The sequence below is a fragment of the Micromonospora sp. IBSANI012 genome (assembly GCF_052814045.1).
The window spans coordinates 2094423-2152093 of sequence record NZ_CP199933.1; the positions used below are offsets into that span (position 1 = coordinate 2094423).

The following is a 57671-nucleotide window of genomic DNA, read 5'->3' on the forward strand; positions in this document are numbered from 1 at the left end:
AGGACCCGACTGCCACGCCGGGCGTGGTCAGTAAGGCGCTGAGCACCACGGCAGAAATCCGAACGATGGTCATGTTAAAGCACGGTAACTGCTGACAAAGCCGGCACAGCCCGGTTGCAGAAAGGTGGCGAGAATTCCGTTCTTTGGGCGGTTTGCGCTCTTTCGATCACCTTGCGCTGTTTCGCAAGGCACTCTACGGACGATAGTGGGCATACGCGATCGGTGCGTTCACGACGAACCAACACGCGGCGGTCTGGTCGGACTCCACGCGGATCTCCCGGATTGTGTGTGGCTGCAGGGTTGAGGGTTGGCGCAAGCGGAAACGCCGGGCGCAGTGGGACAGGACGGGACGGGCGGCCACTGCGTCGCACTTTCTGACGGAAACAGTCGCGAACAGAGATGCCCAACCTGATCGGGACGTCAGGGTAAAAGCACGGGAAATGTCTCCCGTAAGCCTGTTCCGATGAATCTGGAGAACTCGCGCACGTATCTCCCCATTGCCGAGAGAATGTGGGGCGGAGCGAGCCATGAACGGGGGATCGAGATGGATCTGACGCAGCGAGTGAAGCTGCTGTCGGTGACCATCGCAGCCGCACCGTTGGTCCTCGTCGGGTGCACGGCCGATCGTCTGCCGGGTATCTAGACCACGCCGGACAGGTACTCCCGACGTCGCTGCGGTTCAAACTTTTCGATCGCGTACCGCAGCATGACCCGGGGCATGACCCGGTAACGTCGGGCCAGAAACTCCTCCTCGGCTGCTCTGTCACGGTTTCCTACCTCGCGCAGCATCCAGCCGACCGCCTTCTGGACCAGGTCGTGCGGGTCGCGCAGGAGCCGTTCGCTCAGGCGGAAGGTCCAATGGAAGTCGCCGGCTTTGATGAAGGCGAAAGTTGCCATGATGGCGATGCGCCGGTCCCACACCAGGCTTGACTCGGCCAACCGATCCAGGACGCTCCGGTCCTTGTCGATCAGCCAGGGGCCGACGATGTACGGCGCGGATGAGTCGACCAGGTCCCAGTTGTTGATGCGGCCGGTGTTGGCCAGGATGATGCCGAAGATCTGGCCCCGTTCCTCCCCGTCTCCCTTGGTGAACTTTCGCACCAGGATGAACAGCGACGTCAGCCTCTCCTCGTGCACGCTGCTGGTCAGCAGCTTCGCCGTGTCGGCCAGGGAGAGGTCGCGCCAGTACCGGGCGGCCACTCTGCGCTGTTCCGGCACGGAGACACCAATGGCCGTGTCGCCCTCGCCGTACCCGCCTGGAGCCATCTGCAGGAACCGGCTCGATGCCTCCGCCCGCCGCGGGTCGGCGAGGCTGGCGAGTTCGTGACGGACGTCGGCGGTCGTGGCCATGACTGTGCAACCTACCGCGACCGCCGTTGCCTACGGTGCTGCGTCTATTTCCAAGCGCCGAAATCAACCTACTGGCATGGCTCCGACCGGCTGTCACCGACGACGCCGCGTGATCAGCCCCGACTCGTACGCCCACACGACCACGGTCGCGGCTGTGCAGCTTTGTCAGCGACGAGTGCAGCGCGCCCCCCGGCACTTCTGGTCGACGCTGTGCTGATCTGCGGTCCGGCGGTTGAGGATGGGCCGATCGGCCGGCCAGGCCGATGCCTCGGGATCAGAAGGCCTGGGTAGTTTCCATGTCATGAGTGAGGACACCTTCCGCTCGGTGGAGATCGAGCGCACCAGTGTGGGGAAGTACGTCGCGCGGAACGTTCGCGGCGGATCGATGTCGATGGGCACGGGCGAGGACGCCAGCTTTACGCCGGTGGAACTGCTTCTGGCTGCCATCGGCGGCTGCACCGCGATAGACGTGGACCACATCACCAGCCGCCGCGCGGAGCCGACCCAGTTCTCAGTCGAAGTCACTGGCGACAAGATCCGGGACGAGGCCGGAGGAAACCGGATGCAGAACCTCAGGGTCGAGTTCACCGTGACGTTCCCGGTGGGCGCGGACGGCGACAGGGCGCGCGAGGCGCTGCCCCGGTCGCTGCAGCAGTCGCACGAACGACTGTGCACCGTCTCCCGTACCGTCGAACTTGGCGCTCCCGTCTCGATCATCGAGGCTGCCGGTACCACCGGGGACTGAGGTCTCCGGGCGTCACCCGGGTTACCGGCGGCGAGGCGTTCGAGCACTCCGCGGGCAAAATGTTGGTGCTTCTCGATGGGCGGACGGCCCCGCTGGGCAGTCTCCCGGCCGACGCTGCGCTCCGTCACGCCTGATGCGCGGGCGGCTGGCGCGGAGAGTGGGGAGCCCGGTGGGGGCCGCCGCAGCACGACAGACCGTTGACCGGTGGTGTGTTGCACCGGCAGCCGGCCGGGCCGCGTGGCCAGCACCCCCGCGGCGTGAGGCAGCGGACGCCGGCCCCGCCGGCGAGCTGGCGGTAGTCGCGGGGTCGCTGCTACTGCGCCTCAGGCGGGGCGCTCCGGCGATCACCGCCCACGCCTTACCGGTCAACTCACCACGACGCACCACCGGCACATCGTCGACAGGGCGTTCTTGGCGACCGCCGTAAGGCAGTGAGTGGGCCTAGCTCCTCGCTCGGCGCCACAGGCGCAGGTGCTGGGCTGCCGGCTACCCGTCCGCGACCCACACTCGGCATGGTTCGGACGGAAACCTGGGCGCGATGGCATCACTTCCCTTGCGTATGGCATCAAGGTGATGCCATCATGGCGTCATGGAACTTCGCGCTTACGTCGACGCGATCCGGCATCAGCTCGCGGTAGCCGCCGCCGCGGGCGGCGACGACGCCCGGGAACTGGCCGAGCGGCTCACCGCACCGCTGGAGTCCGCGATCCGGCTCGCCCTGCTGGACGCGCTTTCCGAAGCGGCCACCGAGATCACCCGCGATCTCGCGCCCGGTTCGGTTGACCTGCGCCTGCGTGACCGGGAGCCCAGCTTCGTCGTGACGCCACCGCCCGCCGAGCAGTGGGCCGACGAGGCAGAGGCGGCAGCGGCGGCCCCGCCGAATCCGGTGCCGCCGCCACCCGCGGACGGCGAGGACGAGGCGACCGTGCGGATCAGCCTGCGCCTGCCGGAGCACCTCAAGGCGCGCGTCGAGCACGCAGCCGGCCGCGCCGGCGTCTCGATCAACACCTGGCTGATCCGGGCTGCCGCCGCTGCCGTCGACACCGACAACCAGCACCACCGGGCCGACGCCCCCCGGCGATCCGGCGTCGCCACCGGCGGTCAGCGCTTCACCGGCTGGGTGCGCTAGCAGCGCCGGCCCCACCGACCACCCGAGAGGGGAGCAGCATGCCATCGTTCGACACCCCAGGACCGATCTCGGCATCGGTCGACCTCGTCGCCGGCGACGTGCGGATCACCGCCGGTCCGCGAACCGACACCGTCGTGCAGGTGCGGCCGGCCGACGAATCCGACGAACGCGACGTGCGCGCGGCCGCGCAGACCCGCGTCGAGTACGCGTCCGGTCGCCTGGTCGTCCGCGGCCCCAGGCCACCCGGCTTCGGCGTCTTCGGCAAGACCGGCTCCGTCGAGGTGACCATCGAGCTACCGGCTGGCTCCGGAGTGGACGGAAAGCTGGGCGTCGGCGCCATCAGCTGCGCCGGCTCGCTGGCCGACTGCCGTCTCAAGACCGGCGCCGGAGACCTGCAGGTCGAGGACGCCAGCAAACTCAGCCTCCACACCGGCTTTGGTGCGGCCATCGCCGAGAACGTGGCAGGCGACGCCGAGGTCACCACCGGCTCCGGAAAGCTCAGCGTCCGCGCCGTCGGCGGTCACGCCGTGCTGAAGAACGGCAACGGGGACACGTGGATCGGCGAGGCGGGTGGTGAGCTGCGGGTCAACGCCGCGAACGGCCATGTCGCCGCCGAGCACGCTGCCGCTTCGGTCGTGGCGAACACCGCCAACGGTGACATCCGTATCGGTGAGCTGGTCCGCAGTTCGGCGACGGTGCGCACGGCAGCCGGGCGCATCGAGGTCGGCATCCGGCGTGGTACGGCCGCCCGGCTCGACCTGCACACCCAGTTCGGCAAGGTTCGCAACGACCTGGACGCCGCCGCCGGTCCCGCCGACAGCGACGAGCAGGCTGAGGTGCGGGCCCGCACCGCGTTCGGTGACATCGTGATCCACCGCTCCTGAAGCGTCCCACCAACCGTTGACCCGGTCCGGGCGGCCCGCCCGGACCGCGGGTGACGTGCGCCTTCTTACCCCCGGTCCGCCCACGTGGCCCGACCGGCGATGGCGCGCGCCCCCGTACCCGTGCAACGCCCTCGATCAGTGGAGGAAGCAATGGCGGTAACCACCGCGACGCGGCCGGCCATCTCGGTGTCCGGCCTGCGCAAGACGTTCGGGGACAAGGTCGTCCTCGACGGCATCGATCTCATGGTCACCGAGGGAACGGTCTTCTCGCTGCTCGGGCCCAACGGCGCGGGCAAGACCACCATGGTGCGGATCCTGTCCACCCTGGTGCCCGCCGACGCCGGATCGGTCCGCGTCGCCGGCCACGACCTCACCAAGGAGCCCGACCGAGTACGGGCGGCGATCGGCGTGACCGGCCAGTTCTCCGCCGTCGACAACCTCCTCACCGGCGAGGAGAACCTCAGGCTGATGGCCGACCTGAACCACCTCGGCCGCACCGAGGGCAGGCGCCGCATCGCCCAGCTGATAGACCGCTTCGACCTCGGTGAGATGGCGCGCAAGCCCGCCTCCGTCTACTCCGGCGGCATGCGCCGCCGCCTGGACCTCGCGATGACCCTGGTCGGCGACCCGCGCCTGATCTTCCTCGACGAGCCCACCACCGGCCTCGACCCCCGCAGCCGGCACGGGATGTGGCAGATCATCCGCGGACTCGTCGCCGAGGGCGTCACCGTGTTCCTGACCACCCAGTACCTCGACGAAGCCGACGAGCTCGCCAACCGCATCGCCGTACTCGACCACGGCCGCATCGTCATCGAGGGCACCCCCGACGAACTGAAGCGCCGCACCCCCGGCGGACACATTCTGCTGCGCTTCACCGACCCCACCGCGCTGGACACCGCCGCCCGCACGCTCACCGTCGCCCAGCGCGACGACGTCGCCTTCACCCTGCAGATCCCGAGCGACGGCGACGTCCGCTCACTGCGGGCCGTGCTCGACCGGCTCGACGACGCACACGTCGAGGTCGACCAACTCTCGATCCACACTCCCGACCTGGACGACGTCTTCTTCGCCTTCACCGGCACGCCCGCATCCGCCGCCGCAGGGCACGACATCACCGAGGGACACCGATGACCAGCCTCGCCTACACCCTGACCGACTCGGCGACCATGCTCCGCCGACAGATCCGCCACATCCAGCGCTATCCCTCGCTGACCGGGATGCTGATCGGCCTCCCGGTCGTCTTCCTGCTGCTGTTCGTCTACGTCTTCGGCGCGACCCTCGGCGCCGGACTCCCCGGCGGAGGCGGCGACCGCAGCGCCTACATCAACTACCTGGTGCCCGGCATCCTGCTGTTCAGCGTGACCGGCGCCGCACAAGGCACCGCCATCTCCATCGCGATGGACACCACCGAGGGCATTGTCGACCGCTTCCGCACCATGGCCATCTCCCGCGCCGCTCTCCTGACCGGACACGTCCTCGGCAGTCTGATACAGACCATGCTCTGCATCGCCGTCGTGCTCGCCGTCTCACTGGCCATCGGCTTCCGGTCCACCGCCACCCCGCTCGAGTGGCTTGCCGCCGCCGGCGTGCTCGCCGCGATCGCGTTCGCGCTCATCTGGCTGTCCGTCGCGCTCGGCCTCGTCAGCGACAGCGTCGAGACCGCCAGCAACCTGCCCATGTTCCTGACCCTGCTGCCGTTCCTGGGCAGCGGCTTCGTGCCCACCGACACCATGCCCGTCGGCCTGCGGTGGTTCGCCGACTACCAGCCGTTCACGCCGGTGATCGAGACGCTGCGCGGGCTGCTGCTCGGCACGGGAATCGGCAACAGCGCGGCGATCGCGCTGGCCTGGTGCGCGGCGATCTCGCTGCTGTCCTACCTGTGGGCCAAGCACTCGTTCCACAAGCGGGCGGCCCGCTAGGGCGTTTCCTGCCTGGTAGCGGTGAGTCGTTGACGATGTGCCGGTGGTGCGTGGTGAGTTGACCGATGAGGCGTGGGCGGTGATCGCGCCGCTGCTTCCCGAGCCTGGTGGGTCGCGGGGGCGGTGGCGGGATCATCGGCAGGTCATCAACGGGATCTTCTCTACTCGAACGCCTCGTCCGGGTCTGCCATCTGATCAGGAATCGAGAAGCGCCAGGGTGTCGTCGGGCCCTAGCCTTTTCCCAGGTAGCCGGCATCACGCCGAACCTTCATGGCAAAGGGGAGCCCGAGAATGTCCGCGAAGAATTCCACCACCGTGTCCGACGGCTTCAGCGCTGATGAGCGTGCCGCGATGAAGGAGCGCGCCGCCGAGCTGCGCGCCGAGGGCAAGAAGGGGGCCAAGAAGGCCGACGGGCTGCAAGCGCTCCTCGACAGGATCGCGCAGATGGCGCCGGAAGATCGTGCGCTCGCCGAGCGGGTGCATGTGACGGTGACGGCTGCCGCCCCGGAGCTGTCGCCGAAGACCTGGTACGGGATGCCTGCCTACGTGAACGAGGACGGCAAAGTTGTCGTCTTCTTCCAGGACTCGGGCAAGTTCAACTACCGGTACTCGACCCTGGGCTTCCAGGACACGGCCAACCTCGACGACGGAGACCTGTGGCCGGTGGCGTACGCACTGCAGAAGTGGAGCCCCGCGGTGGAGAAGAAGGTTGTCGAGCTGGTGAAGGCCGCAGTCTCCTCCTGACCCCTGCGGCCGGGGCGTTCAGTAAGAGGAGCCTCGGCGGGCAGGCCTGCACCGCACCGTGGATGTCAGGAGTTGCGCGGGGCTGCCAGGCCGGATTCATAGGCGAGGACCACGAGTTGGGCGCGGTCGCGGGCGTGGAGCTTGGTCATGGCTCGGTTGATGTGGGTTTTCGCGGTCAGCGGGCTGATCACCATGCGGTCGGCGATCTGGTCGTTCGACAGGCCCTGGGCGACCAGGGCGACGGCCTCGCGTTCGCGGCTGGTCAGCTCGTCCAGCCCGCCGTCGGTGGCGGTGTGCAGCGGCTGGTTGACGTACCGGTTGATCAGCCGGCGGGTGATCGACGGTGCGAGCAGGGCGTCGCCGCGCGCGGCGACGCGTACGGAATGGAGGAAGTCCTCCGGTTGGATGTCCTTGACGAGGAATCCGGCCGCGCCGGCGCGCAGCGCGTTGAAGACGTATTCATCCAGGCCGTAGTTGGTCAGGATGACGACGTGCACCCGGGCCAGGGTCGGGTCCGCGGCGATGCGCCGGGTCGCCTCGATGCCGTCGATGACCGGCATCTGAATGTCGATGAGCGCGATGTCGGGCAGGTGTTCTCTGGCCAGCGCCAGGCACTCGCTCCCGTCGGCGGCCTCGGCCACCACCTCGATGTCGTCCTCGAGGTCGAGGAGCGCGCGGAATCCGCTGCGAATGAGCGGCTGGTCGTCGACCAGCAGGACACGGATCATGATGTCTGGTCCACGGGGAGTTCGGCCCGGACGGTGAAGCCGCCCTCGCTGCGCGGCTCCGCGCGCAGGCGGCCGCCGAGGGCGGTGACTCGTTCGCGCATCCCGAGCAGCCCGACGCCGGGCATCGGCGCGGTGCCCGGCATGGCCTTGCCGTCGTCATCGACCTGTATGGCGAGGACGTCGGGACGGCAGTCGATCCGGACCGACGCCGTAGCCGCGGCGGCGTGACGGGCGATGTTGGTCAGCGACTCCTGAACGATCCGGTAGGCGGTCCGGCCCACCGCGGCCGGCACGTCGTGCCGCTGTCCCTCGATCGTCAGCGTCGCCTCCAGGCCGGTCCTGCCAGCCCGCTCCACCAGCTCCGGGATGTGGTCGAGCCCGTGCGGCGGGGTGGTGTCGTCGTCGCGCAGCGCCTCCAGGGTCGCTCGCAGCTCCCGGGCCGCCTCACGACCGGCCTCCCGGATCGCCAGCAGGGACTCCGGCACCGGTTCACCCCGCTTGCGGGCCACGTGGACGGCGACTTCGGCCTGCACCTTGATGACCGAGATCTGGTGGGTGAGCGAATCGTGCAGCTCCCGCGCGATGTGCAGCCGCTCCTCATCGGCGCGACGCCGTGCGGTCTCCTCCCGGGTGCGCTCGGCTTCATCCGCCCGCCGTTCGGCCTGCCGCAGCGCCTCCCCGGCGGCGCCGGCAGCGACCAGCCAGGCGATTTCGAGGGCGCCTCGGGCCTGCGCGAGCGCCTCGCCCGTGTCGTGCAGGCCCGACGCCAGGGCCGCCAGGGGGAGGGCGGCCAGCAGGGTCACGCTCGCCGCCACCGTGATGATGCGGTGTCCCGCCCGCACGGCTGCGTACACCGCGAAGAGGTACGCGACGGCAGGCACGTCGAAACCGGCCGCCTGGTAACCCACCGCGCACAACCCGGTCACGGCCAGCACGGGAACCGGAGCCCGGCGACGCGCGGCGAGCGCCACCCCACCCGCCGCCAACAGCGCGTAGCCGAGCAGGCCGACGTTCGTGGCGGACTGCTGTCCGGACAGCCCGGCGACCAGCAGCGCCGCCGCCACGCCGACGGCGATCGCCCAGTCTCGGACCCCGGCCGGTACACCGAACCGTCCTCTGTCCATGCGCGCACCCTAGCCGGACGCCGCTGCGAGCGAATCCCGCTCGCGGACGAGTGGCGGTATACCGCGCCCGCAGTACCTTCGCGGCGCCTGCGGCATCCGCGGCAGCCGGCTACGGCATCGGCGGCAGCGCGAATTGCCTGCGTCAGCAGGACGACCGGCGGTGGGTCCAGCGGACAGGATCAGGCGACGTCCAGTCGTCAGAGGAGAAGGAGCACCTCATGTCCGTCCGTCACCTGCTTGCCGCCGCCATGCTCGGAGATTTCGGGCATGCCACACCGTCGACCGCGCACGCTTTGGTTCAGCCGGCCGTCGTCGATTCCTACACCTTGACCGCCGGGCGTCTCTGGTCCCTGGTGGCCGCGCTGCTGGGGCTGGTCGGCGTGGTCATCGGTGGGCTGGCTCTGGCCCGCTCCGCCGGTGGTATCGGCGCCGGCACTAGGGGAAGAGGGGCCATCGTGGCCCTGGCGGCGGGGCTGGCCGCCGCGGTGATCGGCGGGCTGGTTGTGGCCGGCGCCGATGGTGGTCCCGGTACCGGCGGCGGAATAGTCGGCGGCTTCGTGGCCCTGGTGGTGGGGCTGATCGCCATGGTCCTCGGCGGCCTGGGCCTGGCCCGCTCCCGCCGCACCGGCTGACCGAGCCTCCTCGAACCGGCACGAAGGCCAGCAGATCTTTTCACGGCGGGCTGCGGTCAGGTGGTTGGCGTGGCGGACTTGTGGGCGGGTTGGAACAGCTCGATCAGGTTGCCGGCGGGGTCGGCGAGCAGGATCTGCCGCCCGCCGGGCCCGGAGACCGGCTCACTGCGGAACGACAACCCCGCGCCACGGAGTCGGTCGATCTCAGCGTCCAGGTCGTCAACAATGAGGTGGATGCGATTGCGGCCCGGGCTGGTGGCGTCGTTGGGAGTGGCGCGGGCGCCGGAACTGGCCGGCCCGGACAGCAGCAGCCGCAGCGGGCCGCGCAGCACGTCAGCGAACGCGGGCGCGGCGCTGGTGTTCAGGGTGAAGCCGAGATGGGTGGTGTAGAAGTCGACGGCCGTCTGGACGTCATCAACGAGGTAACGGACGTTGGCGTACTGGTCGGACGCTGTCACGACTGAATCTCCTTCAAGCGCTGGTGGCGGTGAGCACGGGCGGCAGGTGCCTGACGCGGGTGTCGATGTCGGTCGCGGTGTGCGGGAAGGCGGGGTAGCTGGTCTGGTCGGTGTTGCCGGCCGTGACGGGGTCGGGGATGGTCCGGTGAGCCCGCCGGGGATGGTTCGGAATTCGGGGCAGGCCTCGCGGGCCTTGTCGCACCGGCTGATCACGTAGTCGGACCGGCGGCCGGTCACTGTGTCCAAGTGCCGGGGCGCTGGCCGGTGATGTCGATGCCGAACTCGTCATGTAGCACCAGTATGGCCACCTCGACCTGGTCGCCGGTGCGCTGGCCGTAGCAGGGCCTCGGCGATCGGTGAGCGGGCGCTGTTGCCTGTGTAGACGATCAGCACGCCGACGCGGGGAGGGCGCCGCAGATCCCCCGGGGGTGTGTGCTTCCGTGCCTGGATGAATCTTTGGGTTAACGGCGCCTTCGGCAGCCTTCAGCTGAGCTGCTCGGCCAGTGCGACGATGATGCCCTCGGGGCCGCGGACGTAACAGAGCCGGTAGCTCTCCTCGTACTGCGCCACCTCGCCAACGAGTTCGGCGCCGTGGGTGCGCAGGCGGGTAAGGACGTCCTCAATGTCATCGACGGCGAACATGATGCGACGTATGCCCAGCGTGTTCGCCGGTGCGTTCTCCGGCTCAGCGCTGACCGCCGTCGGCGTGTGGAACGTCGTCAGCTCAAGCCGGCCGTGGCCGTCAGGGGTCCGCATCATTGCGATGTCGACTCGGACGTCGTCGAGCCCGACGACGCGGTCGACCCAACGTCCCGCGACTGGCGCCTCGCCCTCCAGCTCCATACCCAGTTCGACAAAGAATGCAATTCATCCTCAAGGACGCCGGACCGGCGCTGCTGGTCGAGGCGGTCCGCGCCGCCCACCAGGGCGACGCGCTCGTCTCCCCGGCGGTGACCCTGCGGCTGCTCAAGCACGTCACGTCCGATGTCCGGCCGACCACCGGCAAGCCCTCCACGCTCACCGAACGGGAACTCGAGGTGGTCCGGGAGATCGCCCGGGGACGCACGAACCGCGAGATCGCCGCCGACTGTTCATCTCGCTGAGCACGGTCAAGAGCCACGTCTCCGGGATCCAGACGAAGCTGGACGCCCGCAACCGGGTCGAGATCGCCGCGTGGGCGTGGGAGAACCGCACCGTGGAGCGCACCTGAGGGACAGGACCGGAGGCTCCACGGCGAAGTGACGTGACCCGCCCGGATCCGCGACAGCACGCTCGTCAGCCGGGAACGCGGTGGGACGGGTCTTCGGTCAGCGTCCGAGCCGGCAGTGCGGGACCAGTCCGGACGGCGGCCGGGAGGACCGGCCGGCGCCGACCAGGGCCACATCGAGGAAGGCGCCGACCCCGACCTGCGCCACGAGGGCCAGGTGGGTGATCAACAGCAGCCGACGCGTCGTCTCCTCCGAATCACTGGCCGTCGCCGCCGGTCGTGCATGGTCGCGCCGGGAGAGGAAGCCGAGCAGGCTCGGGTCCGCCCGTGCCCACCGCGCGAGCCCGGCGCCGGGCGGCACCGGGAGCGGCCAGTGGACAGACCCGGGCGGGCCGAGTTCCTCGGCCAGTAGTTCGGCGGTGTGGTCGAGAACCTGGTCCGCCCACGGCCGGGGCAGGCGTCGCAGGCGGCTGACCGCCGCCTCGAAACCCGCCCGATCCGATGCGCCGGCCGCGCGGACCCCGTCCACCACGGCGCTCCACAGTGCCCGCTCGGTCGGCGTGTTCGGCGGATACGACATGCTGTCTCCTCTCGGTCCTCGGTCCTCGGCCCTCGGTGCTCGGCACGGGGGCGGGCCTTTCGCCGACGCCCCGGTGTCGGGGACGCCCGCCCTGTAGATGGCCGGCACGGGCCCCGTAGGAGGGCGAAGGCCCGTGCCGGCCGTGGTGACCACCCAAGTCACCGTCTTCCCGCTCGCGGGCGTCCGGATGGATCGTGTCCGTGTCCGGTCGGCCCGCGGCGGCGTCCTGCCCGCCGGGCAACCGTCCGCCCCCGTCGTTTGCGGACGCGTCGGCTCCCGGTGTCGGCACCCCCGGAACTGTGGCGGGGGAGGCTCGCCGACATGAGTCCAATAATACGACAAAATTAACTGAATGTTACGTTTTCCCATGCATGGGACATGCGTGTCGCCTGGTCACCGCATGGCGGCCGCCTCCTGCTGTCGAACGCCCGCCGCGGTGACGCCACCCGGGTGCTCCCCGCCCGACTGAGCGGGTGGGAGCGCCCTCAAGGGACGTGCCCAGGGCAGCAGACGGGGCCGACGCCGGGCGCTGACGTCCTCGATCCAGCCCAGGGCCAGGACCACACCGGCGACGATCACCAGGGCCACCGCCAGGTAGCCCGCCTTGCCCAGCCGCCAGAGGCCCATGGAGTCGCCGACGGCGAAGCAGACCGCGATGGCGGCGTTGTGCCAGAGGTAGATGGTCAGGGCCCGGCTGTTCAACGCCGTCACCAACCGGTTGAGCGGCCGGATCCGGGTCAGCCAGCCCATCGGGGGCGTGACCCGGAGCAGGACGAGCACGAAGGCCAACGACCAGAACGCCTGGGCGACGGGGATGTCGTTGAGGTCCAGGCCCCCGCCGGGGTGGGTGGCGAGCCAGCCGAGCGCGAACCCGAGGCACCCGGCTGCGGCCGCCAGCAGCGCCGGCAGCGGAAGCCGCCGCAGCCGGCCGTCGCGGTGCGCGAAACCCACCAACCAGCAGGCGCCGAACGTCGCCAGGTCGGTCAGCGCCGACCCCACCGGCCCGCCGGGTGACGGGTCAGCCGTCTGCAGCACCACCACGGCGGCCAGCGGGATGAGTACGGACCCGACCGGCCACCGCCGGTACACCGCGAGCAGCAAGGGGGAGAGCAGCACCAGCCACAGGTACGCCACGAGGTACCAGAGCACCCCCGTCACGTCCGCCGCCCACTCGTTGCCCGGCGGCTGCACCAGCGGAACCAGCCAGCTCAACAGCGCCGGCCAGGCCGGCCGGTCGGACCAGCCGTGCCAGACCATCACGGGCACCAGCACGAGCCCCATCGCCCAGAGGGCCGGCAGCAGGCGGCGCAGGCGGCTGATGACCGCCCGGTCCGGCGCCCGGTCCAGCGAGGCGGCCATCAGCGAACCGCCCAGCGCGAACATCACCCCCATGGCGGGGAAGACGAAGCTCAGCCAGGCGGCGCCGAACATGTGGTACACGATGACGCGGCCCAGCGCCACGGCCCGTAGCGTGTCGAACCAGCGGTCCCGGGCCGGGCGTCCTCCCGTGCCACCGTCCGTCGACGCGGCTGGCGCGGCCTGGTGGTCCACGACGTCGCCGGCGCGCTTGACCTTGCGCCAACCCAGGCGGGAGCCGGTCACCGCCGTCACCACGGACCGGGCCAGTACCAGGTACATCAGCTGGCGGTAGGCGAACTGCTGAATCGGCAGGGTGAGCAGCGGGCGCAGCGGTTCCCCGTCGAGCCGGAAGGCCACCGCCGCGGTCAGGGCCTGCACGACCAGCATCGCGACCCACGCCAGGGCCGTCGTTTTCGTGTCCATGAAGACGAGCCCGTACAGGGCGAGCAGGTCGAGCACCGGACCGAGCAGGGGCAGTACCACGCCGAAGAGGGCGAGCATGGGCAGGCCGAAGCGGCCGAAGCGGCCCGAGGCGCCGCGGTCGAACACCGCGCTCCGGTGCTTCCACATCGCCTGCAGGGTGCCGTAACTCCACCGGCAGCGCTGTCGCCACAGGTCGCCCAGCGACGCGGGCGCCTCCGTCCAGGCGCGGGCGCGGTCCTGGTACACCACCCGCCAGCCGGCCCGGAGGACCGCCATGGTGACGTCGGTGTCCTCGGCCAGCGTGTCGCCGCTCATCCCGCCGACACCCGTCAGGGCGCGCCGGCGGAAGGCCGCGATCGCCCCCGGCACCGTCGGTAGGCAGCCGAGCGTCTCGTAGAACCGGCGGTCCAGGCTGAAGCCGATGACGTACTCGATGTGCTGCCACTTGCCGAGCATCCCGTGCCGATTGGTGACCTTCACGTTTCCGGCCACCGCGCCGATCCGCGGATCGGTGAACGGTTCGACGAGCCTGCGGATCGCGTCCGGCTCGAAGACGGTGTCCGCGTCGACGGTCACGATGATGTCGTGCGAGGCGTACAGGAGCCCGGTGTTGAGGGCGCTCGCCTTGCCTCCGTTGGGCTTGCGGATGACCCGCACGGTGTCGAGGCCGAGCGCGTCAACGAGGTCGGCCGTGCCGTCGGTCGAACCGTCGTCGACCACGATCACCTCGATGCCCGGGTGGTCGTTGGCGGCCAGCGAACGAACCGTGGCAACGATGCCAGCCCGTTCGTTGTAGGCGGGCACGATCACCGACACCGGTGCGGTGGTGACCCCCCAGGGCCAGCGGTGCACCCGCCGTCGCCGCGCGAGTTTGCGGGCGAGCAGGACCAGCAGCAGCGTCCGAGCCAGCATGAGCGCCCCGACCACCACGAAGAGGACGGCCAGACCTCGCAGGATCGAATCGGCCAGCACGATCGCCCAGCGAATCGGGGCCGCCCGCCAGCGGTCTGCGGTCGACGCCGGGACGTTGCCGACGAAGGCTTCCGCCCCCGGCCGCGCCCGGTTCATCCCGTCGCTCACCGTGGTGAAACTGTAGCCCCGTGCCTGCATCACGGGAATGAACCTGTCCAGTGCGGCGATGGTCTGCGACCGGTCGCCGCCGGCGTCGTGCAGCAGCACCACGGCACCCGCACCCTCGGCCGGCGTCATGTTCCGCACGATCGCGTCCACGCCGGGGCGGGCCCAGTCCTGGCTGTCGATGTCGTTCACCGCGGTCAGGTAGCCGAGTCGGGCGGCCGCCCGGATGACCGGCCAGCTCGAGTCGTCGACGGCGCTGGGCAGCGACGAGTAGGGAAACCGCAGGAGGTTGGTGCGTACGCCGGCTGCGTCCACGATCGCCATCTGGGTCTGTGCGTACTCCATCCGCTGCCGCCAGCTCGGCAGCGCGCTCACGTCCGGGTGGGTGAACGTGTGCACACCGAGCTCGTGCCCCTCCGCGACGGTCCGCCGGGCCAGGTCCCGGTGCCTGGCCGACTGCGAACCGATCACGAAGAACGTGGCCCTGGCCCGGTGCCGCCGCAGGACGTCGAGCACCTTGGGGGTCCAGGTGGGATCCGGCCCGTCGTCGAAGGTGAGTGCGATGGTCTTCGCGCGCATCCGGTAGGACCGGGGTTGCTCGCCCCGAACGTCGAGGACCGGGCCGCCGCTCAGGATGTCCGTCGGAACGGTGAGCTGGTCCTCGGACTCGCCCACGTGGTCGGGCCTGAACGCCGCATTCGCGTACGCCTCGACCAGGAGCACAGACACGATCACCGTCAACAGGGACGCGCAGACGAACCGGCCGGTCCACAGACCGGGGCGGCCGGACCTGCGCCGTCCGGGTGGGCCACTGGCGCGAGGGCGGCTCCGAACGGTCATCCGACCGGCCCCGGGCCGGGAACGGGCAGGGCCGGCGAGGCCGGTACCGGTACCGGCACCGGTTCAATTTCAATGCCCTCGGCGGTCGAAGGCGCGTCGGACTTGGGCCGGTGGGGTGCGGGATCGAGCGGCTGGGCTGGCAGGTCCGGCTCTTTGGGCATCGGCTTCCGGAGGGCTGAACGCGGTGGCCGGTCCACCGTGTCCGGAAGCCCCTCCGCCCTCTGTCGGTACGCGGCGTCGAGTGGCGATGGCGTGCTGGCCGGCGGGCGTCCATTGCGATCGAGCAGAACACCGCCGACGGTGAGCGGCCCGGGTTGCGCCGGCGCCGGCGGACCGGGCAGCAGGCCGCTCCCGGCCATCGGCAGGTACGTCAGCGACGCGAGGGCGACCATCACTCCCGCCCGTCCGATCCGTCGCCGGCGGGTCCCGGTGACATCGACGAACACCGGTCGGACGGGTCCGGACGGGAGGGTTGGCGAAGCGAACTGCGGGCGGCGGGGGAGTCCATCGAAAGAGACGCGAGAGGGCACCGGTCGAGGTTACGAGTCCGCTGATTGGGCATATGTCCTGATTGCCCAATCAAGCGGTCCGTGGATGTACCACTATCTGCATATTCGTATATCGGGGCATAGAAACCCTAAACAAGACATCTAAACCTTGAGCGACTGAAGAGAACGCCGGGGTTGAAAATACCGGAGCCCTGAGGGACGAAACAGGACACAGAGGTCGAAAACGCTTGGGCAAGCCGCGAGTGAGGCAGCCTCATACCCGCCGAGCCTGGGCGGTCCTGTGGGCCGGTAGGGCCAGCCAGTCTGCGCGCCCTGCCCGCCGACGGGCTCGCGGTGTCCGACGCCGACGCTCGATGCCGCCGCTCGGGAACGGCCGTACTTCACAGCAGAGGTTGCATCCCGCCCCAGCTCACACCGAGCCGGATTCTGGCGGCGAAGCTCGTGCCCTGACCGCGGTAGAAGTACAGGTAGCTCGTGGACTTCTCGATGGCGAGCAGATCCGGGTAGCCGTCGCGGTTGAAGTCACCGACGCCGACCAGGTCACGCATGCTGTTCCAGGCGGTGCCGACCTGCAGCTTCGTACCGAGCCCGCCTGCCCGTCCCGGGTAGAGGAAGAGGTTGCCGGTGGACTTCTGCCGGGCGAGGAGGTCTTGGTAGCCGTCGCGGTTGAAGTCGCCGATTCCGGTGAGTTCGTCCATGGTGTTCCAACCGGTTCCGAGACTCGTTCGTGGACCGAACGACGTGCCGCGGCCCGGGTACAGGTACAGGTATCCGGTGGAGGCCTGCACGGCGAGCACGTCCCGGTAGCCGTCCCGGTTGATGTCGTTGGCCGGGGTGATCTCGCGCATGGAGTTCCAGCCGGTACCGAGGCGGATCGGACTGCCCCACCCCGACGGCGTGTGCGGATACAGCCACAGATAGCCGGTCGCCTTGGCGCGGGCGATGACGTCCCCGTGGCCGTCCCCGGTGAAGTCCGTCCGGATGATGACATCCATGCCGTTCCATCCCGTGCCGATGGTCGTGCGGATGCCGAGGGCCGTCCCGTTGCCGGGGTAGAGATACAGGTTCCCCGTGGAGGGCTGGCGGCTCAACAGGTCGGACCAGCCGTTGCCGTTGAAGTCGCCGAAGGGAGTCGCCGGGATGGGAGCGACGTCAAGGTAATCGTTGTCGATGTTGATCGTCACCCCGCCCCACGTCTCGGTGTGGTCGCCTCGGTACTGCTTCATCCGCCGCTGGGGAGACCAGTACGAGTTGGGGATGGCCGGGTCGGACACGGTGGCGGCTCCGTCCCAGCGGGCGAAGTCCAGGTAGTCGGGGCGGACGTAGCCGGGGGTGTTGTAGGCCGCGACCTGGTCGGCGACACCCGAGGCCATGCTGCTGTAGAAGCCGGAGAGGTAGCCGAGGTCGTGCAGCCGCGCCGTCCAGGCGCTCATGAACGCGAGCACCGCGGAGCGGCAGGCCGCATCGTCGGTCCGGTACGCCTCCATGTCGAAGATGAGTACGCTCGCCGGCGCCAGGCCCAGCGCCTTCGCCTGTGCGACCGCGTCGTCCGCCTGTGCGCGTCCCTGCGCCGCCGCGTTCGCCGGGTCGATGAGATAGCGCTTGTTGGACGTCGTGCACGGTGACTGCAGCCCGAGATAGATCGGCACGAGATGCCAGCCCGCAGCCTGCTGGGCGGCGACCCACGAGGCGGTCAGGTTGGGCTGTGCGCACGCGCGGTTGACACCGCCGAAGTAGATGATGATCGCCCGGTAGGGCGAGGCCGCCAGCCACGCCTGCATGGTCTCGGCCGACGGGGCGGTGCAGGCGTCGAAGCCCAGTCCGGTGAACGTGCCGGGCGACGGGCCCGTCACCGCGGCCGCCGTCGTGCGGGCGGCGCCGGCCGGGGCGGCGGCGGTGCGGTCGGAGGCCGGCGCCGCTCCGGCGAACGCCAGCAGGGTGCCGACGCCGACCAGGAGGGCGCAGCTCAGGCGGCGCGCACTTCGAGGGAAATACCTGCTGTCCATGCCGGCCTCGATTCCGGTCCAGACGACCAACCGGGTGGTCCTATCCCTCAGCGGACCAGGTGAGACGTTGTTTCACCAGAGCCGAACGGACTGGTTTCGACTGCTGCATGGAGGCGTTCCGAGCGACCGGGGCGTGGCCGACGGCTGTACTGGACCCGTACCAGTTCGTCCAGAAGACCTTCCTTGTGCCCGGGTAGATCGCGGTGGCCTTCAGTCGCAGCCGGGTCCCGCCCGCTTTGCCCTGGTAGGTGGAAGAGTGAGCATCATGGCGACCAACCATCAGGCATCTGCGGCGGCAGACCCGGGATACGCGGCCGCGCTGGACACTGCTGAGCGTCTGCTGGGCTTCCGATTGGAGCGCTTTCTCGGCGCTACCCTGGTGAGCCGGCTAACGGTGCGGACTTCAAGCGGATCGCGACCACGCACGCCTTCGGCGACGTCTGGCCGCGCACCGAGCATCTGGACACGCGGACGCGGGCACTGGTGTCGGTGACCATCGCGGCGACACTCGGCGTCCTGGAGCCGCTACGCGGTCAGCTCCGCATCGCGCTCCACGTCGGTGCCACCAAGGAAGAGATCGCCGAGGTCTTCCTCCAGGTCGCGGTCTACGCCGGCGTAGCACGCGCCTTCGACGGCTATCAGGTCGCGGCCCAGGTCTTTGCCGAGGGCCCGGAGCGCTGAGACGCAGGTTTGTGATCGTGCGATCCGGCCTTGAGCCTGGTACAAATACGGCAGAACAGGCGAGCCTATGACGACCGGCAGGGCGCGCGGGCTGTTGCGCGGGCGGGGAGATCCCCGGGCAACGTACCTGGAACTGTTCTTTGACCTGGCCTTTGTCTTCGCGCTCGCACAGCTTTCGTACGCGCTGGTCCACAATCTCGCGTGGAGCGGTGCCTTCCAAGCGATGGTGCTGTTGCTGGCCGTCTGGTGGGTGTGGTTCACCACGGCTTGGACAACCGAGTTGTTCGACCCGCAGCGGCCGGAGGTCCAGGTCCTGGCCATCGCGATCATGATCGGCGCCCTGGTGATGGCGATCGCGCTGCCCGATGCGTTCAGCGAGCGGGGTCTGATCTTCGCGGGCGCGTACGTTGCCATCCACATCGGCCGCGATATCTTCCTCGTGATCGCTCTGCGGAATCACGAGCTACGCCGAGGCCCCCGCAGGCTGCTGTTCTGGTTCGGCGTCTCCGCGCTGCCGTGGATCGCGGGGGCGCTCGCACATGGCACGGCACGTGGGGCGTTGTGGACCCTGGCTGTGGTCCTGGACTACGCCGCATATGTGCTCCGGTATCCCACGCCGGGGATCGGCCGCACGCCCACCGCACTGCTACCGACCGTGGCCGAGCATCTGGCCGAACGACTTCGACAGTTCTTCATCATCGCGCTCGGCGAGTTGATCCTGGTGATCGGACTGACGCTTCGCGGCACCGGTTTCACGGCCCACCGCACCGCAGCCTTCATCGTGTCGATCACTGTCACCGTGCTGCTGTGGCGGATCTACATCTACCGCGCCGGCGAGTTGCTGTCCGCAGCCATCGCAGCGGCCCCGGACCGTGCCCGCGTCGCCCACTCCGTGTCATACACCCACCTGGCCATGGTGGCCGGCATCGTGTTCACCGCCGTCGGCGCCGACCTCTTCATCACTCATCCACTCGGGCACAGCCAGCCGGCCTGGGTCGCCGTGATGCTCGGTGGACCCGCGCTGTTCCTCGCCGGGCGGGCTGCTTTCGAATACACGGTCTTTGCCCGCGTGTCCCGTAGCCGGCTGATCGGGCTGGTCGCGTTGGCCGCCTTGACACCCGCGATGCTGCACGTGCCGCCGCTGCTGTCCGGCGTCGCCGCCACCGCCGTACTCGCCGGCGTCGCCATCTCCGACGCGGTCCGCGCCCGAGGGCACCCACCTGAGCTGCCGTTGCCACCCGGCGTACCGGCATGACTGGCGACGGCCAGGTGGATCTCAATCAGTGATGTGGGGGAGCGGTGGCTGCGGGTCAACGAGGAGTGGTTGGCCCCGCCGCTTCCGTCGCCGTCCCGGAGACCCCCGGTGGTCGAAAGGCGCGAGTGGCGGATCGCCGGTTACCGTTGCCGGTGTGCGGGCGGAGGCGGGCGAGACGATCGGTTTCTCGGTGCTCGGCTCGCTCAGGGTCGTCCGCGCCGGCGCCGAGCTGCATCTGGGTGCCCGCCAGCAGCGCCTGGTGCTCGCGTTGCTGCTGGCCCGGGCCGGTTCACCGGTCTCCCTGGCCGAGCTGGTCGACCTGCTCTGGGACGAGGAGGCCCCGGCCAGCGCCGCGAACGTCGTGCACCGGCACGTCGGGGTGCTCCGGCGGCTGCTCGAGCCCGGCCTGCCCACCCGATCGGCGGGCCGGCACATCCTCCGGGAGCTCTCGGGCTATCGGTTGCGCGCCGACGAGGACTCCCTCGACCTGCTGAAGTTCCGGTCGCTGAGCCGGCTGGCGGGCCGTAGCCTGCAGGACGGCGACCCGGAGTCGGCGCTGCGGCATTCCCTCGACGGGCTGCGGCTGTGGCGCGGCCGGTGCGCCGCGGGTCTGGAACCGGCCTCCCGCCTGCATCCCGCGTTCCTCGCCGTGGAGGCCGAACGGGCCCAGGCCGTGCGCGAGGCCGCCGACGCCGCCGAGCGCTGCGGCCGGATGAGCGCGGTGCTGGCGCCGTTGCGGCAGGCCGCCGAGCAGCACCCGCTCGACGAGTCGCTGCAGAGCCGGTTGCTGCTGGCGCTCGCCGCCGACGGCCGCCAGGCGGAAGCCGTCGAAATGTACCGGGTGGTGCGCCGCCGGCTCGCCGACGACCTGGGCATCGATCCGGGCGAGGAGCTGCGGGAGGCGTACGACCGGCTGCTGCACCAGCGCACCCGGCCGGCGCGTACCGAATCGCCGTCGCCACTTCCCCGTCCCGCGCAGCTGCCGCCGGACCTGCCCTTCTTCAGCGGCCGGGACGACCTCGTCGCCGAGGCCCGCGCGGCGATCGCGCGCCCGGGCGGGCCTGCGGTGCTCGCGATCGACGGCATGCCCGGGATCGGCAAGACCGCCCTCGCCGTCCACCTCGCCCACGAGTTCGCCGCCGGCTACCCGGACGGGCAGCTCTATGTCGACCTGCGCGGATACGACGGGCGCGAGCCGGCGATGAGCCCGGCCGAGGCGCTGCGCGGCTTCCTCGGCTCGCTCGGGGTGCCCCAGGAGGGCATTCCCGCCGAGCTGCACGCCCAGGCTGGCATGTACCGCAGCAGGCTTGCCGGCCGGCGCCTGTTGATCCTGCTCGACAACTGCCGGGACGCCGAGCAGATCCGGCACCTGCTGCCGGGCAGCCCCGGCTGTCTGGTGATCGTCACCAGCCGCAGCCGGCTCAGCACCCTGCTGACCACGGCCGGCGCCCATCCGTTGCCGGTCGGCCTGCCGAGCGTCGACGAGGCCCGCGCGGCGCTCGTGGGGCCGCTCGGTGCCGGCCGCGTCGCGGCGGACCCGGCCGCGATCGACGCCATCATCGCCAGCTGCGGGCGACTGCCGCTCGCGCTGGCCGTGGTGGGCGCCCGCGCGGCGAGCCTGCCGCGGACGCCAACGGCGCAGATCGCCGCCGAGTTGGCCCAGGCGCCCGGGAGCCTGGACGGCTTTGACGGCGAGGACCCGCAGACCGGCCTGCGGGCCATCTTCTCCTGGTCCTACCAGGCGCTCTCCGCCCCGGCCGCCCGGCTCTTCCGGCTGCTGCCGATTCATTCCGGCCCCGACATCTCGATCGCCGGGGCGGCGGGCCTGGCCGGCGTCCCGCTGCGGAGCGCGCGGGCACTGCTCGGTGAGCTGAGCCGGGCGCACCTGATCGGCGAGGACCTGCCGGGCCGCTACCGCACCCACGACCTGCTCCTGGCCTATGCCACGGAGCTCGGCGAGGAGAACGACAGCCCGGCCGAGCGTGCCGCCGCGGAGCTGCGCTGCCTGCAGTTCTACCGGGCCACCGGCTATCAGGCGCACCGACGGCTGCTGGCCTCCGAGTACCACCCGATGATCGAGCCGGGGCCGGGCGAGACGCCGCTGCGCTTCGCCGGCCACGGCGACGCCATGCGCTGGTTCACCGCCGAGCGGCAGGTCCTGATCGCGCTGGTCGGCCGGGCCGCCCGGCAGGGCCGGCACACCGAGGCCTGGCAGCTCGCCCTGGGCATGCAGCACTTCTTCGAACGCAGCGGCCGGTGGGCCGACTGGACGACGACCGGCGAGGTGGCCCTCGAGGCCGCCCGGGCGGGCGGCGACCTGGTCGGGCAGGCCCGGATGCACCGCAGCCTGGCCGGCGCGGCCTACTTCCGGCACGAGCACGAGAGCGCGGTCGGGCATCTCGACCAGGCGGTTGAGCTGCTCGCCCGGCTCGGCCTGTACGACGAGATGACCCGGGCCGGGATCAACCGGGCGATGATTCTGAGCGCCCAGGGGCGACACGAGGAGGTCGTCCGGGCGCTTTCCGCGGCGCTGGGGCCATGGGCGGCCGGAGACGACAAGCTGCTCGCGGACGTCCTGGTGATCATGGCTGCGAGTTACACCGAACTGGGCCGGGCGGAAGAGGCCGTGCGCTGCGCCGAGCAGGCGATGGCGCTGTCGCGCGGAGCGCAGTACAGGCTCGGCATCGCCGAGGCGTGGGAGGTGCTCGGCCAGGTGCATTCCGCCCGCCGGGAGCCCGGCAAGGCGGTCGACTGCTGGCGCGAGGCGGCCGTCGCTTACCAGGAGGCCTCGGCGTCGGCGCCGGCCGCGGAGGTCCTGGCGCTGCTCGGCGACGCCCTCGCCGCCGCCGGCGACCAGGACGCCGCGGTGCGGGCGTGGCAGGAGGCGCTGGCCCTGATCCCGTACGCGCAGACCCGGACCGGTCGGCGGCTGGCCGACCTGCTCGCGGCGGTGACGTCGCGTCCGTGACCGATTGCGATCGGCGACGGCACTCGATCCGCACTTACGCGTCAGTTTATTCGCATCGATCGTCCCTAGGCTCGTGCCTCATTCACCGTTGCTCCTGCCTGTGGGGGAAATATGGTGCTCAGGGCACTCGACGAATCACCGGTCGGCCGGGCTGAGCGCATGACCGCGCTGCATGCGGACCACGCCCGTGCCGTGCTGCGTCTCCTGCTCGTGCTGACCCATGGTCAGCGGCAGACCGCCGAGGATCTGCTCCAGGAGACGATGCTGCGGACCTGGCGGCACCTCGACTCGGTGCCGGCCGAGCCCGATGCCGCCCGCCGGTGGCTCTGCACCGTCGCGCGGCGGCTCGTCATCGACGGGGTCCGGCTGCGGCGGGGCCGCCCGGCCGAGGTTCATCTCGTCGACATGACCTGGATTCCCGCTGGTGACGACACCACCGGCAGCGCGCTGGCGTCGTACGCCATCCGGCACGCGCTCAGTCGGCTGAGCCCGGCGCAGCGCACTCTGCTCTCCGAGGTCTACCTGGTCGGGCGGTCACCGGAAGAGGTCGCGGGCCGGCTGGGGGTGCCGATCGGCACGGTGAAGTCCCGGACCCACTATGCGCTGCGCGCCCTGCGCACCGGTCTCAAGGCGGCCTGAGCAGGGACGACTCCGTCGGTCGGCGATCCGGCCGCTGAGTCGAAGCTCACATTGCCGCGGCGCGCCCGTCGGGCGGCGCGGGCCCTGCCATGCTATGGCGATCGTGGCAACCAGCCCTGTATGGATCGCATCGAGATGACCACCCCGCTTTCCTTCGCCGTTCTCGGCCCGGTGCGGGCCTGGCGCGGCCAGTCCGAGATCGACCTGGGTACCCGGCAGCAGCGACTGATCCTGGCGTTGCTGCTCGCCCGGGCCGGCGGCGCGGTCAGCGTCGCCGAACTCGTCGACCTGCTATGGGAGTCCGACCCCCCACCCAGCGCGGTCAACGTGGTGCACCGGCACGTCGGGGTGCTCCGGCGGCGGTTCGAGCCGGGCCTGCCGACGCGGGCAGCGGGCTCGGTGCTGATCCGCGAGGGCGCCGAATACCGGCTGCGGATCGACGGGGAGTCGCTCGACCTGCTGCGCTTCCGGCGCCTGGTCGCCCAGGCCGCCGGCAGCTCCGGCGAGCCGGCCGTCGAGCTCTACCGGGAGGCGCTGGCGCTGTGGCGCGACCGGTGCGCCTCGGGCCTGCAGACCGGCGGCCGGGCCAATCCGGAGTTCGCCGCTGTCGACGGCGAGCGGTTCGCTGCCGTCCGGGCCGCGACCGACGCCGCCCTGCGGGCCGGGTGCGTCCACGCGGTGCTGCCGGCGATTCGGCTGGCCGCCGAATACGAGCCGCTGGACGAGGCACTGCAGGCGCGGCTGCTGCTCGCGCTCGCCGCGGACGGCCGGCGGGCGGAGGCCCTCGCGGCTTACGCCGACATCGAGCACCGGCTCGCCGACGAACTCGGCATCCAGCCGGGCGGCGACCTGCGCGCGGCCCGGGACAGCCTGCTCGACCAGGACGCCCCGGCCGACGGCTCCAGGTCGCGGCGCGGCGTCGGACCGGCCTTCATTCGGTCCGGAGCGCCGCCTAGCGGCGCGGAGGCCGAATTATGGCCGCCAGCCGAGCTGCAGTTGTCGGCACCGACCCGGGCCGAGCCGCCAGTGCAGTTGCCGGCCGACCACCCCCACTTCACCGGCCGCCGCGACGTCCTGGCCGCCGCGGAGGAGCTGCTGGCCGGAGAACGGCGGACCACGGCGCTGGTCATCGACGGAATGCCCGGCGTTGGGAAGACGACCCTCGCGGTGCACCTGGCCCACCAGTTGGCCGCCCGCTACCCCGACGGCCAGTTGCACGCGGACCTGCGCGGTTTCGACTCCGGCGACTCGGTGATGACACCGGCGGAGGCGCTGCGCGGCTTCCTGTGGTCCCTCGGGGTCGCGCCCGCCGCCATCCCGGCCGAGCTGCACGCCCAGGCCGGCCTCTACCGCAGCATCCTGGCCGAGCGTCGGATGTTGATCCTGCTCGACAACTGCCGCGACTGGGACCTGATCCGGCACCTGCTGCCCGGCACTGGCGGCAGTCTCGTCATCGCCACCAGCCGCCGCCGGATCACCGGCGTGGCCGGCCAGGCGGGCGCCCACCCGCTGCACCTCGACCTGCTCACCCACGCCGAGGCCCGCGAGCTGCTCACCCGCCGGCTCGGCGACGCGGCGGCCGCCGACCCGGCCGCCGTCGACGAGATCATCGCGCGGTGCGGCGGGCTGCCGCTGGCCCTGGCCCTGGTCGCCACCCGCAGCGTCGGCCGGCCCGGGCTCAGCCTGCCCGCGGTCGCCGGCGAGCTGGCCGAGGCCAACGGCCGGCTGGCCGGCTTCGGGGACACCCACGCCGACCTGGAGGCGATCTTCTCCTGGTCCTACCGGGCCCTGACTCCCGACGCAGCCCGGCTCTTCCGGCTGCTGCCCCTGCACCCGGCCGGGGAGCTCAGCGCGGAAGCGGCGGCCGCCCTGGGCGGCCTGTCCCTGCGCTCCGCCCGCGGCCAGCTCGCCGAACTCGGGTCGCAGCTGCTGGTCGAGCCCGGCAACGGCCGGTGGCGGATGCACGATCTGCTGCGCGCCTACGCCGTGGAGCTCGGGGAGGAGCACGACGACGCGGCCGAGCGGGACGCTGCCATCGAGCGGGTCTACGACTATTACCAGCTCAGTGCGTACGCGGCGCATCTGCCCCTGCAGCCGCAGGTGCCGCTGCCGGAGCCGGAGCCGTCCGAGCGCGGGGTCACCGGGCGCGGCTTCACCGGCCGGGCCGACGCGATGGCCTGGTTCGCCGCCGAGCAGCGGGTGCTGACCGCCATCGTCGCGCGGGCCCAGGAGCGCGGCCGGCCCCGCACGGCCTGGCAGATCGCGTTGGCCCTGCAGAACTTCTTCCAGGACACCGCGCAGTTCCGGCTGTGGGCGGCAACGATGAGCACCGGCCTCGCCGCGACCGGGGACGACCCCGCCGCCCAGGCCCTGCTGCACCGCAGCCTCGCCGGCGCCTGCTACTTCCTGGCCGATCTGGACCGCGGGCTGTCGCACCTGCAGCACGCCCGGGCGCTCTTCGAGCGGCTCGGCCGGCGCAACGAGCAGGGCCACGCGGAGAACAACATCGCCGAGATCCGGCTGGACCAGCGGCGCTACCACGAGGCGATCCGGCATGCCGAGGCCGCGCGGGCGCTCTTTCGCGCCGAGGGCAACGTGCGGGGCGCCACCAACGCCCTGCTGATCATCGCGCGGGCACAGGGCTGGCTCGGCCGGCACGCCGAGGCGCTGGGCATGTTCGTCGAGGCGCGGCGACAGTTCGAGGCCCTCGGCGACCTGCACGGGACGGGCACCACCCAGGCCTGGCTGGCGCACACGTACTCGATGTTCGACGACCTGCCGCACGCGATGGCCACCTGGCAGCAGGCGATCGACATCTTCCGCGACGCCCGGGCCACCCACCACACGGCGGAGGTGCTGGTTTCCATCGGCGACTTCCACTCGGCCAACGGCGACCCGGCCCTGGCCGGGCAGGCGTGGGGCGAGGCCCTCGCCGAACTCGACGGGACGGACTCGCCGATGGCCCGGCGGATCCGCGACCGGCTGCTCTGGCACCGGTGACCCGGACGCGGCGCCGGTGGGCGCCGCGTCCGGGGCCCGTTCTCAGTACCGGTAGGCGCGGATGACGGTCTGCTTGACCGTGTTACCGCTGGTGTCCGTCGCGGCGGCCCGCAACGAGACGAAGCCGGTGCCGGCCGGGTTGCGCACCCAGGCGACCGCCTTCTCGCCGGACCGTCGCACGGTCAGCGGCTGCCAGGTCTTGCCGTCGTCGAAGGACGCCTCGACGGTCAAGCTCGTGGTCTGGCCCGGCGCCGCCCCGATCTGACGGTCGAGCGAGACCGGGATCGCGAACCGCCGGCCGGCCGGCGCTCGGTTGTCGATGTCGAGCTCCGGGGTGTACCGGATCGCCGTCATCGGCAGCTTCACCAGTTCGCCGTCGCTCACGTGCGCGGACTTGAAGGTCCACTCCGCGTCGACCACCGTCGACAGGGTGAACGCCGGGTCGCTGCGGAACGTCGCGGCGAGCCGGTAGTCACCCGTCTCCGCAGGCACGTTCCACACCCAGGGCGTCTCGTTCGCGTCGCCGACCTTGACCCCGTTGTGGTACAGGCTCACCTGCACGCTGCCGCCGCGAACGTGTCGGAAGCCCATGTGTCCGGTGCCGTCGCCGTGCAGCGGCCCCGGCCCACCGATCAGGTCGCCCCAGTAGCGGGTGGCGAACTGCTGGCCGAAGTTGGGCTCCGGGAAGACCGGTCCGGCCACCGCGTTGGCCCACTTCACCGTGTACGTGCGCCCGGGCTGGAAGCTGGTCCACGGCGACTGGTAGTACGTGTACCTCAGCTGGGCCGAGGTCGACTGCCACACCGCCTGCTTGTCCTGGTTGTAGTACTCGGTGATGGTGCTCGGCACGTCGTAGGTGAAGCTCGGCGGGATGTTGCGCTCGTCGCGGTAGATCGGCGAGTTGCCGGGCGCGTGCGCGACCGCGGTCCGTGCAACCGGCACGCCGGCCACGTCCGCGCTGATCTGGGAGCGGACCGTGGCGAAGTCCCCCGCGCGCAGCTTGCGGGTCAGCCCGGTCATCATCTTCTTCGGCTCATAGAGGTAGACCCGGTAGGCGTACGGGCTGTTGTGCAGGCTGCCGTCCTGGGCCACCTGGCCCCACATGCCGTTGACGTAGGAGACGAAGCCGGGCGTCTCGCCGGCCCCGATCTGCGCGGTCCGCAGGTGATCGAAGGGGATGTTCATCAGCACGCCGTACAGGTCGTTGCTGCCCCAGATCTGCGGCTGCTCGGTCCGGATCGTCCAGCCGAATTCCTGGTGGACCGCGGTGGCCTTCGGGTTCGGCACCGACACCGCGATCGGCTTCGCCAGGCGGGCGTCCATGGTGAGCGCCTGGTCCGTGGTCAGGTCGAGGCTCGGGCGTACCAGCGTGGTGACATGCGGGAGGCCCTGGTCGTCGCCGGTCACCAGGTAGGTCTGGACCAGGTAGCGGCCCGCGCGAACCCGGTATCTGGTGGCCGCGGGGTCGTCGAGCACCATGATGGTCTGCCGGTCCAGGTCGGTCAGGACGGTCACCCAGCCCTGCTCGGGGGTGGGCGCTCCGCCGTCCGGCCCGACGAGCTTGAGGGACAGCTGGTGGCGGGCGACGTCGAGCGCGACCGGGGTCTGCACCTGCGCGCCGCCGCCGGTGGCGGTCACCTCACCGCCGAAGTAGCGGTCGGGTAGATCGGTGCCGGCCTGCACGGTGACGGTCACGGTGGCCGTGCCGCCGGCCGGGACCGTCACCGAGGAGGCACTGAGGCTGAACAGGCCGGCCGGCGCCGGGGTGCCGTCGGCGTCCTTCGCGTCGAGGGAGACCGCCAGGGTGAGGGCCGAAGAGCCGCTGTTCGCGTACGTGATCGTGCTCTGCTGCGCAGCGGTGGTCCGCTCGAAGGCGACGCTGACCGGGCTCGCCGTGACGGTCTGCTGGATCGCGCGGGCGACGTCGAGGAAGCCGGCGCCCTGCTCGTAGACACCGATGGCGGCGTTCGGCTGGGCGGCCGCCATCAGCGTGGACTTGATCCGCTCAGGCGACCAGTCCGGGTGCTGCTGGGTCAGGATCGCCGCCGCGCCGGCCACGTGCGGAGTCGCCATCGAGGTGCCGGAGAGGCTGGCGTACTGCGGGTTCTCGTCGTTCGGCCACAGGTCGGAGGTCGAGCTACGGGCGGCGATGATGCCGACACCGGGCGCGGTGATGTCCGGCTTGATGCCGGCGTCGCTCGTGCGCGGACCCCGGCTCGAGAACTCGGCCAGCTCGCCCGTCTTGGTCACGGCGCCCACGGTCAGCGCCTCGGCCGCGCTGCCGGGCGAGCTCACCGTGGACTCGCCGGCCTCGCCGTTGTTGCCCGCGGCGACGACGAAGAGCATGCCGTAGCGGTGGGTGAGGTCGGCCAGGGCCGCCTCGATCGGGTCGGTTCCCGGGCTGTCCGGGCCGCCGAGGCTCATGTTGGCGACCTTGACGCCCTGCTCCGCCGCCCAGGTCATGCCGGCCAGGATCGCCGACTCCGGGCAGCCCTCCTCCATGCAGACCTTGGCGCTGTAGAGGGTCGCGCCGGGCGCCATGCCCTTGAAACGGCCCTGCGACGCGGCCGCGCTGCCGGCGATGGTGGAGGCGACGTGGGTGCCGTGGCCGATCCGGTCGAGGGTGTCCGGGTCGGCGGTGAAGTTCTCCGCGGCGGCGACGTGGCCGGCCAGGTCGGGGTGGGTCTGGTCGACGCCGGTGTCGATCACGCCGACCTTCACCCCCGATCCCGTCCAGCCGGCCTGCCAGGCCTGCGGCGCGCCGGTCAGCGGGACGCTGACGTCGAGGGTGGGGTGGCGCAGCCCGTCGAGCCAGATCTTGTCGAACCCGGCCCGCAGTTGCCGCTCGCTGCCACTCGCGGTGGACGTGACGTTGTTCCAGAAGGACACCGCGTCCGCGCGGTTCTCCTGGACAGCGCTCGCCCCGGAGAGCTTGCGGGTGGTCCGGGCGCCGGCGAGGCCGGCGGGGGTGGCGCCGCCGTGCTGGACGATGAGCGGCAGGGTGGCCCGGGTGTCGTCGTAGCCGAACTCGACCAGCGTCGAGATGTCGAAGAGCCGCTCGTCGAGCTTGCCCCGGTTGAGCAGGCCGACGGCGTCGGCGGGGATGACCCGCACGTCCTTGCCGGCGCTGTGGGTCATGAACGGGATTCGTTCCCGTCCCTTGCCGGGCACGACGTCGACAGCCGTCTGGCCGTCCACGGTGCTGACGTGGACGGTGTCGCCGGTGAGCAGAGTGACCGTCCGGGGCTTGGACGCGACCGCGGGTGTGGTCGTCGGCTTCGCGGCCCGGGGCTGCGCCGACGCCGGCGGACCGCCCGGAGCCACCGCCGAGACGCCCAGCACCACCAGTGCCAGCGCCGATATCTTGCGAATTGAACGCATCATTCTCCCTGGATGAACGCGAGAGGTATCCGGGTGCTCCGGACGTGACCGGCTCGTGAAAGTTCATCCCGAGTGACCTGGGTCACTGCCGCTGATTTCGGTACGGGGCCCGCACGTCTGGACCGCCGGGCCCCCATCCACACATCTGCGTACCTGCCCCGCGTACCCGAGCGGGCCGGGGAGCCTGATGCTCGTGAAATCGGTTCCTGCCCTGGTCGGCGCCGCCGGTGAGCGGCGCGCCGACCGCGGCCGCTTCCCTGCCGGGTGCCCCGGCCACGCTGCCGCCCTCCTCCGCCACGGTCACCCTGTTGACCGGCGACGGCGTTCACACCGGACAGGTCAGCGCGCGTTCCGCGGATCTTCGGGGAACGGTTGCCCATCTGTGATCAGGTCCCATAGGCGGTGGCAAGCGTCGTTCTCGGAGCGGTAGTTCTCTATGACGTAGCAGCGCCGGCCGCGTTCGCTGTAGTACACGGTCCAGCCAGTGGAGTCGTGATCAACGCCAAACCCGCCGTTCGGAAGTCCGCCGCTCAGGCTGTACCGCCGCGCCGAGACGCCTCGTCGGTCAAGCGCGGCCCTCAGTTGGACGAGATCCATGTCGGCCCATCCCAGCGAAGAAGGACTTCCAGCGAGTATCGGCCATCCTCCCGGCCGCAGCAATTGCCCAAGACAGCCGCGGATCGTCCTGAATCCTGACATCTTCGATGTTCGTCCTCGGCAGGCACGGACCGGGGTCGCCAGACCTGCATTGGTGGCCGTACCGCCAGCGGGAATCGAAGTGGCCAGGGCGCCGGGTCGGACCTCACGGTGGGCATCCTGATTCCCGCCATGCGGCACCTCGACCGCCCCTACCCTGTAGGTCAGGGCGAGGCCGTTGACTTCCGCGGTGTCATCGCATCGAGCCCGCTCGCCAAGCGGGTGCGGTCGGGCGGGCCGTCCGGCTCGACATCGGACGACCACTCATCGGGGCGCTCGCCGCGCGGGCCGGTCATCTCCTGGCTCGCCAGGTACGGCCGGTGATCCCGCGTCTGGTCGTCACGTCCGCTGCGCCTCGCAGCGGGTCTGAGACAGGAGCGCACCATGCGGGTGGCGGTCGCCGGCGCATCCGGCAACATCGGGTCCCTCACCGTGGCGGCCCTGCACCGTCACGGGCACGACCCGGTACCCATCAGCCGGTCGCACGGCGTCGACCTGCTGACCGGACGGGGGCTGGACGAGGCCCTGAGCGGCGTCGACGTCGTCGTCGATGCGATCAGCGCGCCACCCGCCGACCGCGAGGCCACGGCGAAGTACTTCGCCACCACCACGCAGAACCTGCTGAGAGCGGAGCAGCAGGCGGGGGTACGACACCACGTGTTGCTCTCGATCGTCGAGGTACACCGCATCGCGGGAACCGCGCACTATTCGGGCAAGCGCGAGCAGGAGCGGCTGGTATCCACCGGACCGGTGCCGTGGACCATCGTGCCCGCCACCCAGTTCTTCGACTTCGGCGCGACGGTGGCCAGCTGGACCGAACGGGATGGCACTGCCTACCTCGCGCCACTGCTCGTCCAGCCGATCGCGCCGGCCGACGTCGGCGAATTCCTGACAGCGGTCGCAGGTGGCCCACCGCAGGGACGCCACCCTGGTGTGGCCGGCCCCGATCGTCACGACCTCGTGGACATGGCGCGCCGGACCCACCAGGTGTGGGGACGTGACATGAAGATCGTCCCCACGTGGGAGGCGATCCTCGGCCCGGACATGGCAGGAAACGTGCTACTGCCGGGACCGGATGTCCGGATAGCGCCCACGACCTTCGACGACTGGCTCGCGGAGCAGGCGGCCGACCGAGTACGGCCGGGTTAGGGGCCATCACCAGCACCGATCGTTCGCTATCGTGCCCTCGTTCCGGCCACCCGGCCGACCGCCACGGGGGAACCACCATGAGACACCGCACCACACTGTTCACGCTGGGGTTGGCCGGCGTCCTGCTCGTCGTGGGTGGGTGCACCGGGTCGGCGGAGCCCACCCGGGCCGAGCCGACGGTCCGGGCCGGCAACGCCGCGCCGTCTCCGACGCCCGACACCGCTCGGGCCGAGTTGGTCGAGACGTTGCAGCGGTCGCAGGGCGTCGCCCACCGGTACGCGGTGCGCGGCGAGCTGCCCGAGGGGGAGACCGTCAAGGGCACCGGTGTCTTCGACCCGAAGGCACGCCGTTTCCAGTCGACGATCGCGGTCACCGGCGGGAAGTACCCCACCGCGGGCAGCCGGATCGTGATCGGGACCGACAGCTACGTACGGCCGTCCGACGAGAAGGACTGGGTGCACGTCGACCTGAAGCGGGTGAAGCGGGACGACCCCTTCCTGCGCTTCGACTGTGCCGACCCGACCGGCCTGAATACGTTCACCTCGACGATCACCTCGGTGCGGCGGACCGGCCCGCACTCCTGGACCGGACGCTTCGACCCCGACGGTAAGGACGTGGAGTCGTTTCTCCCCGTGGGCGCGCCGAGCATCGTCTCGATCGGTATGCCCCTGTCGCCGTTCACGATCACGACCGACGACCGGGGCTGGGTCACCTCGATCAGGGTGGAGCTCACTCCCAGTGAGGGCCCGAAGCTGACGATGACCACCACGATGAGCGGCCACGGGAAGGCGCTGCAGATCAAGGCGCCGGCGCGAGCGGGGGAGGCCGCCGACTTCTACTACGCCAAGTGACGCGCAGCTCCTCAGCCGCCGGCGTGCCGGCGCCGGTCCCGGCGGGCCGACAGCACGCTCCAGCCGATCGACACCGACAGGGTCAGCACCACCACCAGCAGGGTGAGCCAGAGCGGCAGCGTGCCCACCGGCGTCTCGGCCAGGATCAGCTTCGCCCCGGCGAACGCCAGTAGCACCGCCAGCCCGTAACGCAGGTGGCCGAAGTGCCGCAGCAGTCCGGCCAGACAGAAGTAGAGGCTGCGCAGGCCCAGCACGGCGAACGCCGTCGCCGTCCAGACGAGGAAGGTGTTGGTGGTGATGGCCAGGATCGCCGCCACGGAGTCGATCGCGAACACCACGTCGGTCGCCTCGATCGCCACCAGCGCCACCAGCAGCAGCGTTGCCCGCCGCCGGCCGTCGACCCGGACGGTGAACCGGTCGCCGTGGTACCGCTGCTCGGTCGGCACCACCCGTCGGAAGAACCGGACCACGACGTTGCGGTCGGGGTCGACGTCGGGTTCGCCGCGCACCGCCAGGCGCCACCCGGTCCAGATCAGGAACGCCCCGAGTGCGAAACCGGCGAAGGTCAACCGGTGCAGCAGTTCCGCCCCGGCGAAGATGAAGACCAGTCGGAACGCGAGCGCGCCGACCACACCCCAGAACAACACCTTGTGCTGGTATTCCTCGGGCACCCGGAAGTAGCCGAACAGCAGCGCGAAGACGAAGACGTTGTCGACGGAGAGCGCCTTCTCCAGCAGGTAGCCGGAGTAGTACGCGACCGCCGGCTCGCCGCCCCACCCCACCCAGACGATCAGGCCGAAGGCCAGTCCGGCGGCGATCCAGACGCCGCTCCAGATCAGCGCTTCCCGCAGCTCGATCACGTGGTTGTCGCGGTGGGAGAGCACGTCCACCGCGAGCATGACGGCGATGACGGCCCCGATCGCGGCCCAGGCCCAGAGCGGAGCCGGGAACATGCCCGGGTCCATCAGACGCCCTCCGCATCCACCAGAGGAATCGACGGCGGCTGTCGCCGCCGTGCAGCCGGGTCAGGCAAGCGGCTACCGTGCGAGCGGAGCGGTCAGCTGGTGTTCCGTTGCCGCGACGCAACGTCGCTGAGCCTAGCCATCGATCACGGCGCACCGCCGTCTGCTCGGTCGGCGTCACCCGACCGGGGCGGGCCGCCGCTGATGCCACGAGCCGGCAGCCGGCAGCAGTCAGTCGGGCAGGCCGGTGCAGGCCGCGCCGTCGATGGTGCAGGCCGTGGGAGTCGAGCTGATCGGCGCGCCGCTGACCCGGAAGGTGACCTGGACGGAGCTGCCGGCCGCCACCTCCGCGGTCGTCTCGTCCGGCACGAAGGTCCAGATCGCGCCCGCGCGGGTGGCTCGGGCGCCGCTGACCGAGGAGATTTCGAGGGATTCCCGAGGCAGGGTGATGACCAGGGTCCAGTTCGTCACCCTCGTCCGGCCGCCGTTGCTGATGGTCACGTCGGCGCCGTAGCTGAGCAGGGCGCGCTCCTCGATGGCGAAGGCGGCGCGCAACGCCGGGGTGCTCGATCCCGCCGCCGCTGACGGGGTGCGCGCGGACGGCGTGGTGGCCTGCGGGGCCGCCGCGCCGACCGGCGGGCCCGCCGCGGTCGTCGTCCGCCTCGTCGCCGCCGGGGCGGAGGCGGCCGGCCTGGCCTGCGGGTCGGGCCCACCGACCGCGGGGTCCGTGGGCAGGGCGACGTCCGGCGGCGGGTCGAGGGCCACGGGGGCCAGCCGTTCCGGCGTCCGCAGGACCAGGACGACGGACGCCGTCGTCGCGACCAGGACCACCAGCGAGGCGGCCAGCAGGACCCGGGTACGCCGGGACGAGACCCCGAGGTCGCCGATGGCGCGCCGCGCGTGCCCGGCCAGGGCCACGGTCCGGTCGAGCAGGATGACCGCTACGGTCCGCCGTGGCTGGGGCGGTGATGACGGCACGTGCTCTTCTCCCTCAGATCCTTCACCGTACGCGCGTCCCCGGCCCACGCCGTCAATCACAGCGCCTGGAGCCCGGTGAGCATCGCTTCGAGTAGCTCCCGGGACGGCAGCTCGGACAGCGTCGGCGACACGTGCGTCTCGATCAGCCCGGCGTCCAGCAGCTCGCCGAGCAGTACCCGAACCGTACCCAGTGGCAGGTCCAGTTGCGCGCCGACCTCCGCCACCGACAGTGGACGCCGGCACAGCTCGAGGATCCGCGCCTGCTCGGGAAAGAGCGGCGTGGCCGCGGGAACCGCAGCCCGGGCCATGACCACGGTGATGAGGTCGAGACGCCGGCCGTCGTCCGCGCCGGCCGCGCGGGTCACCACGTACGGCCGGGCCAGGAGCCCGGCGTCGTCGTCGTACCACGCCTCGTCAGGTTCGCCGGCGGTCGGCATCGCTGTCTCCGCTCGTCGCTGTCGAGGACCGTTCCAGATCGTCGGGGGCGCCATTGTGGGGGATCATCTGTCGTCCTCTGCTGCGGTCGTGGCGGGCATCTGCGTGGGCTCGGCGACGTCGAGCCGGGGTGGCTGTGGTCCACCGTGGGCCGGCACCGGCAGTTCGTCGCCGTTCTCGCCGGGCTCCCGCATCGGAGCGGGGTGCGGCCCGACGGTTGCCTGCTGCGGCGCGGTCGGCGTGACCAGGCCGGCGGGGAGGAGCACGACCGCCGCCGTGCCGCCGCGCGAGCCGGGACGCAGCGAGACCTGGGCGCCGCAGCGCGCGGCGAGCAGCGCAGCGGCGTGGAGCCCGGCCCGGCCGACGGGCGGGCCGGCGGCCGGCGGGTCGGCCAGCAGCTCGTTCGCCTCGGCCAGGTCGGTCACGCTCAGGCCCGGTCCGTCGTCGGTGACCACGATGGCGCAGCCCCCCGCCTCGGGCTCACCGGCGACCCGCACCGTGGTGTCCGCCGGTGAGCACCGGAGTGCGTTCTCGATCAGCTCGGCCAGCAGGTGGACGACCGGAGTGACGGCGGGCGCGGCGAGGGACCAGGGCCAGTGCGGTGCGACCAGCACCCGCTGGTAGTCCGCGACCTCGGCCATCGCGCCGCGCGCCACCTCCAGCAGCGGCACCGGCCGCCGCCAACGCCGGGCCGGCGTCGCGCCGGCGAGGATGATCAGCTTCTCGACGTTGCGCCGGAGCCGGGCGGCGAGGTGGTCGAGCTGGAACAGGTCGCCGGTCTCCTCCGCCGAGGACTCCCGCCGCTCCATCGCGTCGAGCAGGGTGAGCTGGTCGCGCAGCAGGACCTGGTTGCGCTGGGTGAGCCGCAGGAACAGCTCCCGGGTGGCGTGCTCGGTCAGGTCGGGTCCGGCCGGCAGCGCGGAGGAGTCCCGCCGCCCGAGCAGCCGGCGGACGGTGCCGGTCCAGGTGAGGAGCAGGGCGAGCACCGTGATCAGGCCGAGCCCCAGCACGGCGCCGGTGCGTACAACCACCAGGGCCGCGTCCGGCGTGGCCCGCTCGGCGCTGTCCCGGGCGGTGGCCCGCACGAACTCGTGCAGCCCGGTCAGGGCCGCGTCCGCCGTCGCGCGCCAGTCCTCCTCGGTGACCACCGGCTGGCCGTCGTCGGCGCGGAGCAGCGCGTCCTCCAGGGACAGCAGGCCGGTGAAGCGGGTGCCGTCCACCAGCGCCTGGTAGCGGTTCCGGTCGGCCGCCCGCAGTCCGGCGACGGCCTCGCCGCGGGCGTACCGCTGGTTCGCGACCAGCTCGGCGAGGCGGCGCCGGCCGTCGGCGGCGATCCGGCCGCCGGACAGCGCGGCGGTGAGCAGGGTGTCCTCCCGGGCGAGCAGCTCCCGGGCCCGGGCCAGCGCGACGATCGCACGGGTCTCGGCGGCCGGCTCGCTGTCCCGCACGCTCCATTCCGGGCCGTACACGGTGAAGGCGGTGTCGATCAGCCGGTCGTAGCCGGCGACCGCGTCAGCCCGGCCGGCGTCGGCCACCGCCCGCAGGCCGGCCAACCCACCCAGCTGCCGGATGAGTTCGTCGGCCCGCTCCCGGACGCCGGCGGTGAGCAGCCCGAGGTCGTCGGCGGCGGAGGCGCGGAGCCCGGCGACCGCACGGTCGGTGCCGTCGCGCGCGCCGGCCAGCGCGGAACCCGCCCGTCCGCCGTCGGCGACCGTCCGGGCGGTGAGCCGGCGCTCGACCTGAAGTTCGAGGATCAGCCGGTCGGTGGGTTGGCCCAGAGCCTGGGCCAGCGCCCGTACCCGGAGCAGGTCGGCCGCGTCCCGGCCGGTCAGATACGCCGCGTACGACCAGAGCGTGATCAGGACGACCGCCAGCGCGACGAGCCGGGTCCGCATGCCGTGGTCGTCGGTCCGGGTCTGGCTCACGACGCGGACCGTTCCGGCCAGGGCTGCCCGGCCGCCTGGCGCGACCGGTCGGCCAGGATCGTCCGCAGCAGGGCCAGCAGCTCCGTCCGGTTGGCGCAGTCGAGCCGGGACCGCATCCGGGCGACGTGGTGCTCGACGGTCTTGGCGGAGATGAACAGCCGGTCCCCGATCTCCCGGTAGGTCAACCCGGCCAGCACCAGCTCGGCGACCTCCCGCTCCCGGTCGCTGAGCCGGTGCGGGGCCGGACCGGCGAGGGCGTCGACGGAGGCCGGCTGTTGCCCGGCCTTCGCCCCCGCCGGCCGACCCTGCAGCATCCGGGCGCAGTCGAGCAGCGTGGTCATCGCCCGCCGGTCCGAGGTGCGGATCGCTGCCTGCCCGGCCAGGCGGGCGCCGTCCCAGCACAGACCGGCATCGTGCAGACCGCGGGCGGCGGCCTCCACCCGGACCGGGTCGACCATCCCGCGCAGCACGTCCACCCAGGCGGCGGCGGCCGCGGCGACCACGGCCGCGTACCGGTTGTGGTCCGCGGCGGCGAGCAGGGCGGCCACGTGGCCGTCGGCGACCGCCGGCTCCTCGGCCAGGATCGCCGCGTGCAGTCCGCTCCAGTGCAGGGGCACGCTCCACAGCGGTGGGTCACCGAGCCGGGCCAGCAGCAGGTGTGCCTCCCGCAGGTACGGCTCCAGCCGGCCGAGGTCGCCCAGCCGGGCCCCGGCGATGGCCAGCTCGCCCAGCGGCAGCAGCGTGAACAGATCGACGGGGTGGCGGACGACGGCCTCCAGCGCGTGCCCCCATCTGCGCTGGAGCGCGCCGAGGTCGCTGTTGCGCCGGGCGATTCCCAGCTCCAGCGCGGAGGCGAAGAGCAGGTCCCGGGACTCGAGTGGCCGACCGTCGCCGGTCACCGCCGCGAGGTGGTCGGCCGCGACGACGGTACGGCCCCGGACCATCGCGATCCACGCCTGCAGCAACCGGTGGCGGCGGGCCAGCAGGGGGCCGCCCGTCCCGCTGGTGGCGGCGCGGTCGAGCACCCGCTCGGCGATGTCCAGTTCGCCGCAGTGCAGGCCGGTCAACGCGGCGAGCGCCGCCGGGCTGTCCGGCAGGAGCGCCGCCCGGCCGGCCGGCTCCAGCAGCGCGGCCGCCTGCACGAGGGTGGAGAGCGCGGCGGTCGGTGGGCCGCTGACGCTGTCGCGGATCCCCTCGGCCATCAGCCGGGCAGCGCTGGCGTGCAGGGTGGGCGGTCCATCCGCCCGGTCGTCCCCGGACGGGGGCGTCCCGTCGGCCGGGCGGCCGGCCGCGAGCGCGCCGACGGCGGCGAAGGACTCCGCCGAGGGCCTACCCGACCATCGGTACAGCTCGACACTGCGACCGACCTGACCGCGGTGCGCCAGCGCGGTTGCGGCGACCACCGCCGCCTCCGCCCGGTCGGCCGGGGCGGCCGTGGCGAGGAGTCGGTCGGCCAGCCGGAGGGCGGTGTCCAGGTCGCCGGCGAGGGCCGCGGCCACGGCCTGCCGGACCGCGGCCGGCCGTCCGGCGGCCGTGGCCGCCGCGAACAGCTCCGCCGCGAGGGCCGGCTCGCCGGCCAGCGCCTCCTCCGCCGCGGCCTCCAGCGTCGGTGCCGGACAGTCGGCGGCCACGTGCGCCGCGTACAGCGAGCGGACCAGCGGAAGCACCGGTCCACCGCGGGCGAGCTGCAGCTCGGTGAGCCGGCGCCACACCGCGCCGCGGTCGGCGGCCGGGCTCAGCGCGGTCACCGCGCGCCGCACGATCGGGGCGAGCCGGCCGTCCGCGCCGAGCAGGCCGGCCGCCCGGGTCGCGGCGATCAGCTCGTCCACGTCACCGGGCTCCCGGCCGAGCAGCGTCCCGAGCAGGTCCACCGGCAGCGGTACGCCGGCGGCGACGGCGAGCAGGAGCCGGCGGACGTCGGGCGCCAGGTCCTCCAGGTCCGGTCCGAACTGGAGGACGGCCTGCCGGGGCGGCTCGGTCGGTACGCCCGCCGGGAGCTCCGTCCCCCGCAGGCTGCGGACCAGCCGCTCGACGTCGCGGGGGACGCCGGCGGTCTGTCCGTGCACGAAGTCGATCAGGTCGGGCCGCCGGCCGACCTCTGGCACGGCGCTGAGGTAGGCGGCGGTCCGCTCCCGGGTGAACGGGGTGAGCAGCACCAGGTGCCCGTCCCGCCGGAGCGCGTCGGCCAGCTCGACCAGCGCCGCCGGTCGGGGCCACGGCCGGTAGCCGACGGCGAGGCGGTGCCGGCGGGTGACCACCAGTTCGCGTAGCGCTCCGAGCCGGGCGTCGTCGAGCAGGTGCGCGTCGTCGACCACCAGCACGGCGTCCGGCTCGATCGGGTCGGGTCGGTCGGGGGCACCCTCCAGCACGGTGCTCCCGGCCCGCCGGTAGACCCGGGCCAGCTCCTGGAGGTACGCGCTGCGGCCGTGGCCGCCCGGCCCGGTCACACCGAGCGCGAGCGGCGCGTCCGGATCGGCCGCGACCGCGTCGAGCAGGGCCTGCGGCCCCCGGTCCAGCACCAGGCCGGACCCGGCGACGCTGCTCATGATCATGGTGGTCATCCTTCACGTCCCCGACCGCGGGCCAGCACCAGGCGGGAGGCCTTCGGCAGTTCCAGCGGGGTGATCCGGACCGGGGGACGGGGTGGTGGCTCGCTGCGGGCGGAACGGTCGTGGTCGGGTACCCGCTGCGCCGGGACGGCCGGCGCGGCGGCCCGTCCGGCCTCGACGGCCGGGGTGGCCCCGCGGTCCGGCTCCGGCCGGCGCGGGCGGGGCGACACCACCTGGCAGGCGGCCAGCGCCGCGCCGGTGGCGGCGGTCAGCTGCGGATCGGGCTCCACCTCCACCGGTACCGGGAAGGCCGCGGCGAGCAGCTCGACCACCAGGGGGATACGGGTGGAGCCGCCGGCGAGCAGGACGCCGTCGAGCTGCGCCGGCAGCAGCCCGGCGGAGTGGACGGTCCGGGTCAGCAGTTCGACGGTCGCCTGCACGGCCGGCCGGATCATGTCCTCGAACCGCACCCGGCTCACCGGCACCCGGACCGGCCCGGTCGGCAGGGTCAGCAGCACGTCGGTCTCCGTGCCGACGGTCAGGTCCCGCTTGGCCCGGTCGCACTCGGGCAGCAGCGCGCGCAGCGTGGCGTGCGTCTGCCGAGGTCCGGCCCCGGCGAGTTCCCGGGTGAGCACGGTACGCACGTGCTCGGCCAGTGCCTCGTCGAAGTCGGCGCCGCCGATCCAGTCCAGCCCCTGCGGCAGGCCGAACGTCTCGTACGTGCCGCGGGGGGTGCGGCGGACCAGGGCCGCCTCGAAGGTGTTGCCGCCCAGGGCGTAGACGGCCGCCGCGCTGCCCGGGAAGCCGCGCGCCGCGTGGCTCTCCGCCACCGTCACCGTACGGGGCAGTAGCGTCACGTTGCCCAGGCCGAACTGCCACAGCGCCTCGTGCAGCAGCTCGCGCCGGTGCCGACCCCAGCCCGCGGGGTGGCTGAGCACGACGGCCTCGGCGGGCTCACCCTCCCAGTCGAGGACCCGTTCCACCACCCACGCCGCCAGCAGCGCGGTCAGCATCTGCGGCGGGCAGGCCTCGCCGCCGAGCAGCAGGGGAACGTCGTCGCCGACCCGGCGGACGAACCCGCGTGCGGTCCGGCTCCCGTCCTCGACGGCGGGCTCACCGACCACCAGCGTCCCGTCGCCTGCCAGGTGCAACACCGACGGCACGGTCACCGACCCGCCGTCCAGCGCGACCACCTCGGGTCGCGCCCAGGTCGCACCCCGTCGCCGCGCCACGCTGGCCGTGGTGTTGGTGCTTCCGATGTCGATCCCCAGGACGTACGGCATCCGCAATCTTCCTTCACCGTGAGTTGGCCGGCCGGTGGCGACGGTGTCGGCACGTGCGGCGACCCACCCCCGGCGACACCCCGTGGGCTCCTACGTTCGTACCAGAGATCGCTCCGGCATCGGGACCCTAAATCTGGCCGGCCCGGTTCCCCCAGTCCCCCTAACGTACGAGGCCGTGAGCACCCTAATCCGGCGGGGCGGATTGCGGGCCGATCCCCGATGACCCATGCCGGCCCACGGCCATAGCGTCCCTGTCGACGATCACGGTCGCTGACGCCAACGTCCGAGGAGAAACCGGCACATGGACCAGACCCTGCACGACTTCGTGCTCAACCTGCTGACCAACCCGGACGCCAGGTCGGCGTTCGACCTCGACCCGGAGGGCGCGCTGCAGGCCGCCGGGCTCACCGACATCACCGCCGCCGACGTGCAGGACGTCGTCCCGCTGGTCGTGGACTACGCCCCGGTGCACGGGCTGGCCCCGGTGGCCCCGGTGGCCGGGCAGCTCGGGGTCGACCCGCTGCTGACCGACACCACCGACGTGGTCGCCCAGCTCCAGACCGTGCCGCAGGACATCACCATCAGCAGCTCCTACTCCGGAGTGGACGTCAAGGCCGGCGTGCTGGGCGCCATCGCCGTCGACCCGAGTGGCATCGCCGCCGGGGCGACGGTGCTGCCCGGGATCGGCGTGGGCATCGGGCCGAACGGCATCGCAACCGACCTGATCGGGGTGCACGACGTGGCCCACACCCTCGACGCCGACGTGGTGGGCGCGGTGGACACCGTGGCCGACCCGGCGGTCGGCGACGTGGCCGGCGTCGGCGGCGCCCCGGACGCCCTGCTCGACGGCACCGACGCCGGCCTGCTCGGCACCCCGGACGGCCTGCTCGACGGCGCGCTTCCCGGCACCTACGGCCAGGTCGGCGGCGTCGTCGACTCGCTCGGCGTCGACAACACCCTCGGCGGGCTCGGCGTGACCGACACCCTGGGCGGGCTCGGCGTCAGCGGCTCCGGCGGCCTGGTCCCGCACGTCGACGTGTCGACCACGGTGGGCGGCGTGACGCACCAGGTGGACGGCGTCGTCTCCGGCGTCACCGGCACGGTGGGCAGCGTGACCGGTGACGTCACCGGCGGTGTGAACGACGCCGGTCACCACGCCGACGGGGCGGCCGGCGGCGGGCTGCTGGGTCTCGGCGACGGCCTGCTCTGATCGAGGTTCCGCGGTGGCGGAAAGCCGGATCGTCACGGGCGATCCGGCTTTCCGCCTGTTCTCGCTCAATTCTCCACTTGATAATTAATCCGAAATCCGCACACTTGGTGCGGTGATGGCGGGGATCTGGCTGGACGCGCTCGACGGGATCGCCCGTACGTGCCGCGAACACGGGCGGGCGGACCTGCTTCAGGCGGTCCGGCAGAAGCGCGCCCAGCTGCTCGACCCGAAGCTGCGCGTCCTGGTCGTCGGCGAACCGCACCAGGGCAAGAGTCAACTCGTCAACGCGATCGTGAACGCGCCGGTGTGCCCGGTCGGCGACGGCCGCACCACCGTCCTGCCGACCGTGGTGCAGCACGCCGAGGTCGCGTCGGCCACGGTGCTCCAGGCGGCGTCCGCTCCCGGGCGACCCGCCGGCGCCGCCGTCCCGACGACCGCCGAGCGGACGCCGGTACCGCTGGACCAGATCGCGGCGGGGGTGGCGGGCACGCTGGGGCGCCGGTCCGGCGGCGGCCCGGCGTACGTCGAGATCGGACTGCCGCGCGCGCTGCTCGGCGCGGGACTGGTGCTGGTGGACACGCCCGGTACCGACGAGGTGGCCCTGATCGGTGCCGGCGCCCCGGTCGCCGCGCTGAACCGCGCCGACGCGGTGCTGGTCGTCTCCGACTCCACCCGGGAACTCTCCGTCGCCGAGCTGAACATGCTGCTGCACGTCACCCGGTCGCACCCGAACGTGGCGGTGGTGCAGACCAAGATCGACCTGGTGCCGGACTGGCGCGCGGTCGCCGAGCGCAACCGGCAGCACCTGGCCGAGGCCGGCGTGCCGGCGGCGCTGATCCCGGTCTCGGCGGCGTTGCGCCTGCGCGCGGCGGTCACCGACGACCACGGCCTCAACGCCGAGTCGGGCTTCCCGCAGCTGATCGCCCGCCTGCAGCGGGACCTGGCCGGCAAGGGCGACGTGCTGGCCCGGGCCTCGGTCGCGATGATCGCCCGCACCGTGGTGGAGCAGCTCGCCGCGCCGCTGCGCGCCGAGCTGGAGAGCCGGGAGGCGGAGGAACAGTCCGGCCCGATCTCCCGGCTGCACGCGGCCCAGCGTGAGGTCGACGAGCTGCGCCGCTGCTCCACCCGCTGGCAGAACACCCTCGCCGACGAGATGGCCGACCTGCTGTCCGACATCGAGTACGACCTGCGCGACCGGACCCGGCAGATCCTGCGGATGGTCGACGAGGCGTTCGACACGGCCGACCCGCTGGTCTCCTGGGACACCTTCCAGGAGTGGTTGCAGCGCAGCCTGGTCGAGGCCGCCGAGGCCAACCACGAGTGGTTGGCCCAGCGCTGCGACTTTGCCGCCCGGCGGGTCGCCGGCAACTTCGCCCGGTACGGCTACGACGTGCTGCCGCCCTGGTCCATGACCGTGCCGGAGGATCTCGTGGACCGGCTGCCGGAGATGGAGCGGCCGACCGTCGACCGGTTCACCGCGAGCCAGAAGGTGATCACGGGCATGAAGGGCTCGTACGGTGGCCTGCTGATGTTCGGGCTGGCGATGACCCTCGCCGGCATGCCGATGATCAACCCGGTCTCGATCGGCGCCGGTGCGCTCTTCGGCGGCAAGAGCATCCGGGACGAGAGCAGGCAGTTGCTCCGCCGCCGCCAGGCGAGCGCCAAGACGGCGATCCAGCGGCACGTCGACGACTTCTTCGTCCGGACGACCAAGGACTGTCGGGACACCGCTCGGCAGGTGCAGCGGATGCTCCGGGACCACTTCACCGCGCTGACCGAGGAGTTGCAGGAAGCCATCGTCCAGTCGTTCCGTACCGCGAAGCAGGCCGCCGACACCGACGCGGCCGCCCGCGAGCAGCGCCAGCGCGAGATCCGGCTGAAGATGAGTCGGTTGGCCGCCGTCTACGAGCAGGCCCAGCAGTTGACGGCCGCCCGGCCCGCCCCGGCGCCGTTGGAGCCCCGGGCATGACGGTCGGCCTGCGGCTGGACGAGGCGGTCTGGGGGCTGCTGCATCAGGCCCTCCAGCTCTACCGGGACAACCCCCGCGCGACCGGTCACCTCCGGCACCAGCTGGCCCGGCTGGAGCAACCGCTGCGGATCGCGGTCGCCGGCCCGTGGCGGTCCGGCAAGTCGACCGTGTTGAACGCGATCATGGGCGAGGAGGTCGCGCCGATCGACGGCCCGGACGGCAGCGGCGTCTTCACCTGGTACGAGGACGGTCCACAGCCGCGCGCCACCGCCTACTCCAGCAGCCAACCCCCGCAGGAGCTGACGGTGCTCAAGTCGGCGACCGGGATGCGGGTGGACCTCGTCGGCTGGCGCGAGGGCGAGCTGCGCGACATCGTGGTGCAGTGGCCGACCCGGGCGCTGCGACAGGTCACCCTGATCGACACGCCCGCGATCATCGGCGCCGACGAGCACGGCCGGGCGCCGGTCATGGACCGGGTGCTGCGGGACGCGGACGCGGTGCTGTACCTGACCCGCGACGGTCGCGGCACCGACCTGCGGGTGCTGGAGTCCACCCGGGACAGCCGGGTCGGGCAGGCCGCCCCGGTGAACGTGATCCTGGTGCTGTCCCGGGTGGACGAGACCGGCGGCGGACGGATCGACGGGCTGCTCACCGCCCGCCAGCTCGCCCGACGGCAGCACCGCGACCCCCGGGTGGACGCGCTCTGCGTGAACCTGGTGGCGTGCAGCGGGCTGCTCGGCCTCGCCGGACGGGTGCTCAGCGAATCGGACTTCGCCGCGCTCGCGCAGCTGGCCCAGGTGTCGCGGGAGGAGCTGGACCCGCACCTGCTCTCCGCCGACCGGTTCGTCCGCGCCGAGCTGCCGGTACGGCTGGACACCGAGGTACGCGCCGCGCTGCTGAACCGGCTCGGCCTGATCGGGGTCCGGCTGGCGACCACCCTGGTCCGTAGCGGCTGCGACAGCCGGGGCAAGCTGGCCGCCGAACTCATCCGGCGCAGCGGCCTGACCGAGCTGCGCGAGTCGATCAGCCGGTTCTTCGTCGACCGACGGGACACGCTCAAGGCGCGCTCCGCGCTCGCCGCGGTGGAGGCGCTGCTGCAGGCCGAGCCGGGCCCGGGCACCGGGGAACTGCTCAGCGCGGTGGAGCAGATCCTCGCCGGTGCCCACGAGTTCCGGGAGCTGCGCCTGCTCGCGGCGCTGCGGACCACCCGGCTCGGGTTCGACGCCGAGCTGGCGGCGGAGGCGCAACGCCTGGTCGGCGGTGACGGGGTCGGCCTGGCCGCCCGACTCGGCCTGGAGCACGACGCACCGGTACAGCGGCTCTGGGAGGTCGCCGCCGACGCGCAGTGGCAGTGGCGCAACCGCGCGGAGGATCCCCTGCTCCGGCTCTCCCAGCGGCGGGGCGCGCAGGTCGTCGTCCGCAGCTGCGAGGGGATGCTCGCCGAGCTGGCCGAGGGAGGCCGGTGACCTGTCGCCGGCCGGCGGGCAGGGTTCGGGGCGCCCGGCGGTTCGCCGGACGCCCCGATTTCGCCGGTCAGCGCGGGGCGCACTGCCCCGAGGAGCCACCGGTGACCGTGCTCGGCAGGCCGTTGTCGCGAGGCGTCGGTACATTGTCGGCGCAGGACAGCGCGCCGGTGACCGTGCTGGCGGCGAGCACCGGATCCGCGTTGCCGATGAGGCCGACCGCGCCGGCGACCTGACTTCCCTCGATGGCGACCTCGCCGGTGGCACCGGCCACGGTGACGCCACCCCGCACGGTCACGCCGTGCAGCATCACCGCGTCGGCACCGCTGGCCGACACCCCGCCGGAGAGCACGCCACCCCGCACGTACAGCGCGGCACCGGGCTGTACGGTCACCGTCCCGTTGATCGTCGCGCCGGTCAGGCACGTCACGCCGGACGTGACGGTCAGCGCGGCGTCCCGCCGCCCGGTGATCGTGGAGGTGCAGGCCGGCGACGGCTTCGCCAGCAACTCCACCTCCGCGAGCGTGGCGGCCGGGTCGGCGGCGGTCACCTCCAGCCGGTAGTGGGCGTACCGGCCGGGCTGGTCGACCTGGAACGACCGGGTCTGCGACCGCCAGGGGAACGACTCCCCGGACCGGTCGTCGAGCACCGTCCAGTGACGGCCGTCGTACGACCCCTTGAGCTGCCAGCCGTGCAGGTCTCCGGCGACGTTGCCGGAGGTGAGCGTGTAGTGGGTGACCTGCTCCGGGGTGCCGGAGGCCTTCCACTGCACCGGGTCGTCGACCGCGGCGGTGGTACCCGAGCTGTCGTCCCGCAGCGCGGCGGCCCCGCCGGTGACGGTGATGTCCGCCAGCGGCCGGGCGACCGGGCCCGGCTTGCTGAGCGAGGTCGGCAGGTCGTCGGCCGCGGTGGCCCAGGACGAGGGGTACTCGCCCATCTCGAAGTCCAGTACCGCGCCGTCGGCCAGCTCGCCGTGCGAGATCGAGGACTTCCGGTGGGTCTGCCCGTCGACCTTCAACCCCTGCACGTAGACGTTGCGGGCGTTGTTCTCCGGTGCGTTGACGACGATCTGCCGGCCGTTGGGCAGGTGCACCGTCGCCTTGCGGAACAGCGGTGAACCGATCACGTAGTCCCCGCTGCCCACCTGGAGGGGGTAGAAGCCGAGCGCGCTGAAGAGGTACCAGGCGGAGGTCTCGCCGTTGTCCTCGTCGCCGGCGTAACCCTGGCCGATCTCGCTGCCGAGGTACATCCGCGACAGCGCCTCCCGGACCTTGGCCTGCGTCTTCGCCGGCTGCCCCGCGTACGTGTACATCCACGGGATGTGGTGGGCCACCTGGTTGCTGAAGCCCCACATGCCCATCCGGACGTCCCGGGCCTCGATCATCTCGTGGATGGTGCCGCCGTAGGAGCCCGGGAACTTCGCCGTCTCCGGGGTGCGGAAGAACTCGTCCAGCTTGTCGGCCAGTTGCTGCCGACCGCCGTACAGGTTGGCCAGGCCCTGGCCGTCCTGCGGGACGTGGAACGCGAAGTTCCAACCGTTGGTCTCGGTGTAGTCGTGCTCGTGGCCCCAGACCCGCGGGTCGTACTCCGCCGGGGTGGACTTCCACTTCCCGGCGGCGTCCCGACCCTGGAAGAAGTCCACGTGCGGGTCGAACATGTGCACGTAGTTCTGCGCCCGGTTGCGGAAGTACTCCGACTCCTCGCGGTAGCGGGCCCGGTCGGCCTCCGGGGTGGCGGGGTCGTCGGCGAGCGCCGCGCCCATGTTCGCGATGCCGAAGTCGTTGATGTAGCCCTCCAGCGCCCAGGAGACCCCTTCGGGTACGTCCGACGCGGTGTACCCCTGGAAGATCGACGTCTGGAGTCCCTTACGCCCGACGCTGGTGTTGTTGGGGTTGCTGCCCGGCGGGCTGACCGTGGCGTTCTTCACCGCCGCCTCGTACGCGGCCTTGACGTCGAAGTTGCGCACGCCCTTGACGTACGCGTCGGCGAACGACACGTCCGAGCTGGTGCCGGTCATCAGGTTCGCGTACCCGGGCGACGACCAGCGCGACACCCAGCCGCCGTCCTTGTACTGCTGCACGAACCCGTCGACCAGCTCGCCGGCGGTGTCCGGGTCGAGCAGCGTGTACGCCGACCAGGTGGTGCGGTACGTGTCCCAGAAGCCGTTGTTGACGTACACCTTGCCGTCCACGACCGGGGCGCCGGTCCGGGTGGGGGTGGTACCGGCCGGGATCGTGCTCGACGTGGTCGACTGCACCGCGTGCTTCCAGACCGGCGCCTCCGGCGTGCCCACGTTCTCGTGCGCGGAGTTGGGGTAGAGCGAGAGCCGGTAGAGGTTGGAGTACAGGGTGGTGAGCTGGTCCTCGGTGGCCCCCTCGACCTCGATCACCCGCAGCTTGTCGTCCCAGAGCCGCTGCGCGCGCTCGCGGACGGTTTCGAGGGTGTCGTCGCGGCCGATCTCGTTCTCGAGGTTGCGCCGGGCCTGCTCCACGGAGATGAGCGAGGTGGCGATCCGCAACGTGACCGTCTTGGTCTGCCGGGTGTCGAAGGCCAGGTAGCCGGTGACGTTGGCCCCACCGCCGCCGGTGAGCCGGCCGCTGGCGGTGACCGGGGCGTCGACGACGCCGTAGACGAACATCCGGCCGGCGCCGTTGGACAGCCCGCTGCGCACGTCCGAGTAGCCGCTGACCACGCCGTCGGTGCCGAGGGTGAGGCCGCCGTTGTTGTTGACGTTGTCGAAGATCAGGTTGCCCTGGTCGCCGGTGAAGGTGAACCGGAACAGCGCGGCGTGGTCGGTCGGTGCCAGCTCCGTCCTGAGGCCGTTGTCGAAGGTGACCCCGTAGTAGTGCGCCTTCGCCACCTCGTTCTCGTGGCCGAACGGCAGCGCCCGGGCGGACCGGCCGGCGGCGGGTACCCCGGTGGCCGGTGACGGCATCACCTGGAACGTCTGCCGGTCACCCATCCACGGGCTCGGCTCGTGGCTGACGGTGAACGCCTGCAGGGCCGGGCGGTTGGTGGCGGTGTTGCGGCTCTGGTAGTCGTACAGCCAGCTGATGGAGCCCGCGTTGGTCATCGGGGTCCAGAAGTTGAAGCCGTGCGGCACCGCGGTCGCCGGGATGTTGTTGCCCCGGGAGAAGCTGCCGCTGGAGTTGGTGCCGCGGGTGGTGAGCACGTGCTCGGAGGGGCGCGGCTTGTCGACCTCGGCCGGGTTGCCGGTGATCCGGATGTCGTCGACCCAGCCGTTGAACAGGCCGGTCCCGGTGGTGCTGTCGTAGGCCAGCAGGACGCGGTCGACGCGCTTGCCGGCGGCGACCGCGCCGATCCGGGACCGCTTGACGTTCCACTGGTCGGCGTAGAGCGACTTGGACTCACCCTGCGCCTGCGGGCTCAGCCCGAAGCCGTGCTGGTCCACCGCGCCCAACTCGCTGAGGTAGGTGCCGTCGTCGAAGGCCAGGTCCACCGCCGCGTAGGTGCTCGGGTAGTCCAGGTCCTGCCCGGTCAGCTCCGGGAAGATGACGTACGACAGCTCGGTCCGGTCGGTCACCGTGAGGTCGACGTCGAAGACCTTGTTGTACGCGTACCCCCGCCCGCTGACGGTCTGCCCACCGGAGTACTGCAGCGCGCGGACCCCGGTCCAGCCGACGTTCGGCTTCATGGTCGGGCCGTTGACCGGGCCGCCGCTGCTCATGGTGCGCATGTTGCTGGGTGGCGGGGGAGTGGTGTCGCCGTTGGAGAGCTGAAGCTCGGCGAGCTGGGTGATGCCGCCCCCGACGATCGCGGTGACGTTGAGCCGGTAGTAGGGATACGCGGTGGCGTTGTCGAACCGGTACTCCTTGGTCTGGAAGCGCTCGGTGAACTGCTGTCCGGTCCGGGTGTCCAGGGTGGTCCAGTTCTCGCCGTCGGCGGAGCCCTGCAGGGTCCAGTCCTTCGGGTCGCGTTCCGGTGCGTCGTTGGCGGAGGTCAGCGCGTAGTGCACGACGGCGACCGGGGCGTCGAGTCGGACCCGTACCCAGCCGGTCGGCGTGAAGGCCAGCCACTTGGTGCTGACATTGCCGTCGATGACCCGGTCCGCGGTCTCGCTGGGCGGGTTCTCCGCGTTGGCGGTGACCTCGGTGATCCGGCCGGCCAGGTTGCCGGGGATTCCCTTGACCGGGCTGCCGGTCACCCCTGAGGTCTTCTCGGCGCCGCCGGCGTCGGTCTCGGTGGTGTTGATCCAGGTCGGCTGGGGATCGCCGGCCTCCAGCGAGGTGGAGAAGTCGGTGGCGGGCGCTTCGGCCGCCAGCGCGGGCGGCGGTACGGCGGGGACCGCGAGGCTCACCATCACCACGACCGGCAACAGGAGCCTGCGTCTACTACGCCTCATGCGGAAACCTCCAGAGGGGACGGCCGAATGCGACGGTCGCGCACCCGGTTGGAGATTTCGCCAACGTTCGCGGCGCATGACAAAGCTGTCAAGAGCCCTAACAGAAGTCCCCGACGCGAGCCGTCAGGCTGGCTGCCGGCCGCGACCGACCGACAGCAGCAGACCGACGGCGGCCAGGGCGGCTCCGGCGACCGCGGCGTACCCCGGGAGGCCGGCGGGAATGCCCAGGTAGACGGTGATGCCGAGGATGCGGGACAGGCCCCAGGGCAGCAGCGCCATCTGGTCGGTCCACACCGTCAGCGCGCGCTCCAGGCCGACCGCCGCGACCGGCCCGGACAGCACTCCGAGCGGGACACCCACCAACCTGGCCGCCGTACGCCGGCACTTCCTCGGCCACCTGGCGGGCCTCGACCTCAAGCAGCTTGCCGAAGCCCTGCGAAAGGTGGCGACCTGAGCCGACGGGCGGCTGGCTCCCTGGGCCGGGTCAGTCGCCCTGGCCGGTGGCGGACCGGACGTGCGGAGCGGCCGTCCAGCTGGCGAGCAGGTTGAGGGCTTCCTGCGACGGCGAGCCCGGCTCGGCGCTGTAGGCGTTGAGCCGCAGACCCGTGTCGGCGGTGAGGTCCATCGACTCGAATGCCAGCGTCAGGTCCCCGACCACCGGGTGGTGCAGGTGCTTGGTGCCGCTGCGGTGCAGGCGCACGTTGTGCGCGGCCCACCAGGTGCGGAAGACGTCGCTGCGGGTCGAGAGTTCCCCGACCAGGTCCGACAGCGCCCGGTCGTACGGGTCACGGCCGGCCTCCGCCCGCAGCAGCGCCACCGTGTCGCCGGCCAGGCTCTCCCACTCGACGTAGAACTCCTGGGCGGCGGGGTCGAGGAAGATGAACCGGGCGATGTTCGGCGTCCGCGTCGAGGCGTTGAAGAGCGGCGCGAAGACCGCCCGGCCCAGCTGGTTCGCGGCCAGCACGTCGAGCCGCCCGTTGCGCACGTACGCCGGCGCCTGTGTCATCGCGTCCAGGATGCGCTGCACCCCCGGCCGCACCTGCTGGGTCGGCCGGCGACGGGTCCGGGCTGTGCCGGGTGTGGTGTTCGCCGCCCGGGCGAGGTCGAACAGGTGCGCCCGTTCGGCCTCGTCCAGTTGCAGGGCCCGGGCGATCGCCTCGAGCACGCTCTCGGAGACACCGCTGAGGTTGCCCCGCTCCAGCCGGGTGTAGTAATCCACGCTGACGCCGGCCAGCAGCGCGACCTCCTCGCGGCGCAGCCCCGCCACCCGCCGGTTGCCGCCGTAGGCGGGCAGCCCCGCCCGCTCGGGCGTGATCCTGGCCCGGCGGGAGGTCAGGAAGTCGCGGATCTCGGTTCGGCTGTCCACGTCCTCGACGCTACGTCCGCCCGGGCCGGCCTGGGAGGTTCTGGCAGTACCCGGAACGACAGGCTCTCCCTGATCGCCCTCGCTCCCGGTTTGCTGGCTGTTTACGCGGGTGCGACCCACGCCTGGCGGGGATAGTGATCCAGCGTGGTGACGGCTCGGGCCGACCGCGGGACGACAACCTGAAGAGGAAACGCGATGCGAGCAACGTTGATGTACGGCGCCGGTGACGTACGGGTGGAGGAGCTCCCGGACCCGGTGTTGCGGCAGCCCACGGACGCGATCGTCCGAGTGGTGCGGACCTGTGTCTGCGGCAGCGACCTGCATCCCTACCACAACATGCCGGCGTCCGAGCAGGGGACACAGATGGGCCATGAGTTCCTCGGCGTCGTGGCGGAGCTCGGCTCGGAGGTGACCGGGCTGACGAAGGGCGACCTGGTGGTGGCGTCCTTCGCGTTCCAGGACAACACCTGCGACTTCTGCCGGGAGGGCGTGCAGACCTCCTGCCGCCACGGCGGGTTCTTCAGCCAGGCCCAGGCCGAGCTGATCCGCGTCCCGCAGGCGGCCGGCACCCTGGTCAAGCTGCCGGTCGGTGAGGACTCCGCCCTCCTGCCGTCGCTGCTGACCCTCGGCGACGTCTACGGCACCGGTTACCACGCCGCCAAGCGCGCCAACGTCAACCCGCGCACCACGGTCACCGTGATCGGGGACGGCGCGGTGGGTCTGCTCGCGGTGCTGTCGGCCCGGCAGCTGGGGGCTGAGCGGATCATCCTGATGGGCCGGCACAAGGTCCGCACCGACCTGGGCGTCGAGTTCGGCGCCACCGACGTGGTGGCCGAGCGCGGTGCGGAGGGCATCGCCAAGGTGCGGGAGCTGACCGGCGGCGACGGTACCCACGCCGTGCTCGACGCGGTCGGCTACAAGCCGGCCTACGAGCAGGCGCTCGGCGTGGTCCGCCACGGCGGTGTGATCAGCCGGGTGGGCGTGCCGCAGTACGACGAGGGGCCGATCGGCTGGGGCATGTTCGGGGGCAACCTCACCCTCACCGGCGGGCCCGCCCCGGTTCGCGCCTACATCGACGAGCTGATGCCCGGCATCCTCGACGGCACGGTCGATCCCGGCAAGGTCTTCGACCGCACCGTCAGCCTCGACGAGGTACCCGACGCGTACCGCGCGATGGACCGGCGCGAGGCCCTCAAGGTCCTGGTCCGGCCCTGACCGGTCCCGCCCGTGGGGACACCACCGGTGTCCCCGCGGGCGCCTGCCGGCGCTCCGAGCCGATCGCCGCCCCGCGCCGGCTCGACCAACGCCGACGGTCGACCGTCGGCGGAAACCCGGCGGGCCTGGCACTCCCATGCCGTCGGTCAGACCCTGCACGTCACCGACGGCGTCGGCCTGATCCAGTCCCGCGGTGGCGAGATCATCGAGATCCGGCCCGGCGACACCATCTACACGCCACCGGGGGAGTGGCACTGGCACGGTGCTGCCCCGGACCACTTCATGACCCACCTCGCGATGTGGGAGGCGCCGGCACCGGGCTCCGGTCCGGAGTCCGAGTGGGGCGACCACGTCACCGACGAGGAGTACCACCACCGCTGAACTGCCGGCGGCCCGTCTCGCCATGAACGGCCAGGTGGTCGTGGTCGCGGGCCTGATCGCCCTCGGTGTTGTTCAGCGGGCGCCGACGATACGGAGTGCCATCTCGGCGTACTGGGTGGCGATGTACTCGGGGCTCCAGCCGCCGTCGTCGCGGTACCACCGGCCGAGGTCGACGCCGAGGGACAGCAGGGCCGCCCCCGCGATTCGCGGATCCGGGGTGTCGAAGACACCGGCGGCGACGCCGGCCTCCACGAGCTGGCGGAACGCCTGCTCGATCCGGTGGCGCACGGCACGGATCTCGGCGAGATGCTCGGGGCTCAGTGCGGCCAGCTCGTAGTTCACGACCCGGGTGCGGGTGTGGTCGCGGGCGTGCGAGACGACGAAGTCGTGGACGGCACGCCGCAGCGCCGTGGCCGGGTCGTCGGACGACGCGATCGCCTCCTGCGCGAGGCGCAGCACGTGCTCGTGTCCTGATCGCGCGATCAGGTAGAGCAGCTCCTCCTTGGATTTGTGGTGCACGTAGAGGGCGGCCGGGCTCAGCCCGGCCGCGCCGGCGATGTCGCGTGTCGTCGTGCCGTGGAAGCCTCGCTCGGCGAACGCGTCGACGGCCGCCTCGAGCAGCCGGGCGCGGGTCGCGTCGGCGCGAGAGTGATCGGCGGTGGAGGTCAACCCGCGTCCATCCTTCCTTCTGCCTGGCCGGCATTGATACCACAACGCCCGGTGGACCGGCCCGGATGTCAGCCGCCGGGCCGGACCTGTTGACGGCGGCCGCTGCGGCGTCGCACACTTCATCGAGCCTAACGTAAGCAAGCGCTTAGTAACCCTGAAGGGGAGGCCGTGTCCCAAGCTGTAGCGACGTCCACGAGATTCACCGGACGAACGGCGATCGTGACCGGTGCCAGCCGGGGCATCGGCCTGGCCATCGCCGAGCGGCTGGTGGCCGAAGGCGCCAAGGTCGTCATCACCGCCCGCAAACAGGAGGCGCTCGACCAGGCCGTCGCCCAGCTGGGCCCGGAGCACGCGCTCGGCATCGCCGGCCACGCCGACGACGCCGACCACCAGGCCGAGGTCGTCACGCGCGCGATCGACACCTTCGGCAGCGTCGATCTGCTGGTCAACAACACCGGCATCAACCCGACGTACGGGCCGATGGTCGAGCTGGACCTGGCCGCCGCCCGCAAGATCTTCGAGGTGAACTGCCTCGCCGCCCTGTCCTGGGTGCAGCAGGCCTATCGGGGCTGGATGAAGGAGCACGGCGGGGCCGTGGTCAACGTCTCCTCGGTGGCCGGCCTCCGGCCCGCGCCCGGCATCGGCTTCTACGGGGCCAGCAAGGCGATGCTCATCCACCTCACCCAGGAACTCGCCGTCGAGCTCGGCCCGGACATCCGGGTGAACGCGGTCGCCCCGGCCGTGGTGAAGACGAAGTTCGCCACCGCCCTGTACGAGGGGCGGGAGGAGCAGGTGGCCGCGGCGTACCCGCTCAAGCGGCTCGGCGTCCCCGACGACATCGGGAGCGTCGTCGCGTTCCTGCTCTCCGAGGACGCCGCCTGGATGACCGGCCAGCTGCTGGTGATCGACGGCGGCGTCACCCTGACCGGAGGTGTCTGATGCCGGTACGGGACAAGGGCGTCGTCGTCACCGGCGCCGGCCACGGCATCGGCCGCGCGCTGGCCACCCGACTCGCCGCTGAGGGCGCCCGGGTCGTCGTCAACGACCTCGACGCCGAGGCCGCCGTCCGGGTGGCCGAGGAGATCGGTGGCCGGCCCGCCCCCGGTGACGCCGCCACCGAGCAGGGGGTCGCCGCGCTGGTCGAGGCGGCCCGAGGCCACCTGGGCAGCATCGACGTCTGGATCGGGAACGCCGGCATCGACCGCGGTAACGGGCTGCTGGCCACCGAGGAGGACTGGGCCGCCAGCCACGAGGTGAACGTCATGGCCAACGTACGGGCCGCGCGGCTGCTGGTCCCCGGCTGGGTCGAGCGCGGCTCGGGTCGGTTCGTGGTGACCGCGTCGGCGGCCGGGCTGCTCACGATGATCGGGAGCCCGACCTATTCGGTCAGCAAGCACGCCTGCGTGGCGTTCGCCGAGTGGCTGTCGTTGACCTACCGGCACCGTGGCGTCGTGGTGCAGGCGATCTGCCCGCAGGGCGTACGGACCCGGATGCTCGACAACGCCGGGCCGTTGCAGGAGTTGCTCAGCCACGATGCGGCGATCACCCCCGAGGACGTCGCCGAGGCGACGTGGCAGGCCCTCCACGACGACCGGTTCCTCGTCCTGCCGCATCCCCGGGTGGCCACCTACTACGCGCACCGCGCCACCGACACCGACCGCTGGCTCAACGGCATGAACAAGCTCCAGCAGCGACTCGAGGACCAGGGGGCAGCCCGATGAAGGCATGGCGGGTCGCCGACCTCGGTGAGCCCCGCGACGTGCTCCGGCTCGTCGACGTGGCCGACCCGGAGCCGGGCCCCGGGCAGCTCGTGGTGCGGGTGCTGGCCGCTCCGGCCAACTTCCCGGACGTCCTGATGTGCCGGGGCGAGTACCAGGTCAAGCCGGAGCTTCCGTTCACCCCCGGGGTCGAGCTGTGCGGCGAGGTCGTCGCGCTCGGCGAAGGTGTCGACGGGTTCGCCGTCGGCGACCGCGTGCTCGGCGGCGCGACGCTGCCGTACGGCGGGTTCGCGGAGTTCGCGCTGCTGGCTGCGGCGGCCACGTTCCCCGCGCCCGCCGAGCTCGACGACGCCGAGGCGGCCTCGCTCTACATCGGGTACCAGACCGGCTGGTTCGGCCTGCACCGGCGGGCCGGGCTGCGCGCGGGCGAGACGCTGCTGGTGCACGCCGCGGCTGGCGGCGTCGGCAGCGCCGCCGTCCAGTTGGGCAAGGCGGCCGGCGCCCGGGTGATCGGCGTCGTGGGTGGTCCGGAGAAGGCGGCGGTGGCCCGGGCGCTCGGCGCCGACGTGGTCGTGGACCGCCGGGAAGAGGACTTCGTCGAGGTGGTCAAGGCCGAGACCGGTGGTCGGGGCGCCGACGTCGTCTACGACCCGGTCGGCGGCGAGACCTACCAGCGTTCGACCAAGTGCGTCGCCTTCGAGGGCCGGATCCTCGTGGTCGGCTTCGCCGGCGGTCAGATCCAGTCCGCCGCGCTCAACCACGCCCTGGTCAAGAACTACTCGATCGTCGGCCTGCACTGGGGCCTGTACCACCGCTACGACCCGGCGGCCGTCGCCGAATGCCATCGCGCCCTCACCGCGTTGGCCGCCCAGGGCGCCGTACGACCCCTGGTCAGCCAACGCCTCGCGCTCGACGAGGTGGCCGACGGGGTGCAGGAGCTCGCCGACGGCGTCACCGTCGGCCGGGTGGTGTACGTCTCGTGAGCACCGCGAACCAGGTGGACGCCGTGGTCTTCGACTACGGCGGCGTGCTCACCGGACCGGTCCGGGACTCGATCGCCGCGTGGCTGCACGCCGACGGCATCGACCCGGCGTCGTTCTCCCGCACGCTCAAGGCCTGGCTGTCCCGGGGCGCCCCGGACGGCACCCCCGTCCACGGCCTGGAGACCGGGGCGCTGGGCGTCGACGAGTTCGACGCGCTGCTCGCCGCCGAGCTCACCACGCTCGACGGGCGTGCGGTCGATCCGGTCGGCGTCCTGGCCCGGCTCTTCGCCGGGATGCGCCCCGACCCGGCGATGGTCGACCTGGCCCGGCAGCTGCGCGACGCCGGCGTGCGCGTCGGCCTGCTCTCCAACAGTTGGGGCAACACGTACCCGCGCGAGCTGATCGACGGGCTCTTCGATCCCGTCGTCATCTCCGGCGAGGTCGGGCTGCGCAAGCCGCTCGCCCCGATCTACACGCTCACCCTGGAGCGACTCGGGCTGCCGGCCGACCGGGTGCTCTTCGTCGACGACGCCGAACCAAACGTGCTCGGCGCCCGCGCCGTCGGCATGCGCGCGCTGCTGCACACCGACGCCAACAGCACGCGGGCCGCGATCGCCGCGCTGCTGCCCGCCGCTCGCACCGGCCTCCCACGGCCGCGGCCCGGAGCCGACCTGCCCCATCCCGCCCGCACCGAGGAGTTGACCCCATGACCGTCACCCGCACCGCAGTCGTCACCGGAGCGGCCCGTGGCATCGGCGCCGCCGTCGCCAAGCGCCTCGCCCGGGACGGCTTCGCCGTCGCCGTCGTCGACCTGGACGAAGCGGCGGGCAAGCCGGTCGTCGAGGAGATCCAGGCCGGCGGCGGCCGAGCCCTGGCCGTCGGCGCCAACGTCGCCGACGAGCAGGCGGTGCAGGCCGCCGTGGACCGGATCGCCGAGGAACTGGGCGAGCCGACCGTGCTGGTCAACAACGCCGGCATCACCCGCGACAACCTGCTGTTCAAGATGACCGCCGACGACTGGGACGCCGTCATCAACGTGCACCTGCGGGGCTCGTTCCTGATGAGCCGCGCCGTGCAGGGCTACATGACCAAGGCCGGTTGGGGGCGGATCGTCAACCTGTCCAGCACCTCCGCCCTGGGCAACCGGGGCCAGGCCAACTACGCGGCCGCCAAGGCCGGCCTGCAGGGCTTCACCAAGACGCTCGCCCTGGAACTCGGGAAGTTCGGGGTCACGGCGAACGCGATCGCCCCCGGCTTCATCGAGACCGAGATGACCGCCGCCACCGCGGCGCGGGTCGGCATGGCCTTCGAGGACTTCAAGAACGCCGCCGCGGCGCAGATCCCCGTCGCCCGCACCGGCACGCCGGAGGACATCGCGCACGCCGTGTCGTTCTTCGCCAGCGAGGGAGCCGGTTTCGTGTCCGGCCAGGTGCTGTACGTCGCCGGCGGGCCGAAGGCCTGACCGGGAAAGGAGAGATGATGAAGGTCTTCCACGGCATCGAGGAGCTGGAGCAGGCGGTCGGCACCCACCTCGGCTACTCCGACTGGCACACCGTCACCCAGCAGCAGATCGACGCCTTCGCCGAGGCGACGGGCGACCGCCAGTGGATCCACGTCGACCCCGCGAAGGCGGCGCACGGCCCGTTCGGCAGCACCATCGCGCACGGATACCTGACCTTGTCGCTGGTGCCGATGCTGGTCTGGCAGGTGTACAAGGTGGAGGGGCTCAGCATGGGCGTGAACTACGGGGCCAACAAGCTCCGCTTCCCCTCCCCGGTCCCCGTCGACTCCCAGGTGCGGGCCGGAGTGGAGCTGTTGTCGTTGGTGCCCGGCGGCGGTGGCTACCAGCTCACGGCGAAGGTGACCGT

Annotated in this window: 47 protein-coding genes and 2 pseudogenes (2 of these 49 cut by a window edge); 28 read left to right on the top strand and 21 right to left on the bottom strand. The window is 72.0% G+C overall.

Annotated features, from left to right (window positions below; all coding sequences use genetic code 11):
- Positions 1-73, bottom strand: the 5' portion of a protein-coding gene (locus ACTWM8_RS09865; protein ID WP_446213529.1) for a D-alanyl-D-alanine carboxypeptidase family protein. 1133 nt of this gene lie to the left of the window's left edge; only the first 73 of its 1206 coding nucleotides appear in the window; the start codon lies at positions 71-73; its stop codon lies beyond the left edge, outside the window.
- 390 nt (positions 74-463) lie between these two features.
- Between ACTWM8_RS09865 and ACTWM8_RS09870 the strand changes: the two genes are divergently transcribed.
- Positions 464-643: a hypothetical protein gene (locus tag ACTWM8_RS09870; protein WP_446213530.1), complete on the top strand. Its 180-nt coding sequence runs from the start codon at positions 464-466 to the stop codon at positions 641-643.
- On the opposite strand, the gene ACTWM8_RS09875 is transcribed toward ACTWM8_RS09870, so the two are convergent.
- Complete coding sequence (locus tag ACTWM8_RS09875) at positions 640-1350, bottom strand: DNA alkylation repair protein (protein ID WP_446213531.1); 711 nt, start codon at positions 1348-1350, stop codon at positions 640-642. The genes ACTWM8_RS09870 and ACTWM8_RS09875 overlap by 4 nt on opposite strands.
- A gap of 301 nt (positions 1351-1651) precedes the next feature.
- On the opposite strand from ACTWM8_RS09875, the gene ACTWM8_RS09880 reads away from it, so the two are divergent.
- The 7 genes and pseudogenes from ACTWM8_RS09880 (at position 1652) to ACTWM8_RS09910 (ending at position 6771) form a co-directional block, all read left to right on the top strand.
- The gene (locus ACTWM8_RS09880) at positions 1652-2095 is read left to right on the top strand and encodes an OsmC family protein (protein ID WP_446213532.1); all 444 of its coding nucleotides are present in this window, start codon (positions 1652-1654) and stop codon (positions 2093-2095) included.
- A gap of 589 nt (positions 2096-2684) precedes the next feature.
- Entirely contained in the window at positions 2685-3224 is a 540-nt protein-coding gene (locus ACTWM8_RS09885) for a hypothetical protein (protein WP_446213533.1), read from the top strand.
- 38 nt (positions 3225-3262) lie between these two features.
- Positions 3263-4108, top strand: coding sequence for a DUF4097 family beta strand repeat-containing protein (locus tag ACTWM8_RS09890; RefSeq protein WP_446213534.1), 846 nt, complete (start codon positions 3263-3265; stop codon positions 4106-4108).
- 150 nt (positions 4109-4258) lie between these two features.
- Entirely contained in the window at positions 4259-5239 is a 981-nt protein-coding gene (locus tag ACTWM8_RS09895; protein WP_446213535.1) for an ATP-binding cassette domain-containing protein, read from the top strand.
- Complete coding sequence (locus tag ACTWM8_RS09900; RefSeq protein ID WP_446213536.1) at positions 5236-6027, top strand: ABC transporter permease; 792 nt, start codon at positions 5236-5238, stop codon at positions 6025-6027. The genes ACTWM8_RS09895 and ACTWM8_RS09900 overlap by 4 nt, the downstream gene beginning before the upstream one ends.
- A gap of 43 nt (positions 6028-6070) precedes the next feature.
- Positions 6071-6208: pseudogene (locus ACTWM8_RS09905) on the top strand (transposase); the annotation flags it as partial.
- Positions 6209-6318: 110 nt separating this feature from the next.
- Positions 6319-6771, top strand: coding sequence for an iron chaperone (locus ACTWM8_RS09910; protein ID WP_446213537.1), 453 nt, complete (start codon positions 6319-6321; stop codon positions 6769-6771).
- Positions 6772-6836: 65 nt separating this feature from the next.
- On the opposite strand, the gene ACTWM8_RS09915 is transcribed toward ACTWM8_RS09910, so the two are convergent.
- Together ACTWM8_RS09915 and ACTWM8_RS09920 are read right to left on the bottom strand one after the other, a co-directional pair.
- The gene (locus ACTWM8_RS09915; RefSeq protein WP_446213538.1) at positions 6837-7499 is read right to left on the bottom strand and encodes a response regulator; all 663 of its coding nucleotides are present in this window, start codon (positions 7497-7499) and stop codon (positions 6837-6839) included.
- Positions 7496-8623 carry a sensor histidine kinase gene (locus ACTWM8_RS09920; protein WP_446213539.1) on the bottom strand — a complete coding sequence of 376 codons (1128 nt, stop codon included), beginning with the start codon at positions 8621-8623 and terminating at the stop codon, positions 7496-7498. Before ACTWM8_RS09920 ends, ACTWM8_RS09915 begins: the two co-directional genes overlap by 4 nt.
- A gap of 218 nt (positions 8624-8841) precedes the next feature.
- On the opposite strand from ACTWM8_RS09920, the gene ACTWM8_RS09925 reads away from it, so the two are divergent.
- Positions 8842-9255, top strand: a complete 414-nt coding sequence (locus ACTWM8_RS09925; protein WP_446213540.1) for a DUF6223 family protein — start codon at positions 8842-8844, stop codon at positions 9253-9255.
- 56 nt (positions 9256-9311) lie between these two features.
- On the opposite strand, the gene ACTWM8_RS09930 is transcribed toward ACTWM8_RS09925, so the two are convergent.
- Together ACTWM8_RS09930 and ACTWM8_RS09935 are read right to left on the bottom strand one after the other, a co-directional pair.
- Entirely contained in the window at positions 9312-9713 is a 402-nt protein-coding gene (locus ACTWM8_RS09930; protein ID WP_446213541.1) for a VOC family protein, read from the bottom strand.
- A 483-nt stretch (positions 9714-10196) separates the two neighbouring features.
- Positions 10197-10556: a VOC family protein gene (locus ACTWM8_RS09935; protein ID WP_446213542.1), complete on the bottom strand. Its 360-nt coding sequence runs from the start codon at positions 10554-10556 to the stop codon at positions 10197-10199.
- 17 nt (positions 10557-10573) lie between these two features.
- Here ACTWM8_RS09935 and ACTWM8_RS09940 point away from each other — a divergent pair.
- Positions 10574-10923 (top strand): annotated as a pseudogene (locus ACTWM8_RS09940) (response regulator transcription factor).
- A 97-nt stretch (positions 10924-11020) separates the two neighbouring features.
- Here ACTWM8_RS09940 and ACTWM8_RS09945 read toward each other — a convergent pair.
- The 4 genes from ACTWM8_RS09945 to ACTWM8_RS09960 form a co-directional block, all read right to left on the bottom strand.
- Complete coding sequence (locus ACTWM8_RS09945) at positions 11021-11500, bottom strand: hypothetical protein (RefSeq protein WP_446213543.1); 480 nt, start codon at positions 11498-11500, stop codon at positions 11021-11023.
- A 393-nt stretch (positions 11501-11893) separates the two neighbouring features.
- Positions 11894-15088, bottom strand: a complete 3195-nt coding sequence (locus tag ACTWM8_RS09950) for a glycosyltransferase (RefSeq protein WP_446213544.1) — start codon at positions 15086-15088, stop codon at positions 11894-11896.
- A gap of 107 nt (positions 15089-15195) precedes the next feature.
- A complete protein-coding gene (locus ACTWM8_RS09955) occupies positions 15196-15645 on the bottom strand; it encodes a hypothetical protein (RefSeq protein ID WP_446213545.1) in 450 nt (149 codons plus the stop codon).
- 443 nt (positions 15646-16088) lie between these two features.
- On the bottom strand, positions 16089-17714 hold the full coding sequence (locus ACTWM8_RS09960; protein ID WP_446213546.1) for a glycoside hydrolase domain-containing protein: 1626 nt from the start codon (positions 17712-17714) through the stop codon (positions 16089-16091).
- A gap of 459 nt (positions 17715-18173) precedes the next feature.
- Here ACTWM8_RS09960 and ACTWM8_RS09965 point away from each other — a divergent pair, with 459 nt between their 5' ends.
- The 5 genes from ACTWM8_RS09965 to ACTWM8_RS09985 all read left to right on the top strand — a co-directional run bounded on the left by ACTWM8_RS09965 (position 18174) and on the right by ACTWM8_RS09985 (position 26257).
- A complete protein-coding gene (locus tag ACTWM8_RS09965; protein WP_446214514.1) occupies positions 18174-18395 on the top strand; it encodes a carboxymuconolactone decarboxylase family protein in 222 nt (73 codons plus the stop codon).
- Positions 18396-18462: 67 nt separating this feature from the next.
- The gene (locus tag ACTWM8_RS09970; protein WP_446213547.1) at positions 18463-19650 is read left to right on the top strand and encodes a low temperature requirement protein A; all 1188 of its coding nucleotides are present in this window, start codon (positions 18463-18465) and stop codon (positions 19648-19650) included.
- A 154-nt stretch (positions 19651-19804) separates the two neighbouring features.
- Complete coding sequence (locus ACTWM8_RS09975; RefSeq protein ID WP_446213548.1) at positions 19805-22618, top strand: BTAD domain-containing putative transcriptional regulator; 2814 nt, start codon at positions 19805-19807, stop codon at positions 22616-22618.
- Between the two features lie 159 nt (positions 22619-22777).
- Entirely contained in the window at positions 22778-23257 is a 480-nt protein-coding gene (locus tag ACTWM8_RS09980) for a sigma-70 family RNA polymerase sigma factor (protein ID WP_446213549.1), read from the top strand.
- 120 nt (positions 23258-23377) lie between these two features.
- Positions 23378-26257 carry an AfsR/SARP family transcriptional regulator gene (locus tag ACTWM8_RS09985; protein WP_446213550.1) on the top strand — a complete coding sequence of 960 codons (2880 nt, stop codon included), beginning with the start codon at positions 23378-23380 and terminating at the stop codon, positions 26255-26257.
- A gap of 42 nt (positions 26258-26299) precedes the next feature.
- Here ACTWM8_RS09985 and ACTWM8_RS09990 read toward each other — a convergent pair whose 3' ends face one another.
- On the bottom strand, positions 26300-29638 hold the full coding sequence (locus ACTWM8_RS09990) for a S8 family serine peptidase (protein WP_446213551.1): 3339 nt from the start codon (positions 29636-29638) through the stop codon (positions 26300-26302).
- Between the two features lie 1080 nt (positions 29639-30718).
- On the opposite strand from ACTWM8_RS09990, the gene ACTWM8_RS09995 reads away from it, so the two are divergent.
- A complete protein-coding gene (locus ACTWM8_RS09995; RefSeq protein ID WP_446213552.1) occupies positions 30719-31483 on the top strand; it encodes an SDR family oxidoreductase in 765 nt (254 codons plus the stop codon).
- Between the two features lie 77 nt (positions 31484-31560).
- Positions 31561-32334, top strand: coding sequence for a hypothetical protein (locus ACTWM8_RS10000; RefSeq protein ID WP_446213553.1), 774 nt, complete (start codon positions 31561-31563; stop codon positions 32332-32334).
- 11 nt (positions 32335-32345) lie between these two features.
- Here ACTWM8_RS10000 and ACTWM8_RS10005 read toward each other — a convergent pair whose 3' ends face one another.
- The 6 genes from ACTWM8_RS10005 to ACTWM8_RS10030 form a co-directional block, all read right to left on the bottom strand.
- Complete coding sequence (locus tag ACTWM8_RS10005) at positions 32346-33287, bottom strand: TerC/Alx family metal homeostasis membrane protein (protein WP_446213554.1); 942 nt, start codon at positions 33285-33287, stop codon at positions 32346-32348.
- Between the two features lie 240 nt (positions 33288-33527).
- Positions 33528-34274, bottom strand: a complete 747-nt coding sequence (locus tag ACTWM8_RS10010) for a cellulose binding domain-containing protein (RefSeq protein WP_446213555.1) — start codon at positions 34272-34274, stop codon at positions 33528-33530.
- Positions 34275-34330: 56 nt separating this feature from the next.
- Positions 34331-34711, bottom strand: coding sequence for a DUF742 domain-containing protein (locus ACTWM8_RS10015; RefSeq protein ID WP_446213556.1), 381 nt, complete (start codon positions 34709-34711; stop codon positions 34331-34333).
- Positions 34712-34774: 63 nt separating this feature from the next.
- Positions 34775-36634 carry a nitrate- and nitrite sensing domain-containing protein gene (locus tag ACTWM8_RS10020; RefSeq protein ID WP_446213557.1) on the bottom strand — a complete coding sequence of 620 codons (1860 nt, stop codon included), beginning with the start codon at positions 36632-36634 and terminating at the stop codon, positions 34775-34777.
- Positions 36631-39195: a LuxR C-terminal-related transcriptional regulator gene (locus ACTWM8_RS10025; protein ID WP_446213558.1), complete on the bottom strand. Its 2565-nt coding sequence runs from the start codon at positions 39193-39195 to the stop codon at positions 36631-36633. The genes ACTWM8_RS10020 and ACTWM8_RS10025 overlap by 4 nt, the downstream gene beginning before the upstream one ends.
- Complete coding sequence (locus tag ACTWM8_RS10030) at positions 39192-40466, bottom strand: Hsp70 family protein (protein ID WP_446213559.1); 1275 nt, start codon at positions 40464-40466, stop codon at positions 39192-39194. The genes ACTWM8_RS10025 and ACTWM8_RS10030 overlap by 4 nt, the downstream gene beginning before the upstream one ends.
- A 301-nt stretch (positions 40467-40767) precedes the next feature.
- Here ACTWM8_RS10030 and ACTWM8_RS10035 point away from each other — a divergent pair, with 301 nt between their 5' ends.
- The 3 genes from ACTWM8_RS10035 to ACTWM8_RS10045 all read left to right on the top strand — a co-directional run bounded on the left by ACTWM8_RS10035 (position 40768) and on the right by ACTWM8_RS10045 (position 45111).
- Complete coding sequence (locus tag ACTWM8_RS10035; RefSeq protein WP_446213560.1) at positions 40768-41676, top strand: IniB N-terminal domain-containing protein; 909 nt, start codon at positions 40768-40770, stop codon at positions 41674-41676.
- 115 nt (positions 41677-41791) lie between these two features.
- On the top strand, positions 41792-43645 hold the full coding sequence (locus ACTWM8_RS10040) for a dynamin family protein (RefSeq protein ID WP_446214515.1): 1854 nt from the start codon (positions 41792-41794) through the stop codon (positions 43643-43645).
- Positions 43642-45111, top strand: coding sequence for a dynamin family protein (locus ACTWM8_RS10045; RefSeq protein WP_446213561.1), 1470 nt, complete (start codon positions 43642-43644; stop codon positions 45109-45111). The genes ACTWM8_RS10040 and ACTWM8_RS10045 overlap by 4 nt, the downstream gene beginning before the upstream one ends.
- Positions 45112-45178: 67 nt before the next feature.
- On the opposite strand, the gene ACTWM8_RS10050 is transcribed toward ACTWM8_RS10045, so the two are convergent.
- The 3 genes from ACTWM8_RS10050 to ACTWM8_RS10060 form a co-directional block, all read right to left on the bottom strand.
- Positions 45179-49471 carry a GH92 family glycosyl hydrolase gene (locus ACTWM8_RS10050; RefSeq protein WP_446213562.1) on the bottom strand — a complete coding sequence of 1431 codons (4293 nt, stop codon included), beginning with the start codon at positions 49469-49471 and terminating at the stop codon, positions 45179-45181.
- A 123-nt stretch (positions 49472-49594) separates the two neighbouring features.
- Positions 49595-49831, bottom strand: coding sequence for a hypothetical protein (locus ACTWM8_RS10055; protein WP_446213563.1), 237 nt, complete (start codon positions 49829-49831; stop codon positions 49595-49597).
- Between the two features lie 124 nt (positions 49832-49955).
- Positions 49956-50837 (bottom strand): helix-turn-helix transcriptional regulator, encoded by an 882-nt coding sequence (locus ACTWM8_RS10060; protein WP_446213564.1) that lies wholly within the window; start codon positions 50835-50837, stop codon positions 49956-49958.
- Between the two features lie 195 nt (positions 50838-51032).
- Between ACTWM8_RS10060 and ACTWM8_RS10065 the strand changes: the two genes are divergently transcribed.
- Together ACTWM8_RS10065 and ACTWM8_RS10070 are read left to right on the top strand one after the other, a co-directional pair.
- A complete protein-coding gene (locus ACTWM8_RS10065) occupies positions 51033-52052 on the top strand; it encodes an alcohol dehydrogenase catalytic domain-containing protein (RefSeq protein WP_446213565.1) in 1020 nt (339 codons plus the stop codon).
- 27 nt (positions 52053-52079) lie between these two features.
- Entirely contained in the window at positions 52080-52433 is a 354-nt protein-coding gene (locus tag ACTWM8_RS10070; protein WP_446213566.1) for a cupin domain-containing protein, read from the top strand.
- A gap of 72 nt (positions 52434-52505) precedes the next feature.
- Here the strand turns inward: ACTWM8_RS10070 and ACTWM8_RS10075 are convergent, their stop codons facing one another.
- A complete protein-coding gene (locus ACTWM8_RS10075) occupies positions 52506-53102 on the bottom strand; it encodes a TetR family transcriptional regulator (protein ID WP_446213567.1) in 597 nt (198 codons plus the stop codon).
- A gap of 219 nt (positions 53103-53321) precedes the next feature.
- On the opposite strand from ACTWM8_RS10075, the gene ACTWM8_RS10080 reads away from it, so the two are divergent.
- The 6 genes in view from ACTWM8_RS10080 to ACTWM8_RS10105 are tightly spaced (at most 17 nt apart) and all read left to right on the top strand, a layout consistent with a single transcriptional unit that may run on beyond the window.
- Positions 53322-54041, top strand: a complete 720-nt coding sequence (locus ACTWM8_RS10080) for an SDR family oxidoreductase (RefSeq protein ID WP_446213568.1) — start codon at positions 53322-53324, stop codon at positions 54039-54041.
- A complete protein-coding gene (locus ACTWM8_RS10085) occupies positions 54041-54823 on the top strand; it encodes an SDR family oxidoreductase (protein ID WP_446213569.1) in 783 nt (260 codons plus the stop codon). Before ACTWM8_RS10080 ends, ACTWM8_RS10085 begins: the two co-directional genes overlap by 1 nt.
- Entirely contained in the window at positions 54820-55803 is a 984-nt protein-coding gene (locus ACTWM8_RS10090; RefSeq protein ID WP_446213570.1) for an NADPH:quinone oxidoreductase family protein, read from the top strand. The genes ACTWM8_RS10085 and ACTWM8_RS10090 overlap by 4 nt, the downstream gene beginning before the upstream one ends.
- Entirely contained in the window at positions 55800-56513 is a 714-nt protein-coding gene (locus tag ACTWM8_RS10095) for an HAD family hydrolase (protein ID WP_446213571.1), read from the top strand. The genes ACTWM8_RS10090 and ACTWM8_RS10095 overlap by 4 nt, the downstream gene beginning before the upstream one ends.
- Positions 56510-57265 (top strand): 3-oxoacyl-ACP reductase FabG, encoded by a 756-nt coding sequence (gene fabG / locus ACTWM8_RS10100; RefSeq protein WP_446213572.1) that lies wholly within the window; start codon positions 56510-56512, stop codon positions 57263-57265. Before ACTWM8_RS10095 ends, fabG begins: the two co-directional genes overlap by 4 nt.
- A 17-nt stretch (positions 57266-57282) precedes the next feature.
- Positions 57283-57671 carry the 5' portion of a MaoC family dehydratase gene (locus ACTWM8_RS10105; protein WP_358007233.1) on the top strand. It continues 64 nt past the right edge of the window, so only the first 389 of its 453 coding nucleotides appear in the window; its start codon is at positions 57283-57285; its stop codon lies beyond the right edge, outside the window.

Coding starts and splice junctions, on each gene's coding strand:
- ACTWM8_RS09870 (WP_446213530.1), top strand. CDS start 464: ATGAATCTGGAGAACTCGCGCACGTATCTCCCCATTGCCGAGAGAATG.
- ACTWM8_RS09875 (WP_446213531.1), bottom strand. CDS start 1,350: ATGGCCACGACCGCCGACGTCCGTCACGAACTCGCCAGCCTCGCCGAC.
- ACTWM8_RS09880 (WP_446213532.1), top strand. CDS start 1,652: ATGAGTGAGGACACCTTCCGCTCGGTGGAGATCGAGCGCACCAGTGTG.
- ACTWM8_RS09885 (WP_446213533.1), top strand. CDS start 2,685: ATGGAACTTCGCGCTTACGTCGACGCGATCCGGCATCAGCTCGCGGTA.
- ACTWM8_RS09890 (WP_446213534.1), top strand. CDS start 3,263: ATGCCATCGTTCGACACCCCAGGACCGATCTCGGCATCGGTCGACCTC.
- ACTWM8_RS09895 (WP_446213535.1), top strand. CDS start 4,259: ATGGCGGTAACCACCGCGACGCGGCCGGCCATCTCGGTGTCCGGCCTG.
- ACTWM8_RS09900 (WP_446213536.1), top strand. CDS start 5,236: ATGACCAGCCTCGCCTACACCCTGACCGACTCGGCGACCATGCTCCGC.
- ACTWM8_RS09910 (WP_446213537.1), top strand. CDS start 6,319: ATGTCCGCGAAGAATTCCACCACCGTGTCCGACGGCTTCAGCGCTGAT.
- ACTWM8_RS09915 (WP_446213538.1), bottom strand. CDS start 7,499: ATGATCCGTGTCCTGCTGGTCGACGACCAGCCGCTCATTCGCAGCGGA.
- ACTWM8_RS09920 (WP_446213539.1), bottom strand. CDS start 8,623: ATGGACAGAGGACGGTTCGGTGTACCGGCCGGGGTCCGAGACTGGGCG.
- ACTWM8_RS09925 (WP_446213540.1), top strand. CDS start 8,842: ATGTCCGTCCGTCACCTGCTTGCCGCCGCCATGCTCGGAGATTTCGGG.
- ACTWM8_RS09935 (WP_446213542.1), bottom strand. CDS start 10,556: ATGGAGCTGGAGGGCGAGGCGCCAGTCGCGGGACGTTGGGTCGACCGC.
- ACTWM8_RS09945 (WP_446213543.1), bottom strand. CDS start 11,500: ATGTCGTATCCGCCGAACACGCCGACCGAGCGGGCACTGTGGAGCGCC.
- ACTWM8_RS09960 (WP_446213546.1), bottom strand. CDS start 17,714: ATGGACAGCAGGTATTTCCCTCGAAGTGCGCGCCGCCTGAGCTGCGCC.
- ACTWM8_RS09970 (WP_446213547.1), top strand. CDS start 18,463: ATGACGACCGGCAGGGCGCGCGGGCTGTTGCGCGGGCGGGGAGATCCC.
- ACTWM8_RS09980 (WP_446213549.1), top strand. CDS start 22,778: ATGACCGCGCTGCATGCGGACCACGCCCGTGCCGTGCTGCGTCTCCTG.
- ACTWM8_RS09985 (WP_446213550.1), top strand. CDS start 23,378: ATGGATCGCATCGAGATGACCACCCCGCTTTCCTTCGCCGTTCTCGGC.
- ACTWM8_RS09990 (WP_446213551.1), bottom strand. CDS start 29,638: ATGCGTTCAATTCGCAAGATATCGGCGCTGGCACTGGTGGTGCTGGGC.
- ACTWM8_RS09995 (WP_446213552.1), top strand. CDS start 30,719: ATGCGGGTGGCGGTCGCCGGCGCATCCGGCAACATCGGGTCCCTCACC.
- ACTWM8_RS10000 (WP_446213553.1), top strand. CDS start 31,561: ATGAGACACCGCACCACACTGTTCACGCTGGGGTTGGCCGGCGTCCTG.
- ACTWM8_RS10005 (WP_446213554.1), bottom strand. CDS start 33,287: ATGTTCCCGGCTCCGCTCTGGGCCTGGGCCGCGATCGGGGCCGTCATC.
- ACTWM8_RS10015 (WP_446213556.1), bottom strand. CDS start 34,711: ATGCCGACCGCCGGCGAACCTGACGAGGCGTGGTACGACGACGACGCC.
- ACTWM8_RS10025 (WP_446213558.1), bottom strand. CDS start 39,195: ATGACCACCATGATCATGAGCAGCGTCGCCGGGTCCGGCCTGGTGCTG.
- ACTWM8_RS10030 (WP_446213559.1), bottom strand. CDS start 40,466: ATGCCGTACGTCCTGGGGATCGACATCGGAAGCACCAACACCACGGCC.
- ACTWM8_RS10035 (WP_446213560.1), top strand. CDS start 40,768: ATGGACCAGACCCTGCACGACTTCGTGCTCAACCTGCTGACCAACCCG.
- ACTWM8_RS10040 (WP_446214515.1), top strand. CDS start 41,792: ATGGCGGGGATCTGGCTGGACGCGCTCGACGGGATCGCCCGTACGTGC.
- ACTWM8_RS10045 (WP_446213561.1), top strand. CDS start 43,642: ATGACGGTCGGCCTGCGGCTGGACGAGGCGGTCTGGGGGCTGCTGCAT.
- ACTWM8_RS10050 (WP_446213562.1), bottom strand. CDS start 49,471: ATGAGGCGTAGTAGACGCAGGCTCCTGTTGCCGGTCGTGGTGATGGTG.
- ACTWM8_RS10065 (WP_446213565.1), top strand. CDS start 51,033: ATGCGAGCAACGTTGATGTACGGCGCCGGTGACGTACGGGTGGAGGAG.
- ACTWM8_RS10085 (WP_446213569.1), top strand. CDS start 54,041: ATGCCGGTACGGGACAAGGGCGTCGTCGTCACCGGCGCCGGCCACGGC.
- ACTWM8_RS10090 (WP_446213570.1), top strand. CDS start 54,820: ATGAAGGCATGGCGGGTCGCCGACCTCGGTGAGCCCCGCGACGTGCTC.
- fabG (WP_446213572.1), top strand. CDS start 56,510: ATGACCGTCACCCGCACCGCAGTCGTCACCGGAGCGGCCCGTGGCATC.